At 73.0% G+C, this 55,025-nt stretch carries 53 protein-coding genes, 5 tRNA genes and 1 pseudogene (1 of these 59 running past the window's edge); 42 read left to right on the top strand and 17 right to left on the bottom strand.

The genetic code is table 11. The annotated features are described in order from the left end of the window. Window positions 1–107, top strand: the 3' portion of a protein-coding gene (locus tag ACYVID_RS00310) for a GroES family chaperonin (RefSeq protein WP_300644986.1). 193 nt of this gene lie to the left of the window's left edge; 107 of the gene's 300 nt are visible here — the last part of the coding sequence; the start codon falls outside the window, past its left edge; its stop codon occupies window positions 105–107. Between the two features lie 232 nt (window positions 108–339). Here ACYVID_RS00310 and ACYVID_RS00305 read toward each other — a convergent pair whose 3' ends face one another. Beyond that, window positions 340–1,494 (bottom strand): hypothetical protein, encoded by a 1,155-nt coding sequence (locus tag ACYVID_RS00305; protein ID WP_460733304.1) that lies wholly within the window; start codon window positions 1,492–1,494, stop codon window positions 340–342. An 83-nt stretch (window positions 1,495–1,577) separates the two neighbouring features. Between ACYVID_RS00305 and ACYVID_RS00300 the strand changes: the two genes are divergently transcribed. From ACYVID_RS00300 to ACYVID_RS00290, 3 genes are all read left to right on the top strand, one after another. Beyond that, on the top strand, window positions 1,578–1,790 hold the full coding sequence (locus ACYVID_RS00300; protein WP_460733302.1) for a hypothetical protein: 213 nt from the start codon (window positions 1,578–1,580) through the stop codon (window positions 1,788–1,790). Window positions 1,791–1,874: 84 nt separating this feature from the next. Beyond that, window positions 1,875–2,324 (top strand): hypothetical protein, encoded by a 450-nt coding sequence (locus ACYVID_RS00295; RefSeq protein ID WP_460733300.1) that lies wholly within the window; start codon window positions 1,875–1,877, stop codon window positions 2,322–2,324. After that, window positions 2,321–2,683 carry a hypothetical protein gene (locus ACYVID_RS00290; RefSeq protein ID WP_460733298.1) on the top strand — a complete coding sequence of 121 codons (363 nt, stop codon included), beginning with the start codon at window positions 2,321–2,323 and terminating at the stop codon, window positions 2,681–2,683. The genes ACYVID_RS00295 and ACYVID_RS00290 overlap by 4 nt, the downstream gene beginning before the upstream one ends. 34 nt (window positions 2,684–2,717) lie before the next feature. On the opposite strand, the gene ACYVID_RS00285 is transcribed toward ACYVID_RS00290, so the two are convergent. From ACYVID_RS00285 to ACYVID_RS00270, 4 genes are all read right to left on the bottom strand, one after another. Further along, entirely contained in the window at window positions 2,718–3,068 is a 351-nt protein-coding gene (locus ACYVID_RS00285; RefSeq protein WP_460734017.1) for a DoxX family protein, read from the bottom strand. 109 nt (window positions 3,069–3,177) lie between these two features. After that, entirely contained in the window at window positions 3,178–3,549 is a 372-nt protein-coding gene (locus ACYVID_RS00280) for a group I truncated hemoglobin (RefSeq protein WP_460733296.1), read from the bottom strand. Between the two features lie 235 nt (window positions 3,550–3,784). Then, window positions 3,785–3,860, bottom strand: a tRNA-Lys gene (locus tag ACYVID_RS00275). A 78-nt stretch (window positions 3,861–3,938) separates the two neighbouring features. Continuing rightward, window positions 3,939–5,522, bottom strand: a complete 1,584-nt coding sequence (locus ACYVID_RS00270) for a phytoene desaturase family protein (RefSeq protein ID WP_460733294.1) — start codon at window positions 5,520–5,522, stop codon at window positions 3,939–3,941. Window positions 5,523–5,652: 130 nt separating this feature from the next. Here ACYVID_RS00270 and ACYVID_RS00265 point away from each other — a divergent pair, with 130 nt between their 5' ends. Continuing rightward, window positions 5,653–7,728, top strand: a complete 2,076-nt coding sequence (locus tag ACYVID_RS00265) for an ATP-binding protein (RefSeq protein ID WP_460733292.1) — start codon at window positions 5,653–5,655, stop codon at window positions 7,726–7,728. A 116-nt stretch (window positions 7,729–7,844) separates the two neighbouring features. Then, window positions 7,845–8,792: a pirin family protein gene (locus ACYVID_RS00260; RefSeq protein WP_460733290.1), complete on the top strand. Its 948-nt coding sequence runs from the start codon at window positions 7,845–7,847 to the stop codon at window positions 8,790–8,792. 54 nt (window positions 8,793–8,846) lie between these two features. On the opposite strand, the gene ACYVID_RS00255 is transcribed toward ACYVID_RS00260, so the two are convergent. Beyond that, window positions 8,847–8,922 (bottom strand) — tRNA-His (locus ACYVID_RS00255). Window positions 8,923–8,962: 40 nt separating this feature from the next. Next, window positions 8,963–9,622, bottom strand: coding sequence for an oligoribonuclease (orn, locus tag ACYVID_RS00250; protein ID WP_460733288.1), 660 nt, complete (start codon window positions 9,620–9,622; stop codon window positions 8,963–8,965). Window positions 9,623–9,686: 64 nt separating this feature from the next. Here orn and ACYVID_RS00245 point away from each other — a divergent pair, with 64 nt between their 5' ends. Together ACYVID_RS00245 and ACYVID_RS00240 are read left to right on the top strand one after the other, a co-directional pair. Next, window positions 9,687–10,421 (top strand): DsbA family protein, encoded by a 735-nt coding sequence (locus ACYVID_RS00245; RefSeq protein WP_460733286.1) that lies wholly within the window; start codon window positions 9,687–9,689, stop codon window positions 10,419–10,421. A gap of 3 nt (window positions 10,422–10,424) precedes the next feature. Beyond that, the gene (locus tag ACYVID_RS00240; RefSeq protein ID WP_460733284.1) at window positions 10,425–11,450 is read left to right on the top strand and encodes an adenosine deaminase; all 1,026 of its coding nucleotides are present in this window, start codon (window positions 10,425–10,427) and stop codon (window positions 11,448–11,450) included. Window positions 11,451–11,466: 16 nt separating this feature from the next. Here ACYVID_RS00240 and ACYVID_RS00235 read toward each other — a convergent pair whose 3' ends face one another. Beyond that, window positions 11,467–12,153, bottom strand: coding sequence for a PIG-L deacetylase family protein (locus tag ACYVID_RS00235; protein ID WP_460733282.1), 687 nt, complete (start codon window positions 12,151–12,153; stop codon window positions 11,467–11,469). A gap of 221 nt (window positions 12,154–12,374) precedes the next feature. Between ACYVID_RS00235 and ACYVID_RS00230 the strand changes: the two genes are divergently transcribed. Then, window positions 12,375–12,836: a nuclear transport factor 2 family protein gene (locus ACYVID_RS00230; protein ID WP_460733280.1), complete on the top strand. Its 462-nt coding sequence runs from the start codon at window positions 12,375–12,377 to the stop codon at window positions 12,834–12,836. A 130-nt stretch (window positions 12,837–12,966) separates the two neighbouring features. Here the strand turns inward: ACYVID_RS00230 and ACYVID_RS00225 are convergent. Next, a tRNA-Arg gene (locus ACYVID_RS00225) sits at window positions 12,967–13,040 on the bottom strand. 62 nt (window positions 13,041–13,102) lie between these two features. Between ACYVID_RS00225 and ACYVID_RS00220 the strand changes: the two genes are divergently transcribed. After that, window positions 13,103–13,522: a group I intron-associated PD-(D/E)XK endonuclease gene (locus ACYVID_RS00220; RefSeq protein ID WP_460733278.1), complete on the top strand. Its 420-nt coding sequence runs from the start codon at window positions 13,103–13,105 to the stop codon at window positions 13,520–13,522. A gap of 70 nt (window positions 13,523–13,592) precedes the next feature. Further along, complete coding sequence (locus ACYVID_RS00215) at window positions 13,593–13,997, top strand: response regulator (protein WP_300644918.1); 405 nt, start codon at window positions 13,593–13,595, stop codon at window positions 13,995–13,997. A gap of 166 nt (window positions 13,998–14,163) precedes the next feature. Here ACYVID_RS00215 and ACYVID_RS00210 read toward each other — a convergent pair whose 3' ends face one another. Beyond that, on the bottom strand, window positions 14,164–14,298 hold the full coding sequence (locus tag ACYVID_RS00210; protein ID WP_460733276.1) for a hypothetical protein: 135 nt from the start codon (window positions 14,296–14,298) through the stop codon (window positions 14,164–14,166). A 12-nt stretch (window positions 14,299–14,310) separates the two neighbouring features. Between ACYVID_RS00210 and ACYVID_RS00205 the strand changes: the two genes are divergently transcribed. Both ACYVID_RS00205 and ACYVID_RS00200 read left to right on the top strand, forming a co-directional pair. After that, a complete protein-coding gene (locus ACYVID_RS00205) occupies window positions 14,311–15,300 on the top strand; it encodes a cytochrome P450 (protein WP_460733274.1) in 990 nt (329 codons plus the stop codon). Between the two features lies 1 nt (window position 15,301). After that, window positions 15,302–16,612 carry a sensor histidine kinase gene (locus tag ACYVID_RS00200; RefSeq protein WP_460733272.1) on the top strand — a complete coding sequence of 437 codons (1,311 nt, stop codon included), beginning with the start codon at window positions 15,302–15,304 and terminating at the stop codon, window positions 16,610–16,612. Between the two features lie 22 nt (window positions 16,613–16,634). Here the strand turns inward: ACYVID_RS00200 and ACYVID_RS00195 are convergent, their stop codons facing one another. Further along, window positions 16,635–18,080 (bottom strand): aminopeptidase P family protein, encoded by a 1,446-nt coding sequence (locus tag ACYVID_RS00195; RefSeq protein ID WP_460733270.1) that lies wholly within the window; start codon window positions 18,078–18,080, stop codon window positions 16,635–16,637. A gap of 138 nt (window positions 18,081–18,218) precedes the next feature. Between ACYVID_RS00195 and ACYVID_RS00190 the strand changes: the two genes are divergently transcribed. The 5 genes from ACYVID_RS00190 to ettA all read left to right on the top strand — a co-directional run bounded on the left by ACYVID_RS00190 (window position 18,219) and on the right by ettA (window position 25,372). After that, window positions 18,219–19,352 carry a PrsW family intramembrane metalloprotease gene (locus ACYVID_RS00190; protein ID WP_460733268.1) on the top strand — a complete coding sequence of 378 codons (1,134 nt, stop codon included), beginning with the start codon at window positions 18,219–18,221 and terminating at the stop codon, window positions 19,350–19,352. Beyond that, window positions 19,349–21,097 (top strand): dynamin family protein, encoded by a 1,749-nt coding sequence (locus tag ACYVID_RS00185; protein WP_460733266.1) that lies wholly within the window; start codon window positions 19,349–19,351, stop codon window positions 21,095–21,097. Before ACYVID_RS00190 ends, ACYVID_RS00185 begins: the two co-directional genes overlap by 4 nt. Before the next feature lie 103 nt (window positions 21,098–21,200). After that, entirely contained in the window at window positions 21,201–22,841 is a 1,641-nt protein-coding gene (locus tag ACYVID_RS00180; RefSeq protein ID WP_460733264.1) for a YfjP family GTPase, read from the top strand. A gap of 295 nt (window positions 22,842–23,136) precedes the next feature. Then, complete coding sequence (locus ACYVID_RS00175) at window positions 23,137–23,625, top strand: single-stranded DNA-binding protein (RefSeq protein WP_460733262.1); 489 nt, start codon at window positions 23,137–23,139, stop codon at window positions 23,623–23,625. Window positions 23,626–23,689: 64 nt separating this feature from the next. Then, window positions 23,690–25,372, top strand: a complete 1,683-nt coding sequence (gene ettA / locus ACYVID_RS00170) for an energy-dependent translational throttle protein EttA (RefSeq protein WP_460733260.1) — start codon at window positions 23,690–23,692, stop codon at window positions 25,370–25,372. A gap of 157 nt (window positions 25,373–25,529) precedes the next feature. Here ettA and ACYVID_RS00165 read toward each other — a convergent pair whose 3' ends face one another. Further along, on the bottom strand, window positions 25,530–26,024 hold the full coding sequence (locus tag ACYVID_RS00165; protein WP_460733258.1) for a MarR family winged helix-turn-helix transcriptional regulator: 495 nt from the start codon (window positions 26,022–26,024) through the stop codon (window positions 25,530–25,532). A gap of 139 nt (window positions 26,025–26,163) precedes the next feature. Next, window positions 26,164–27,378, bottom strand: coding sequence for an acetyl-CoA C-acetyltransferase (locus tag ACYVID_RS00160; protein WP_460733256.1), 1,215 nt, complete (start codon window positions 27,376–27,378; stop codon window positions 26,164–26,166). 138 nt (window positions 27,379–27,516) lie between these two features. Here ACYVID_RS00160 and ACYVID_RS00155 point away from each other — a divergent pair, with 138 nt between their 5' ends. Then, window positions 27,517–28,395 carry an acyl-CoA thioesterase gene (locus ACYVID_RS00155; RefSeq protein ID WP_460733254.1) on the top strand — a complete coding sequence of 293 codons (879 nt, stop codon included), beginning with the start codon at window positions 27,517–27,519 and terminating at the stop codon, window positions 28,393–28,395. Window positions 28,396–28,419: 24 nt separating this feature from the next. Here the strand turns inward: ACYVID_RS00155 and ACYVID_RS00150 are convergent, their stop codons facing one another. Continuing rightward, window positions 28,420–28,797 (bottom strand): globin, encoded by a 378-nt coding sequence (locus ACYVID_RS00150; protein ID WP_460733252.1) that lies wholly within the window; start codon window positions 28,795–28,797, stop codon window positions 28,420–28,422. A 127-nt stretch (window positions 28,798–28,924) separates the two neighbouring features. Between ACYVID_RS00150 and ACYVID_RS00145 the strand changes: the two genes are divergently transcribed. After that, window positions 28,925–29,350, top strand: a complete 426-nt coding sequence (locus ACYVID_RS00145; protein ID WP_460733250.1) for an OsmC family peroxiredoxin — start codon at window positions 28,925–28,927, stop codon at window positions 29,348–29,350. Between the two features lie 86 nt (window positions 29,351–29,436). Here the strand turns inward: ACYVID_RS00145 and ACYVID_RS00140 are convergent, their stop codons facing one another. After that, window positions 29,437–30,480: a mechanosensitive ion channel family protein gene (locus ACYVID_RS00140; protein WP_460733248.1), complete on the bottom strand. Its 1,044-nt coding sequence runs from the start codon at window positions 30,478–30,480 to the stop codon at window positions 29,437–29,439. A gap of 136 nt (window positions 30,481–30,616) precedes the next feature. Here ACYVID_RS00140 and ACYVID_RS00135 point away from each other — a divergent pair, with 136 nt between their 5' ends. Further along, entirely contained in the window at window positions 30,617–30,970 is a 354-nt protein-coding gene (locus ACYVID_RS00135) for a hypothetical protein (protein ID WP_460733246.1), read from the top strand. Beyond that, window positions 30,957–31,346 (top strand): DUF5130 family protein, encoded by a 390-nt coding sequence (locus ACYVID_RS00130; protein ID WP_300644945.1) that lies wholly within the window; start codon window positions 30,957–30,959, stop codon window positions 31,344–31,346. The genes ACYVID_RS00135 and ACYVID_RS00130 overlap by 14 nt, the downstream gene beginning before the upstream one ends. A 129-nt stretch (window positions 31,347–31,475) precedes the next feature. Here the strand turns inward: ACYVID_RS00130 and pepN are convergent, their stop codons facing one another. Then, window positions 31,476–34,031: an aminopeptidase N gene (gene pepN / locus ACYVID_RS00125; RefSeq protein WP_460733244.1), complete on the bottom strand. Its 2,556-nt coding sequence runs from the start codon at window positions 34,029–34,031 to the stop codon at window positions 31,476–31,478. Between the two features lie 179 nt (window positions 34,032–34,210). Between pepN and ACYVID_RS00120 the strand changes: the two genes are divergently transcribed. Together ACYVID_RS00120 and ACYVID_RS00115 are read left to right on the top strand one after the other, a co-directional pair. Then, window positions 34,211–35,890: a CHAP domain-containing protein gene (locus ACYVID_RS00120; protein WP_460733242.1), complete on the top strand. Its 1,680-nt coding sequence runs from the start codon at window positions 34,211–34,213 to the stop codon at window positions 35,888–35,890. Between the two features lie 29 nt (window positions 35,891–35,919). After that, window positions 35,920–36,519, top strand: coding sequence for a mycothiol-dependent nitroreductase Rv2466c family protein (locus ACYVID_RS00115; protein WP_460733240.1), 600 nt, complete (start codon window positions 35,920–35,922; stop codon window positions 36,517–36,519). Window positions 36,520–36,535: 16 nt separating this feature from the next. Here ACYVID_RS00115 and ACYVID_RS00110 read toward each other — a convergent pair whose 3' ends face one another. After that, complete coding sequence (locus ACYVID_RS00110) at window positions 36,536–37,732, bottom strand: DUF2254 domain-containing protein (protein ID WP_460733238.1); 1,197 nt, start codon at window positions 37,730–37,732, stop codon at window positions 36,536–36,538. A 115-nt stretch (window positions 37,733–37,847) separates the two neighbouring features. Between ACYVID_RS00110 and ACYVID_RS00105 the strand changes: the two genes are divergently transcribed. From ACYVID_RS00105 to ACYVID_RS00020, 18 genes and pseudogenes are all read left to right on the top strand, one after another. After that, on the top strand, window positions 37,848–39,044 hold the full coding sequence (locus ACYVID_RS00105; RefSeq protein ID WP_460733236.1) for an N-acetylmuramoyl-L-alanine amidase: 1,197 nt from the start codon (window positions 37,848–37,850) through the stop codon (window positions 39,042–39,044). A 57-nt stretch (window positions 39,045–39,101) separates the two neighbouring features. Then, the gene (gene metG, locus ACYVID_RS00100; protein ID WP_460733234.1) at window positions 39,102–40,901 is read left to right on the top strand and encodes a methionine--tRNA ligase; all 1,800 of its coding nucleotides are present in this window, start codon (window positions 39,102–39,104) and stop codon (window positions 40,899–40,901) included. 249 nt (window positions 40,902–41,150) lie between these two features. Then, complete coding sequence (locus ACYVID_RS00095; protein WP_460733232.1) at window positions 41,151–41,648, top strand: SigE family RNA polymerase sigma factor; 498 nt, start codon at window positions 41,151–41,153, stop codon at window positions 41,646–41,648. After that, window positions 41,645–42,805 carry a hypothetical protein gene (locus ACYVID_RS00090; protein ID WP_460733230.1) on the top strand — a complete coding sequence of 387 codons (1,161 nt, stop codon included), beginning with the start codon at window positions 41,645–41,647 and terminating at the stop codon, window positions 42,803–42,805. The genes ACYVID_RS00095 and ACYVID_RS00090 overlap by 4 nt, the downstream gene beginning before the upstream one ends. A gap of 21 nt (window positions 42,806–42,826) precedes the next feature. Next, window positions 42,827–43,396: an LURP-one-related/scramblase family protein gene (locus tag ACYVID_RS00085; RefSeq protein WP_460733228.1), complete on the top strand. Its 570-nt coding sequence runs from the start codon at window positions 42,827–42,829 to the stop codon at window positions 43,394–43,396. After that, window positions 43,396–44,286, top strand: a complete 891-nt coding sequence (locus tag ACYVID_RS00080; RefSeq protein WP_460733226.1) for an alpha/beta hydrolase — start codon at window positions 43,396–43,398, stop codon at window positions 44,284–44,286. Before ACYVID_RS00085 ends, ACYVID_RS00080 begins: the two co-directional genes overlap by 1 nt. 50 nt (window positions 44,287–44,336) lie before the next feature. Next, window positions 44,337–44,846: a ribose-5-phosphate isomerase gene (locus ACYVID_RS00075; protein WP_300644970.1), complete on the top strand. Its 510-nt coding sequence runs from the start codon at window positions 44,337–44,339 to the stop codon at window positions 44,844–44,846. Window positions 44,847–44,859: 13 nt separating this feature from the next. Further along, window positions 44,860–45,885, top strand: coding sequence for an Fpg/Nei family DNA glycosylase (locus ACYVID_RS00070; protein ID WP_460733224.1), 1,026 nt, complete (start codon window positions 44,860–44,862; stop codon window positions 45,883–45,885). Next, on the top strand, window positions 45,882–47,009 hold the full coding sequence (locus tag ACYVID_RS00065) for a SpoIIE family protein phosphatase (protein WP_460733222.1): 1,128 nt from the start codon (window positions 45,882–45,884) through the stop codon (window positions 47,007–47,009). The genes ACYVID_RS00070 and ACYVID_RS00065 overlap by 4 nt, the downstream gene beginning before the upstream one ends. A gap of 145 nt (window positions 47,010–47,154) precedes the next feature. Further along, window positions 47,155–47,228: transfer RNA gene (locus tag ACYVID_RS00060), tRNA-Gly, on the top strand. Window positions 47,229–47,272: 44 nt separating this feature from the next. Beyond that, window positions 47,273–47,345, top strand: a tRNA-Pro gene (locus ACYVID_RS00055). An 83-nt stretch (window positions 47,346–47,428) separates the two neighbouring features. After that, window positions 47,429–48,874 carry a trigger factor gene (tig, locus tag ACYVID_RS00050; protein ID WP_460733220.1) on the top strand — a complete coding sequence of 482 codons (1,446 nt, stop codon included), beginning with the start codon at window positions 47,429–47,431 and terminating at the stop codon, window positions 48,872–48,874. A 131-nt stretch (window positions 48,875–49,005) separates the two neighbouring features. Further along, window positions 49,006–50,178, top strand: a complete 1,173-nt coding sequence (locus ACYVID_RS00045) for a lipase family alpha/beta hydrolase (RefSeq protein WP_460733218.1) — start codon at window positions 49,006–49,008, stop codon at window positions 50,176–50,178. Between the two features lie 234 nt (window positions 50,179–50,412). Further along, window positions 50,413–51,015, top strand: coding sequence for an ATP-dependent Clp protease proteolytic subunit (locus ACYVID_RS00040; RefSeq protein WP_460734015.1), 603 nt, complete (start codon window positions 50,413–50,415; stop codon window positions 51,013–51,015). 16 nt (window positions 51,016–51,031) lie between these two features. Next, window positions 51,032–51,637 (top strand): ATP-dependent Clp protease proteolytic subunit, encoded by a 606-nt coding sequence (locus ACYVID_RS00035; RefSeq protein ID WP_300644980.1) that lies wholly within the window; start codon window positions 51,032–51,034, stop codon window positions 51,635–51,637. Between the two features lie 250 nt (window positions 51,638–51,887). Next, on the top strand, window positions 51,888–53,171 hold the full coding sequence (clpX, locus tag ACYVID_RS00030; protein WP_460733216.1) for an ATP-dependent Clp protease ATP-binding subunit ClpX: 1,284 nt from the start codon (window positions 51,888–51,890) through the stop codon (window positions 53,169–53,171). A gap of 216 nt (window positions 53,172–53,387) precedes the next feature. Beyond that, window positions 53,388–54,188 (top strand): hypothetical protein, encoded by an 801-nt coding sequence (locus ACYVID_RS00025; protein WP_460733214.1) that lies wholly within the window; start codon window positions 53,388–53,390, stop codon window positions 54,186–54,188. Window positions 54,189–54,306: 118 nt separating this feature from the next. Further along, a pseudogene (locus ACYVID_RS00020) lies at window positions 54,307–55,025 on the top strand (hypothetical protein); the annotation flags it as partial.

Here is a 55,025-nt window from a genome sequence, read left to right as displayed (position 1 = left end):
CCGAGGTCGAGGTCCACGGCGAGCTCTACGTCGTCATGCGCGAGCGCGACGTCCATGCCGTCGCCGCCGAGCGGGTCGGCGACCAGGCCACCGGCCTCTACCTGTAGTCGCGGCAGGAGATAGTCCGCACGCCCAGGCAGGTCTCACGCGCGTGAAACCTGCCGAGGCGTGCGGACTATCCCCGCTCGCGGCCGCCGACGTACGCCGCCGACCACCGGCCCCGCGCACACCACCGCGCCCCGGGCGACACGGTGGTCACCCGGGGCGCGGTCCGGCGCACTCCCTCCCCAGAGGTGCGTCGTGCTCCCGCGCCGCCCCCACGGGGCGCGGGAAGGTCGGTCAGCGGACCCGGACGGTGAGGACCTCGCTGGTCCAGTCGCCGGTGACGAGGCGGTAGCCGACGGTGCCGCGCTTGGTCTGCTTGGGGTAGGTCACGGTGGCGGTGCCGTCTGCGGTGGCGACGGTGCCGACGGTGCTCCAGGCGCCCTTCCGCAGGCGCTGCAACTCCAGGGACCGGCCATCGAGGCCCGTCACGACGATCGTGTCGGCGCCGAGCCGCTGGCCGCGGGACAGCGTGATGGTGCCGGTCCGGTAGCCGGTCACGAGGTCCGCGGCGGGCTCGGCGGGCACGGTGCCGGTCCCGCTGTCGTCCCCGGTGCCGGGCTTGACCACGGCGTACCCGTTGCGGGTGCCGGTGGTCGGCGACGGCTCGCCGAGGGCGCACTCGACGGCGCCCTGCCAGTGGTAGTTGGTGCCGCCGACCTGCGTCCAGACCACGGTGTACGACGCCACGTCGGCCGGCCACAGGCGGTGCTGGCTGTAGACGAAGGCGGTGGTGCCCGACCAGGTGCCTTGGTCGAGGTGGTAGTTCAGGGTGATCTCGCCCCGGTCGGTCAGGAGGCGGATGTTGACGTCGTTGGACTGGCCCTCGGGGATGTTGCTCGGGTAGGCCACGACCAGGCCGTCACAGCCGGGGGTCTCGTAGGCCCAGTCCCAGTCGAAGCCGCCACCCGGCGTGGTCACCGGCGGGTTCGGAGTGCTCTCGGGCTCCTCGGGCTCCTCGACCGGCTCCTCGGGCGTCTCCGGGTCGACCGGCTCCTCGGGGTCGGTCGGGCCGACGGGCGGCTCCTCCGGGTCGGTGGGCTCCTCGAGTTCCGTCGCGACCGGCGCGGTGAAGAGGGTGTAGTGCGTGAGGTTGCCTCCCTCGGTGTGCCGCAGCACCAGGGAGCTCACGGGGGTCGCGAGGACGACGGTCTCCGGGGTGCCGGTGGTGCCCTTCAGCCCGGCGGACTTCACGCAGTAGCCCGTGATCACCTGGCCGGCGGGTGCCTCGACGAGCAGGGAGTCGGAGCTGCCCGGGACCGGACGGGCGCCAGGGCAGTTGCCCTGGCTGCTGTCGCCCGGCGCGGCATCGGCCGCGGTGGCCCCGGCCACGAGGCCGCCGACGAGGACGCCGGCGACGGCGGTGGTGGCGAGGAGGCTGCGAAGGACCATGGGAGGACCGTGGCAGCGGCCAGCGACCCTGGGAAGGGACTTGGGGAGACCTTGAGCCGCCGTGCGGCAATCTTGAGGGTTCCTTGAGCAAACCGGCTCCCGAGCCGTCGTCCGGCCCTCGCCGGCCGAGCGCGCGGCGTACGCCGCGCCGTTCGCTCCCGGCCCGACTGATCGCCCGTGTCCCCGCAGCGCAGGTCCAGCCGCACGCGCGGCTCGTGGGCAGCCCCTTCGTGCAGGAGGACTGCGGGCCCGAGCTGGCGCGACGGGTCGTGGAGCTGGTCCGGACCACCGGCTGAGGCCTGCACCACCGGGGCGTGACCTCCCGGTGCGGCGCTCGTTGGTCCGAGCACACCGCACCAGCGCCTGGAGGGAGGCCCGCGATGAGCAGCACGGTCACGATGGCCACCCGCACCGTCGAGGTGTCCGGTGCCTGGGCCGGCGGCACCTGGATCGACGCCGCCGTGCTCGCCCACGCGCACCGCTCGGCCCGAGGTGGCTTCGACTTCACCGTCCGCTCCGCCGAGGTCGCCGACGCGCTCGTCGCCCACGGCCTGGCCTCCCGCGTCGACGGCCGCACCCTGCGGGGCAGCGCGACGGTCGTCGACGTGTGCGACGTCGCCCCGCCGCGTCGCCCCCAGCCCGAGCAGACCGTGCAGGCCGCTCGCGAGGTCCGCGGCTGGTGCAGCTCCACCCACCACGTCGAGCCCGTCCGCGCGGTCGTCGAGGGTCGTCGCGGCCGCTCCGCCGAGGACCCCTGGGCCGAGGACGTCCGGCTGTGCGGGCGGTGCGCCGACCTGCTGGGCGACGCCGGCTTCTTCCAGGTCGCGTGAGGCCGGCCGTGCTGCCCTCGATGTCGCTGGACTCCTTCCACACCGCGCACCTCGACCCCGCGAGCGGCTACGGCCTGGTCGTCTGCCCCCGGCCCGAGGACGACGTGCTGCTCGACGGCAGCTCGCTGCACGTCGCGGCGTGGGACCACGCGTGCCAGTCGCTGGCCTCCCTGGGCTGGGGCCCGGTCCGCGACGACGCCGGCTTCCTGTCCTACCTCGGCGCCACCGTCGACGGCGGCCTGGTCGTCGAGGCCCGGTCGTTCCGGTCGCCCGCGCAGCCGCCCGACGGCGACACGCTCCGCACGTTGTACGACGCCACCGGACTGGTCACGCGGGCCGTCCGTCCCCGGCGCGGCTGAGCGTCCCCGACCCCGCCCGCCGACGCTGCGGCCGTCAGCGCCGGCTGCGCAGCGTCTCGCCGGTCCACAGGGCCAGGACCACGAGCACCGGCTGGAAGAACAGCCGCACGAGCCGCTTGGTGTCGGTGTCGAGGCCGAAGGCGTCGGTGCCCTCGACGTACTGCGCGACGTTGCCGGGGAAGATGGCCACGAAGAAGGCCGCCAGCAAGCCTCCGACGAGCGGACGGCGGGCCCGCGGCGCGGCGATGAGAGCAGCACCCAGGCCGATCTCGACGACGCCGGAGCCGAGGACGGTCAGGTCCTCCTCGACCGGGAACCAGTCCGGCACCTGGGCCTGGAACTCGGCCCGCGCGAAGGTGAGGTGGGCCGTGCCCGCGAAGACCATCGCGGAGCCGAGGGCGAGCCGGGTGAGGGTGCGTACGAGGGTCACGCGGCCAGTCTGCCCGGCGGCGTACGACGCCGGGCCACCCCTCGGTCCGGGCCCGGGCCCGGGCTCAGACGAGCGCGCTGCCGTGCACGACCTGCAGGCGCAGCGGCGCGATCGTGGCCAGCACCCGGGTGACGAGCTCGTCGGCGACCTCGAGCGACTCCAGGACGTCGACGAGGTGGGCGACTGTCGCGTCGAACATGGCGTCGGTGATGTGCAGTCCCGCGTGCGCCTCGTGCAGGTCGCGGCCGACGTGGACCAGTCCCGAGCCCAGGGCCGCGGACAGGAAAGAGGTCATGTGGCTGCGCAGCCGCAGGAGGTCCACCCCGTCGAAGACCGGCGCGATCCCGGGGTCCTCGAGCAGGCGGGCGTAGAGCCCGCGCACGGCGAGCTCGATGGCGTCGCGCCCGCCGAGGTGGTCGTACAACGTCGGATCCATGACGGACCTCTCCCTCCTGGGCCGTGCGGCTCCCACCGCGCGACCTCCTCGGTGCGCGACCCACGGCCACGCACCTGCTCCCACGCACCAGTGCAGCACAGCCGTGCTGCCCGGGGGGCCGGAACAGCGCCGTGGACCGCAGCGGTCCGGACCGGTGGCGATCGGCCACGGGAGCCAGGCCCGGGAGGGCCCGGGAACGGCGAGAGCCCCAGGTCGTCGACCTGGGGCTCTGCGGTGGTACGCCATCAGGGACTCGAACCCCGAACCCGCTGATTAAGAGTCAGCTGCTCTGCCAATTGAGCTAATGGCGCCCGGTGAAGCGACGTGAACGTTACCAGCGGGCGGCCTCGGCGAGAAATCGACAGCGGCCGACGAAGGCGCGGCGGTGGTCACATCGACTCGAGCACCGCCTGCGCGGCGTTGTGGCCGCCCAACCCCGAGACCGCGCCGCCGCGACGCGCGCCCGACCCGCACAGCAGGACACGCTCGTGGTCGGTCTGCACGCCCCAGCGCGCCGCCGGGGAGTCGAGCAGTGCGCGTGGTGATGCCCACGGCCACTCGAGATCGCCGTGGAAGATGTGACCGCCGGGCATGGCGAGGTCGGCCTCGATCTCCTGGGGGATCTTCGCCTCGATGCAGGGCCGGCCGTCGGCGTCGGTGGCCACGACGGAGGCGATCGGGTCGACCAGGTGCCGGTCGAGCTCGGCCAGCGCCCGCTCGACGGCCAGGGCCTTGCGCTCCTCGCGGGTCGTCGGGTCGTCGAAGAGCGTGGAGGGCGTGTGCAGCCCGAAGTAGGTCAGCGTGTGCGTGCCGTCCGGGGCGTCGCCCAGGATCGAGGGGTCGGTCAGCGAGTGGCAGTAGACCTCGCCCGGCATCGTGGTCGGCACCCGACCGGCCGCCGCCTCGGCGTACGCCCGCTCGACCTCGGAGTAGTCCTCGCCGAGGTGGAGGGTGCCGGCGAAGGCCTCGGAGGGGTCCACGCCCGAGCGGAGCCGGGGCAGGCGCTCCAGCAGCAGGTTGATCTTCAGTTGGGCACCGACCGGCTTCTCCGGGGCCTCGCCCTCACCCAGGAGGATCCGCAGCACCCACGGGGCCACCCCGGAGAGCACCTGGCCGGCGGTCACCGACCGGGTCCCGGAGGGGCCGTGCCAGGTCACCTCCGCCCCGTCGACGCCGGGCGTGATGGCCGAGACACCGGCCTCGGTCAGGACCTCGGCCCCGGCGGCGGTCGCCGCGCGCAGCAGCCCGTCGGTCACCGCGCCCATGCCGCCCACGGGCACCCGCCACTCCCCGGTGCCGTTGCCGACCAGGTGGTAGAGGAAGCAGCGGTTCTGCACCAGCGACGGGTCGTGCAGGGAGGCGAAGGTGCCGATGAGCGCGTCGGTCGCGACCACGCCGCGGACGGTGTCGTCGCGGAAGCGCCGCTCCACGGCCTCGCCCAGGGGGCGCTCGACGAGGTCGCGCCAGATGACCGGGTCCACCCGGCCGCGCAGGTCGGCCTCGGAGGGGAGCGGCTGCAGGAAGGTCGGCGCCAGCGCCTCGGCGAGGGTCCCGACCTCGGTGTAGAAGCGCTGCCACGCGGCGTACTCCTCCTCACCGCCCGTCAGCGCCGCGAAGGACGCACGCGTGCGGGGACCCTCGGGTCGCTCGACGTGCAGGCCGCCGGGCACACCGTCGCGCAGCGTCGGGGTGTGGGAGGCGGTGCGCCGCGAGACGAGCGCGACGTCCAGGTCGAGGTCGGCCATCAGCTCGTCGGGCATGACCGAGACGAGGTAGGAGTAGCGCGAGAGCCGGACCGGGTGGCCCCGGAAGGCCTGCGCGGAGATCGCTGCGCCACCGGTGTGGTCGAGCCGCTCGAGCAGCAGGGTGGAGACCCCGGCCCGGGCGAGGTACGCCGCGGCCACCAGGCCGTTGTGACCGCCGCCGACGACCACGACGTCGTAGTGGCTCCGTGCTGGGTTCCCGGTGCTCATCGCGCCAACCTAGCCAGTGCCCTCCGGCGACGGGCAAGCCGCACCGCCCGGGGCGTCGGTGATGGTGCCGGTTGCGGCGAGGTGCTGTCATAGGGGTGCGCGGTGGGCGCAGCGGGGAGAGGGAGCACGGATGCTCAGCAGGTTGCGCAGCCCGGGAGGAGGGCCGGCGCCGGACCCGACGGTCCCCCCGCGGCTGCTGCACGCGTGGCGGCACTCCTGGCCCCTGCGTGCGGGCTCGCTGCTGCTCCTGACCGCCGTCACCGGCTTCTTCGCGGTCTCCGCGGCGCCCGACGACGGCAAGGTGATCGGTATCTGGCCGGTCGGCGCCGCCGCCGGCGCCCTGCTGTGGAGCCCACGCCGGGTGGCGCCCCGGCTGCTGGCGCCCGTGCTCGGCCTGGCCGTGGTCAGCGTCGGCCTCGGAGGTCGTCCGGTCGAGGTGGCGGTGGGGTACGCCGTCACCATCACCGTCGAGGTGGCGCTGGTCTGGTGGCTGCTCTCCCGCGGCCGGAGCCTCACCTGGCGGTTGCGCGACGACGGCGACCTCCGGCGCTGGGTCGTGACCTGCTTCCTCGCGGGTGCTGTCGGCGCCGCGGGTGGCGCCCTCACCTCGTGGCTGGTCGACTACGGCGACCCGGCGTACGTCGCCCTGGGGCTGGGCACCGCCCACCTGGCCTCCCACCTGGTGCTGACACCGCTGTGGGCGCAGCTGCCCCAGCACTCCGACATCGCAGGGCGCGGTGAGCACCTGCTGCAGTGGGCCAGCATCGCCGTCGCCGCGCCGCTGGTCTTCTGGCCGGGCGACCTGCCGTCGGTGGTGTTCGTGCTCATCCCGCTGCTGGCCTGGAGCGCCCTGCGCATCGGCGCACGCGAGGCGCTGGCGCAGATGGTGCTGCTGCTGGCCTTCGCCGTGCTGCTGACGAGCGACGGGCACGGGCCGTTCGCGGCGGCGCCGGAGCTGCACGACCTCCCGCGGGACATGCGCGGCGTGCTGCTGGCGGCGTTCGCCGCCGTGTGTGCGCTCATCGTGGTGCCGCTCATCCTGCGCGTGGGGGAGAGCGTCGAGGCGGCCCGCGTGGCCCGCGCCGAGCGCGACACCCTCGACAGGATCGTCAGCGGCACCACCGGTGTCGCGATCATCGGCGCCGACCGTGACAGCCGGATCACCCTCTTCAACCCGGGCGCGGAGCGGATGCTCGGCTACGCCGCGGAGGAGGTCATGGGGCGCAGCACCTTGATCTTCCACAGCCGCGAGACCATCGCGGCCAAGGCCGCCGAGCTCGGCGTCGAGCCGACGCTGCAGGCCGTCGCCGACCACATGCTCGAGCACGCGATGGCCGGTGTGGACATGGTCTTCATCCGCGCGGACGGGACCGAGCGCACGCACTCGATGACGCTGAGCCGGTTGACCGACGAGGCGGGTGAGGTCATCGGCTACCTCTCCACCTCCGAGGACGTCACCGACCGGGTCGAGGCCGAGGAGGCGCTCCGCTCGGCGCTGCAGCGGATGCAGGAGGTCGACTCGGTCAAGGACGCGTTCGTGTCCTCGGTCAGCCACGAGCTCCGCACCCCGATCACCAGCATCCACGGCTACCTCGAGCTGTTGCTCGACGGCGAGTTCGGCGAGCTCGGCACACCGCAGCACGGGGCCCTGGCCAAGGTGTCCCGCAACGCCGAGCGGCTGCTGGCGCTGATCGACGACCTCCTCACGCTCTCGCGGCTGCAGGAGGACGGGCTGAACCTGGCACCGCGGGTCGTGGACCTGCGTCAGGTGGTGACCGAGGCCTGCGGGGTGGTGGCACCCGCGGCCGAGACCGGCGGGCTCGACCTGGGGATCGAGCTGCCCGCGGACCCGGTGCCGTTCCTCGGCGACCGGGACATGCTGGAGCGGGCCGTGGTCAACCTCGTCGCCAACGCGGTGAAGTTCACCCCCGCCGGAGGCCGGGTCGAGGTCGGCCTGGGGACCGGCGGCGACGGCACGACGCTCCGGGTCAGCGACACGGGCATCGGGATCCCGGTCGCGGAGCAGGAGCTGCTGTTCACGCGCTTCTTCCGCTCCTCCAACGCCCAGCGCCAGGCGATCCCGGGCAGCGGACTGGGGCTGTCGATCGCCCACGCGGTGGTGCGCCAGCACGGCGGCAGCATCCGGGTGGCGAGCGCCGAGGGGGAGGGCACGACGTTCTGGGTGGAGCTCCCGGCGCTCGTCTGAGGGGCTCCGGGTGGTCCCGGTCCAGGGCCGGCCGCGGCCACCCTCCCGGAATATCCAACATTCAACTACCGTTGGACCCGGCAGATCATCGATCCCCTGCCCGAGAGGTGCCCACCATGCCTGCGATCACCGTCGACGACCTCACCGTCCTGCCGCGTCTGAAGGCGCCGGGGCTGGGGGACCAGCCGCGCCCCGTGTGGCAGCTCAGCACCGCCCCGCAGGGCTACGAGGGCGAGGGTTTCCCGGTCCGCCGCGCCTTCGCGGGCATCGACCTGCAGCACCTCGACCCGTTCATCATGATGGACCAGATGGGCGAGGTGGAGTACGCCCCGGGCGAGCCCAAGGGCACCTCGTGGCACCCGCACCGCGGGTTCGAGACCGTCACCTACATCATCGACGGCACCTTCGACCACCAGGACTCCCACGGCGGTGGCGGCACCATCACCAACGGTGACACCCAGTGGATGACCGCGGGCAGCGGCCTGCTGCACATCGAGGCCCCGCCGGAGTCGCTGGTGATGAGCGGTGGTCTCTTCCACGGCATCCAGCTGTGGGTGAACCTGCCGCGCTCGGCCAAGATGAACGCACCCAAGTACCAGGACATCCGCTCCCGCGAGGTCGCCCTGCTGGCCAGCGCCGACGCCGGCTCGCTCGTGCGGGTCATCGCCGGCTCGGTCGACGGCCACGAGGGCCCCGGCTCGACGTACACCCCGATGACGCTGGTGCACGCCACCATCGAGCCCGGCGCCCAGCTGGAGCTGCCGTGGACCGTCGAGCACAACGCGCTGGTCTACGTGCTCTCGGGCCGCGGCACCGTCGGTACCGAGCAGCGGCCGATCCGGACCGGGCAGACCGCGGCGATGGGCGCCGGTGACTTCCTCACGGTGGCCGCCGACCGCACCCAGGAGGGGCGCTCGCCGAAGATGGAGGTCATCGTCGTCGGCGGCCAGCCGATCCGCGAGCCGCTGGCCTGGGCCGGGCCGTTCGTCATGAACACCAAGGCCGAGGTCCTGCAGGCCTACCAGGACTTCCAGCGCGGGTCCTTCGGGCAGGTCCCCGCCTGACCGCTCCAGGACGCATCGAGCCCCTGACCCTCACGGGTCAGGGGCTCGTGCACATGGGGTGAGTGACGGGGCTTGAACCCGCGACCCTCGCGACCACAACGCGATGCTCTACCAGCTGAGCTACACCCACCACGGGCCGGCAGGGCCGGACCGGGGATGAGTGTAGGGGACTAGGGGGCAGTCACCGAATCCGACGCCACCTCTGCGTCGGCGGTCGGCTGGCCCAGGCCGGTCAGCGCGCCACCGTGCCGGGCAGCGATCGCGCGCGAGGTGTCGGTGTCGGGGCCGGGGGTGGCCACGAAGACCGCCTCGCGGTAGTAGCGCAGCTCCTCGATCGACTCCTGGATGTCGGCCAGGGCGCGGTGGTTGCCGCGCTTCTCGGGCGCCGCGTAGTAGGCCCGCGGGAACCACCGGCGGGACAGCTCCTTGATCGAGGAGACGTCGACGATCCGGTAGTGGAGGAAGCCCTCGAGCTCGCGCATGTCGCGGGCCAGGAACGCCCGGTCGGTGGCGACGGTGTTGCCGGCTAGCGGGGGGCGGCTGCCGTCGGGGCAGTGCTGGCGGACGTAGTCGAGGACCTGGCGCTCGGCCTCGGCGAGGTCGAGGCCGCCCTCGAGCTCCTCGAGCAGGCCGGACTTCTCGTGCATCTCCCGCACGAAGGGGATCATCTGCTCCAGCGCCTCCGCCGGGGGGCGCACGATCACGTCGACGCCCTCGCCCAGCACGTTGAGGTCGAAGTCGGTGACCAGTGCGGCGACCTCGATCAGGGCGTCGGTGCCGAGGTCGAGCCCGGTCATCTCGCAGTCGATCCACACCAGTCGGTCGGTCATGGGGCCACACCCTACGCGGGGTCCTCTCAGCGCTGTTTCAGCCCGACCTCCTACCCTCGGAGCCATGTCGAAGAACTCCCGCGCCCGAGCCGAGGAGCGCGCGGCCCGCGCCCAGGCCGCCCGCGAGGCGCAGAAGGCCGCCGAGCGTCGCCGCACCATCCGCTCGGTCACGCTCGTCGTCGTCGCGATGGTGCTCATCGTGGGAGCCGCGTTCCTCTTCGTCCGCGCCACCGACGGCTCCTCGGACGTCACCGCCACCCCCGCGGGCAGCAGCGAGTACGGCGTGACGATGGGCGACCCCGACGCCCCGGTCGACGTCATCGTCTACGAGGACTTCCTCTGCCCGTTCTGCGGCGACCTGGAGTCCGCGAGCCGTGAGCCCTTCGAGGAGCTGGCCGCCGACGGCGAGGTGCTGGTGGAGTACCGCCCCTTCAACCTGCTGGAGCGGATCAGCGACTACAGCCCGCGGGCGGTCAACGCCTTCGCGGTCGTCCTGACCGAGTCCGGCCCCGAGGTCGCCAAGACCTTCCATGACCTGCTCTTCGAGAACCAGCCGTCGGAGTCCGGCCCCTTCCCGGACAACCAGGCGCTGCTGGACCTCGCCGTCGAGGCGGGCGCCGAGGAGTCCGAGGTCTCCGAGGGCATCCTCGAGGAGACCATGCGCGACTGGGTGGACGCCGCCACGCAGGCCGCCCAGGAGGCCGGCGTGCAGGGCACCCCGACCGTGCTGGTCGACGGCCAGGTCGTCCAGGGCTCGCCCGAGGAGATCATCCAGGCCGTCCGCGACGCGGTGGCCTGACACGTGGCCGTCGACCCCGCCTTCATCGCCGCTCTGCCCAAGGCCGAGCTGCACGTCCACCACGTCGGCTCGGCCTCGCCGCGGATCGTCTCCGAGCTCGCCCGGCGCCACCCCGGCGTCGTGCCGTCGGACCCCGAGGAGCTGGGCCGCTTCTTCGAGTTCCGCGACTTCGCGCACTTCATCGAGGTCTACCTCGCGGTCGTCGACCTGGTGCGCACCCCCGAGGACGTCCGGGTGCTGACCTACGAGGTCGCCCGCGAGATGGCGACCGGCCAGTCGCTGCGCTACGCCGAGCTCACGTGCACGCCCTACACCTCGGTACGCCCGCACGAGGAAGGCGTGGGGATGCCGATCGAGGCCTACACCGAGGCGCTCGAGGACGCCCGGGTCGCGGCCGAGCGCGACTTCGGCCTCGTGCTGCGTTGGGTCTACGACATCCCCGGCGAGGCCGGGCTGCCGGCGGCCGACGCGACGCTGGACTACGCCCTGCGGCACGGCGGCGACGGGCTCGTCGGCTTCGGCCTCGGCGGGCCCGAGATCGGGGTGCCGCGGCCCCAGTTCCGCCCGCACTTCGAGGCCGCCCGGGCCGCCGGGCTGCGCTCGGTGCCGCACGCGGGGGAGACGACCGGGCCGGGCACGGTGTGGGACGCCCTGCAGGAGCTCGGTGCCGAGCGCATCGGCCACGGGACCAGTGCCGCGCAGGACCCCGCGCTCCTCGCGCACCTCGCGGAGAGCGGCGTACCGCTGGAGGTGTGCCCGTCCTCCAACCTCGCGACCCGCGCGGTCGCGCGGATCGAGGAGCACCCGCTGCCGCGCTTCGTCGAGGCCGGGGTGACGGTGGTGATCGCCTCCGACGACCCGCCGATGTTCGGCACGACGCTCAACCGGGAGTACGAGATCGCCGTGGACCTGCTCGGCCTCGACGAGGAGGGTGTCAAGGAGCTCGCCCGCACGTCGGTGCGCGCCTCCTTCGCCCCCGACGACGTACGCCGTCGGCTGCTCGCCGAGATCGACGCGTACGCCGGCTGACGGGCGCCGGTGCCGGTCAGACGTGAGTGACGAGCGCCACCGGGTCCTGGCCACGCGGAGGCCGAGGTGCCGGTTCGGTGGCCAGCACGAGGTGCTCCAGCGGCACGGTGAAGTGGCCGAGGAAGCGGCCGTCCAGCGGGGCCGGTGCGCCATCGGCGCCGCGGATCTGGGAGGCGTGCGCCCGGATGGCGGCGAGCTTGGTCTCCAGGGACGCCTCGTCGAGGCGCAGCACGGCCATCTGCTCCCACGGTGCCTCGTCGGGCTGGAGCCGGTGCCACATCAGCAGCGGGTACTCCACGAGCCGGGCCCCGCTCGACGCGGCCACCCGGGCGGCGGCCCGCCCGGCGGCGTCGTGGTCGGGGTGCCCGTCGCGGCGCCAGGGTGCGACCAGGAGCGTGCCGTGGCCCTCGCCGACGATCTCGCCGAGCGCGGCGACGACCTCCTCCTCGACGTCGGCCACCCCGCCGTCGGGCGCGCCGAGGAAGACGACGGGGGAGCCCGGTGCGAGCAGGTCGACGGCTGCGTCCATCTCGGCGAGGCGCCGGGTGGCCAGCGAGTGCCGGGAGCAGTGCTCGGCAGGCGGGTGCGAGGACTCCCCGGCGGTGAGGAGCACGAGGTAGACGCCGATCCCGGCCCGGTGGGCGTGCGCGATCAGCCCGCCGACGCCCAGGCTCTCGTCGTCGGGGTGGGCCGAGACGACCACGAGGCGCTCCCACGCCTGCCCGCCCGTCCGCAGGTCGAGGGCCGGACCCCGTCCCCACGAGGGGGGGTGCTGTTGCCAGTGCTGGGGCACGAGTCGTCCCTTCGCCCGAGTCCCGCCGACGACGGGTGGCCCGAACCTACGTCCCGGTCCTCGGCCCAGGTCCATCCGACGGGGTGAACGAGTGTGCACGCGACGTGCACGGCGACCCCTATCCTGCGGACGTGCCCGCCGCTCCCGGCGCCGACAGCGCCCGCGTCATCGAGAACCTGGTCCACACCTATGCCGAGCGCATCGACGCCGGCGACCTCGACGGGGTGGCGGAGCTGTTCACGCACGGCCGCATCCACGGGGTCGAGGGCGGCGGACCGGAGACGGTCTTCGAGGGGCGCGACGCGGTGCGCCGCCTGTACGCCGCCACCACCCGCGTCCACGAGGAGACCGGCACGCCGCGTACCCACCACGTCACGACCAACCTCATCCTCGAGGTCGACGACGAGTCCGGCACCGCGACCTGCCGCAGCCGCTTCACCGTCCTCCAGGCGACCGAGGCGCTCGCCCTGCAGCCGATCATCGCCGGGCGCTACCACGACACCTTCCACCGCATCGACGGCTCCTGGTGGTTCGAGAGCCGCACGATGCACGTCGACCTGGTCGGGGACCTGTCGCACCACCTGCTGATCTGAGCCGGTCCGCGGTCACGTCCGACCCACTGAACGAGGCCGACCAGGCCCACCCCTGCGCCGCCGCGTCGTCCGCAGCCGATCAACGTGGGAGGTCACCGCGAGCAAACGCAGGCGCAGTCCGCGACGTGAGCACCCCCGGCAGGACTCGAACCTGCGACCAAGTCATTAGAAGTGACTCGCTCTATCCAACTGAGCTACGGAGGCTGGGGACCAAAGCCTAAGTCCAGGACCAGACCAACAGACGGGTAGGCCGCTAGTCTCGGCACATGGTGAGCCGCCACCACACCAAGGACAAGGGGGACTTGGGGGTCGCCAAGGTGCACGCAGACCTTGCCGGGTCCGGTCACGCGATCCTTTTCCCCGTCACGGAGCACTCGGCCTTCGATCTCGTCGCCTACAAGGCCGGCGCCTTCGTTCGAGTCCAGGTGAAATACCGATCCGCCCGGGCAGGAGCGCTGACCGTGCACTTCCGATCCTTGTGGGCCGACCGCCACGGCACCCACACGAGTCCGATGGACAAGAGCGAGGTCGACGTGGTCGCGATCTATTGCCCGGACACCGATGGTTGCTACTACGTGCGGCCGAGCGAGCACGGGCAGTCGATCACGATTCGTGTGCTGCCCGCCCGCAACAACCAGGCGAGGGGCGTCATCCACGGCTCAGCACTGCGCACCCTGCCCGAGTAGCTGAGTTCGCTGCAGCAACGGAAGCAGTCGCCGAGGGGTGTCGCCGGCTTTCGGTGGGTACGATCCGCCCGTGACCCAGGAAGCCCCCACCTCGGGTGCCTCGGACCGACGTCTGAGGTTCCTCGTCGTCGACGACACCGAGGACATCCGTGAGGTCATGACCCGGATGGTGCACCGCCAGGGCCACCAGGCCGACGAGGCCGCGGACGGGGTCGAGGCCGTCGAGGCGCTGCAGCGGGACCGCTACGACCTGATGCTGCTCGACCTGTCGATGCCGCGGATGACCGGCGAGGAGGTCGTGCGCTGGGTGCAGGAGCACCCCGAGCACGCCCACGGGGTGCGGATCGTGGTCGTGAGCGCCTGGGCCGGCGACAAGCGGCCGCTGCTGCAGGAGCTGGGCATCCACGACGTGCTGCCCAAGCCGCTGCGCCGCCAGCAGCTGGAGGAGCTCATCACCGGGGTGCTCGGGTCCTGATTCCCTGGCGGCGGTCTGGACCGGCGGGATAGTCTCCGCGCACCGGGGTACTGGGAGGTCTCCGGCCCGGGTCCGACGTCTGCGGCCCCGGCACTCACAGGGGAGGAAGTACGCACATGATCGCGAAGCTCCGTGCACGTCGCGCCGCTCGTCAGCTCACTGCCGTCTACGCGTGGCGCCCCGGCCCCTGAGGCCGGTCGACACCGCAGGTGATGCCGTAGGCGACACCCGGGCGCTCGGGCGCCTCGGTGCCGTCCTGGCTGCGCGCGGCCGACCCGGTCCCGTCCTCCTCGGCCCCCACGGGCCGCACCTCGTGACGACGAACGCCGACACCCGGCGCGTCCTCACCGACACCGACTCCTTCGTCTTCCCCGTCGACGTCTCGCGCCGCGCCACCTCTGGCCCGCAACCCGTCCTGCCGCGTCTGCGCCCCGACCAGGTCGCCCGGGGGCTGACCACGTTCGAGTCCGAGCTGGTCCTGGCCTGCGCCGCCTGGGACGACGAGGCCGAGGCCGAGGCGATGGCGGTGCTGCGCGCACCGGTCGCCCGGTCCACCACCGATGCGGTCCTCGGGCCGCTCGCCACCCGCGACCGGGACCGGGTCGCCGAGCTGGTCCTGGCCTGGGTCGACTCCCTCGGCCCGGTGATCGCCGCCGACCGGCCGCCCGCGCGATGGAGCCGCCTGCGGCGCGCGGAACGCCGCGCGCGCCAAGCGCTCGAGGGGGCGCTCGCCGACCTCCACGTGGAGCGCCCACCGGTCGCCGCGGTCGAGCTCGCCGCCGGGGTCCAGGTCCCGATCGCGGCCGGCGCCTGGTTGCTGGTCCTGCTCGCCGAGCACCCGGAGGCGGCCGCGCTCGCCCGCGACCACGACCTCTGCGCCGAGGTCGTCTGGGAGGTGCTGCGCCTGCGCCCGCCGACCTGGGTCAGCGCGCGGATGACCACCCGCGAGGTCGCGGTGGGTGAGGGCCGGGTCCCCGCGCACGCGGTCGTCCTCGTGAGCCCCCTGCTGCTGGGCCTCGACGACGCGCACGTGCCGCCGGGCACCAGCGCCACGGCGCAGTTCGACCCGGTGCGGTGGTCCGGCACCGACGTACGTCCGGGGGCGTGGCTGCCGTTCGGGGCCGGACCGCACGCCTGCCCGGGTCGGAGCCTTGGCCTGGCCCAGCTCACGGCGCTCGCGCGGTGGGCCCTCGAGCGGCGTGTCACTCTCGTGACACCGGCACGGATCGACCAGACTAGGGGCATCTTCCCGTCGCCGGCGCGCCTGCGCTGCCTCCCGGGCCCACCGCCACTCGAGGAGTGACGTGACCGCCGCACCGCCTGAGGGCCTCCAGCAGCTCGACGAGGGACCCGTCTCCGCGTCGGCGGCCGCCCTGTCCCGGCGGATCCTGTCCTTCCGCGACCCGGTCGCGGCCGCCTGCGAGCTCGTCGCCCAGCACTTCCTCGCCTCCGACGAGGTCGAGATGGTGGTCCTCGCGCTCACGCTCACCCCGCCCGACGACCAGACCGGGTGGGCCCGGTTGGGCGACCGGGTCTGGCTGCGCGAGTGGCTGGTGCCCGGCTCGCCGTGCCGGTCCGCTCCCGGCGGGGAGGGCCCCGAGGGCGCGCTGACGATGCCCTACGTCTCCCAATGGGCGCGCGACGAGATCGTCGCCGTCCCCGACCGCGACCGGCTCCCCGTCGCCGGCGCCCGCGACCGCGAGGAGCTCGAGGCGTGCGGCACCGCCGCGCTGGTGACGTGCGCGCTGCAGCGCGGCGAGGTGATGTACGGCTCGTTCTCCCTCGCCCGCAGCACCCCCGGCCCCTGGTCCGACGGGCTCCTGGCCGACTACCGGATGGTCGTCGCGGCACTGTCGGCCCTGCTGGGGCACCAGCACGACCAGCGGCTGCTGCTCGACGCGGTGGCCGTGGGCGAGCGGGCCCACACCCGTCAGCAGCAGCTGGTCGCGACCGTGAGCCACGAGCTGCGCACTCCGGTCTCCACGATCATCGGGTACGCCGAGCTGCTGGCCGACGAGGCCGAGCAGCAGCCGCCGGGCGACTTCGCCGCCGGGGTGGCCCGCGATGCCGGTCAGGTCCTGGCCGTGGCCGAGCACCTCCTGGCCGTGGTCGAGGACCTCCTCGGCACCGCCCGGGTGCTCGGCAGCGAGGACAACCGCGTCCCGGTCGACGTGGCCGGCGCCGTCGCCGACGTCCTGCACTGGCACCGGGTCCCCGCGGCCCGCGCCGGTGTGACGCTGACCAGCACGGTGCCGGACGGGCTGGCGGCGCTCGCCCGTCCTGCCGGGCTGCGGCAGGTGCTGGCCACCCTCGTGGGCAACGCCGTCGTGCACAACCGCCCCGGCGGCAGCGTCGAGGTGGGCGCCGAGCCCATGGTCGGCGAGGGCGGTGAGGCGCGGGTGCGCCTGGTCGTGAGGGACACCGGGCTGGGCCTGGACCCCGAGCAGCTGCGCGAGGCCTTCGAGCCCTTCGTCCGCTTCCACCTCGAGGTGCCCGGCACGGGGCTCGGCCTGCCGCTCGCGCGGACCGTCGCCGAGCGCGACGGGGGCTCGATCGGCGCCGAGTCGGTGCCCGGGCGCGGGTCGGCCTTCTGGATCGACCTGCCGACGGCCTGACCCGCCCCCCGTCGTACGACGCTCAGCGCGTGCGCGCCGCCATCCACTGCTCCACGTCGTCGGCGACGCGGGGGAGCGCGCCGGAGAGGTTCCGCCAGCCGTCGGCCGTGACGAGGATGTCGTCCTCGATCCGGATGCCGATGCCGCGCAGCTCCTCCGGGACGAGCAGGTCGTCCTCCTGGAAGTAGAGGCCCGGCTCGACGGTGAGCACCATGCCCTCGGCCAGCGTGCCCTTGGCGTAGGCCTCGGGAGCCGCGCGACCGCAGTCGTGGACGTCCATGCCGAGCATGTGGCTGGTGCCGTGCAGGGTCCAGCGCGCGTAGGTCTTGTTGTCGGGCGCCAGGGACTCCTCGGCGCTGACCGGGAGCAGGCCCATGTCGGCGAGGCCGTGGGCGAGCACCGTCATCGCCGCCAGGTGCGGGGCCTGGAACTCGGCACCCGGGCGGACCGCCTCGATGCCGGCCTCCTGCGCCGCCAGCACCAGCTCGTAGAGCTCGCGCTGCAGCGGGGTGAACGTGCCGTCGACCGGCAGGGTGCGGGTGACGTCGGCGGTGTAGAGGTTGTGGCCCTCCACGCCCATGTCGAGCAGCACCAGCTCGCCGGGGGTGATCGGGCCGGAGTTCTCGATCCAGTGCAGCGTCGTGGCGTGCCGGCCGCCGCCGACGATGGAGTCGTACCCGATGTCGTTGCCCATCGTGCGGGCGCGGCGGAAGAACGTGCCCTCCAGCCAGCGCTCGCCGTAGCGCAGGACGTTCTCCCAGTCGGCGACGGAGTCCTCGAAGCCCAGGGTGGTGGCGTCGCAGGCGGCCTGCAGCTCGGCGACCTCCCAGTTGTCCTTGACCAGCCGCAGCTCGGAGGCCACCCGGGCGAGCTCGTCGTCACGGGCGGTGTCGCCCGGCACCAGACCGTCGACCGCGGCCGAGACGCCGCGGTGCACGCGGGTCTTGGCGCCGCCGTCGAGGCGCCGGGCCAGCTCGTCGACGTGGCGCACCTCGAGGCCGAGCGAGTCGGAGATCTCCTTCAGCGACGGGCGGCGCCCGGCCCACAGCTCGCCGTACTGCCGGTCACGGAAGAACTCGTCGGTATCGCGCGAGGAGCGCGGCCGGGCGTAGAGCACGCCCTCGCCGTCCTCGACGACCAGCACCGCGTCGGAGGTGAGGTTGCCGCAGAAGTAGGCGTGCGCGGTGTCGGCCCGGAAGCGGTAGTCGGTGTCGTTGCTGCGCACCTTGTAGGTGCCGGCGGGCAGCACCAGCCGCTCGCCGGGGAAGGCCTCGGAGAGCGCGGCGCGACGACGGGCGGCGTGGTCGGCCACGGGGTGGCGCGGCAGGTCGAGCTCACGCTCGCCCCAGGCGGTGCGCATGAACGCGGCGTACGCCTCCGGGACCGCGGGGTCGTGCGACTCGGTGCGCGGCTCGGCGCTCTGCTGGGCGGTCTGCTCGGCGGTGCCCGGGGTGCTCTCCTCGCTCATGCCGGCCACTGTACGACGGCGACGACCCCGGGCGAGCCGAGGCTGAACCGGGCCGCGGGCGGTCGTCGTGCGGCCTGCTCGAACCCCGCCGCGAGCCGCGGAGAGGTCGACGCGCCCCCGGCCGATAGGCTCGTGCGCATGGTCAGGTCCCGCCGCGAGGGTGTCGCGTTCACCGTGGTGGTGACCGTGCTCGTCGCCCTCGGTGCGCTGCCGATGCTCCTCGTGCTCGCCCTGTCGGGTGCGCCCTCCTCGCTCCTGCTGGCGACGGTGCTGGCGGCGCTGCCGGTCGGGCCGCTCGTGGGCTGCTACCTCTGGCTGGACCGCTACGAGCCCGAGCCCCGCTCGCTGCTGGCGCTCGGGCTGCTCTGGGGCGGCTTCGTGGCGACCGCGGGAGCCCTGCTGGTGCAGGGCATCGGCGGCCTGTTCGTCGGCTTCACCGAGGCCGCGAGCCTCGCGGTGGTCGCGCCCGTCACCGAGGAGGCGAGCAAGGGTGCCTTCCTGGTGCTGCTGCTGTGGCTGCGCCGGGCGGAGCTCGACGGCATCCTCGACGGCATCGTCTACGCCGGCATGGTCGGGATCGGCTTCGCCTTCGTCGAGAACATCCTCTACCTCGCCGCCGCCTACAACGGCACCGACGGCATGGGCCCGGGCGGCACCGAGGCGCTCACCACGACCTTCGTCCTGCGCTGCCTGGTCAGCCCCTTCGCCCACCCCCTCTTCACGACCTTCATCGGCGTCGGGGTCGGCATCGCCGTGGGGAGCCGGTCCGGCGCGGTGCGCTGGCTGGCGCCCCTGGGCGGCTACGTCCTGGCCGTGGTCACCCACGCGCTCTGGAACGGCTCGGCCTTCATCGGCTTCGGCGGCTTCGTGGTCGTCTACCTCGTGCTCATGGTCCCGGCCCTGGCCGGCATGCTGGCGCTGGCCTTGTGGGCGCGCCGCTACGAGCAGCGGATGCTGGTCAACGCGCTGGGCGACGCCGCCCACCGCGGCCTGCTCCCGGCCACCGACATCGCCTGGGTCGTGGACCTGCGGGCCCGTCGCACGGCCCGCGCGTTCGCCCGCCGGCACGGCGGCCCGGAGGGCGAGCAGGCGATGCGGGTCTACCAACAGGCAGCGGTCGAGCTGGGTTTCCTGCATCATCGCTACCTGCGCGGCACCCCGCCGCCAGACTTCGCCGTGCGCGGCTACGACCACGTGGTCCTCATCCGCGCCGTACGCCCCTCCATCGCTTTCCCCGGACAGGTGGTCCCGACCCGCATGAGCGCCCAGTGAGTGCCCGGCACGAGGCCGCGACCGACGTCGGCGCCGGCGACGCGCAGATGATCACCGCGCTGGTGCGCCTGCGCGGCGCCCTGCAGGCGACCACGCTGCCGCTGGACCTGCCCGGCGTCGAGGCGGTCCGCGCCTCCCACCGCGAGATGGTCGACCAGCTCGAGGACTACGTCATCCCGCGGGTCATGACCGTCGACGCGCCGCTGCTGGCCGTCGTCGGCGGCTCGACCGGCGCCGGCAAGTCGACCCTGGTCAACTCCCTGGTCGGCCACCGCGTCACCGCCTCCGGTGTCCTGCGACCGACCACGCGCTCGCCCGTGCTGGTGCACCACCCCGACGACGGCCACTGGTTCGGCCAGGACCGGCTGCTGCCCGACCTGCGTCGCGTCGACCACAGCACCGACGACCCCGACTGCCTCCAGCTCGTGGCCACGGAGTCGGTGCCGCAGGGCCTGGCCGTGCTGGACGCCCCCGACGTCGACTCCGTCGACGAGCGCAACCGGGCCTTGGCCGCGCAGCTGCTCGCCGCGGGCGACATGTGGCTCTTCGTCACCTCGGCCGCGAGGTACGCCGACCAGGTGCCCTGGACCTTCCTCAAGCAGGCGGCCGACCGGTCGACGGCCGTGGCCATCGTGCTCGACCGCACAGCCCCCGAAGCCGTGCAGACCGTCGCCGCGCACCTGGCGCGGATGCTGGCGGCCCGCGGGCTGAAGGACTCCCCGCTGTTCGTGGTGCACGAGGGCAGCGTCGACGAGGAGGGCCTGCTCCCGGCGTCCCACGTGGCCGAGGTCCGGGGCTGGCTGGACTCGCTGGCCGAGGACTCCGGGGCCCGCGGCGCGGTGGTGCGCCAGACCCTGGACGGTGCGATCCGCTCCCTCACCCACCACGTCCACCCGGTCGCCGACGCGGCGGCCGCCCAGGTGGACGCCGCCGAGCACCTGCGCCGGCTCAGCGACCAGGCCTACTCCGACGCCCTCGACCGCGCCCTGGTCGCCACCGCCGACGGCACCCTGATGCGCGGCGAGATCCTGGCGCGCTGGCAGGAGTTCGTCGGCACCGGCGAGCTGTTGCGCTCGCTGGAGACCAAGGTCGGCTGGCTGCGCGACCGGGTCGTCGGCGCGGTGAAGGGCAAGCCCCAGCAGGCCGAGCGGGTCACCGTGGCGGTCGAGTCGGGCCTGGAGCTGCTGGTCCTCGAGCACGCCGAGCAGGCGGCCGAGGCCGCCGAGCGCGCCTGGAAGCAGCAGGCCGCGGGCGAGGCCCTGCTCGCCGCCGGCGGTCCCGAGCTGGGTCGCGCCTCGCGCGACCTGCGGCGCCGCGCCGAGCGGGCCGTGCGCGAGTGGCAGACCGACGTGCTCGACATGGTCCGCGCCGAGGGGGAGGGCAAGCGCACCACCGCCCGCTTCCTGGCGTTCGGCGTCAACGGGCTCTCGGTGGCGCTCATGGTCGTGGTCTTCTCCCACACCGCCGGTCTCACCGGGGCCGAGGCCGGCATCGCCGGCGGCTCGGCCGCGCTGGGCCAGAAGCTGCTCGAGGCGGTCTTCGGGGACCAGGCCGTGCGTGGCATGGCCGAGCGTGCGCGGCTGATGCTCGAGGAGCGGGTCACCGGGCTCATGGCCACCGAGCAGGCGCGCTGGACCGCGCTGGTCGACGGGCTCGGACTCTCCCCGGAGGTCCCCGAGCAGCTGCGTGCCGCAGCCCGCCGCGTCGACGACGTGCGGTTCGCCAGCGCCCAGCGCGAGCACTGAGCGAGGACACCGGAGTGGCTCCGAGAGTGGTCGAGGTGGTGTCACGCGCCTCGTGCCGACCCCCTAGGGTGGGCGGCACCATGTCCGAGACGGTGAGGAAGCGATGACGTCGCTGCTGGAGGGGGCCCGGAAGCTGGTCACCCGGGGCACCGACGTGGGCGCCCGCATCGAGGGCCTCGCGACCGCGACGGAGGCGGCTCGCGGCCGCCTCGACGACGAGCTCGTCGAGCGCGCGGCGGCGGTCGTCGACCGCGGCGCGAGCCGGCTGCGGCTCTCGGCCCACCACACGGTCGTCGGCATCGCCGGCGCGACCGGCTCGGGCAAGTCCTCCACGTTCAACGCCCTCACCGGCCTGGAGCTCTCGGCCGTCGGCGTACGCCGTCCGACCACGTCGTGGGCGACCGCCTGCGTGTGGGGCACCGAGGGTGCGGCCGAGCTGCTGGAGTGGCTCGGCATCCCGCCGCGGCACCAGACCACGCGTGACTCGATGCTCGACACCCGTCGGGAGTCCAACGCGCTCGAGGGCGTCGTGCTGCTCGACCTGCCCGACCACGACTCCACCGAGGTCGCCCACCACCTCGAGGTCGACCGCCTCGTGGCGCTGGCCGACATGTTCGTGTGGGTCCTGGACCCGCAGAAGTACGCCGACGCCGCCATCCACGACCGCTACCTCGCGCCGCTGCGCAGCCACTCCGAGGTCATGGTCGTGGTGCTCAACCACATCGACACCGTGCCCGAGGACCGCCGCGACGCGATGGTCGAGGACGTACGCCGCCTGCTGGCCGCCGACGGCATCCCCGACGTCCCCGTCATCCCCATCTCCGCGCGGCACGGGGTGGGCCTGGACGCGTTGCGCGAGGAGATCGGGCGGCGGGTCGCCGACAAGCGGATGACCGCGGGCCGGATCGAGGCCGACGTGCGTGCCGCCGCCGCCGAGCTGCGCGCCGCGGCCGGCGACGCGCCCACGCGCACCCTGTCCGCCGACCGGGTCGCCGCCCTGGACTCCGCGCTGGCCGAGGCCGCCGGCGTGCCCGTGATCGTCGAGGCCGTGGAGCGCTCCGCCCGCCGGCGGGCCGGCCGCGCCACCGGCTGGCCGCTCATCTCCTGGACCAGCCGCATGCGCCCCGACCCGCTCAAGAAGCTCGAGCTCGACCTGGGGGCCGACGCCCGCACCCTGCGCGGGTCCGGCGCCGCGCTTCCGCAGGCCACCGCGGTGCAGCGCGCCCGGATCGACTCCGAGGTCCGAGCCCTGGCCGACGACGTCTCGCAGGGCCTCGCGGCGCCCTTCGCGGAGTCCGTGCGCGCCGCGTCGACCGCCCGCCTCGACGAGGTCGGCGACCGGATCGACGCCGCCGTGCGCGGGGTCGACCTCGACGCCACCCGGTTGCCGGTGTGGGCCGGGGCCGTGCGGGTGCTCCAGTGGCTGCTGGTCCTCGCCGCCCTCGGCGGTGCCGCCTGGAGCGTGGCCGCCCTCGCCTCCGGTGGGCTCTCCGACCTGCCCCGCGCCGGCGGGGTCGCGCTGCCGCTGCTCCTGCTCGGCGGTGGGGTGGTGCTGGGCGTCCTGCTCGCGCTGCTGTGCCGCGGGCTGGTCTCGGCCACCGCACGCAGCCGGGCCGCCACGGCCGACGGGCGACTGCGCGCCGCCGTCTCGGAGGTCTCCGCGGAGCTGGTCGTGGCGCCCGTCCAGGCCGAGCTGACGGCGTACACCGCCGTCCGGAAGGGTCTCGACCGCGCCCTGGCCTGATCACGACCGCGTCAGCGGGCGTGATCGTCGGTGGTCCCTCCCGCGACCCCGACCGAGGGACGACGTCGCGGCGGAGCGTGTCGAGACCGCGTGAGGTACCTGTGGTCGGCGACCACCGCAGATCTCCCGGCTGACCACGCGGCCCGCCGGCCCTCCACAGCCCCCGGCCCTGCGCCCGTCTCCCCAGCGGCCCTCCCGACGCCCCCGCTGGCGCCCCGACCCCGGCACCGTGGTCCGCGGTGGGGCGACCGCCTCCCGCGAGACGTCCGGGCGAGCCCGGGGATGGAGGACCAGGGTGCTGAACGAGACGACGGTGACCGTGCAGGGCTGGATCGGGGGGCCGGTGTCGCTGCGCCGGGCGGGCAACGCCCCCGTGGCGAGCTTCCGGCTGGCGGCCACGCCGCGGCGCTACCACCCGGCGACGGGGGAGTGGAGCGACGACACGACGCAGTGGTTCACGGTGAACGCCTGGCGGGCGCTGGGGGAGCACTGCGCCCACTCGCTGCGGCGCAGCGACCCGGTCGTGGTCGTGGGGCGGCTGCGCGCCTCCACCTGGGTCAACGCGGCGGGCGTGGAGGTGACCTCCTTCGAGATCGACGCCCAGTCGGTCGGCCACGACCTCAACCGCGGCACCTCGCTCTTCACCCGGGCCCAGCGCCCGGCCCAGGAGGGCGGGACCGCGCGGACCGAGGAGCAGGGACCGGTCGCGGGGGCGGGTGGCGAGGCCGTCCCAGGGACCGTCCCCGTGACCGGCGCCGACACCGACGGCAGCCGGGCGGCCTGACGGCGGGGCCGGAGGCCTCCCCGGGGTCGGGAGCACCCCGACCCCGTGGGTAGGCTCGGGGACCATGGCGGAATATGTCTTCACCCTGCGCAACGTCCGCAAGGCCCACGGTGACAAGGTCGTCCTCGACAACGTCACGCTGTCGTTCCTGCACGGCGCCAAGATCGGCGTCGTCGGCCCCAACGGCACCGGCAAGTCCACGCTGCTGAAGATCATGGCCGGCCTGGAGCACGCCAACAACGGCGACGCGATCCTCGACCCCGAGGCCACCGTCGGCATGCTGCAGCAGGAGCCGCCGCTGACCGAGGGCACCACGGTCCTGCAGAACGTGCAGGAGGCCGTCGGCGAGATCAAGGCCAAGATGGACCGGTTCAACGAGATCGGCGAGCTGATGGCCGAGCCGGACGCCGACTTCGACGCCCTCATGGCCGAGATGGGCGACCTGCAGACCGACCTCGACAACGCCAACGCCTGGGACCTCGACAGCCGCCTGGACCAGGCGATGGACGCGCTGCGCTGCCCGCCGCCGGACGCGATCGTCGACAACCTCTCCGGTGGTGAGCGCCGCCGGGTCGCACTGTGCAAGCTGCTGCTCCAGCAGCCCGACCTGCTGCTGCTCGACGAGCCCACCAACCACCTCGACGCGGAGTCGGTCCAGTGGCTGGAGGGCCACCTGGCGACGTACCCGGGTGCCGTCCTGGCGATCACCCACGACCGGTACTTCCTCGACAACGTCGCCGAGTGGATCCTCGAGCTCGACCGCGGCAAGACCCACCCCTACGAGGGCAACTACTCCACCTACCTGGAGACCAAGAAGGAGCGCCTCAAGATCGAGGGGCAGAAGGACGCCAAGCGCGCCAAGATGCTGGAGAAGGAGCTGGAGTGGGTCCGCTCCAACCCCAAGGCGCGCCAGGCGAAGTCCAAGTCCCGCCTCGCCCGCTACGAGGAGATGGCGGCCGAGGCCGACCGGATGCGCAAGATCGACACCTCGGAGATCAACATCCCGGCCGGTCCGCGCCTGGGCGACGTCGTGCTCGAGGCGAAGGGCCTGACCAAGGGCTTCGAGGGCCGCACGCTCATGCACGACCTGACCTTCTCGCTCCCGCGCGCCGGCATCGTCGGTGTCATCGGCCCCAACGGCGTCGGCAAGACCACGCTCTTCCGGATGATCACCGACCAGGAGCAGCCCGACGAGGGCTCGCTCACCGTCGGGCAGACCGTCAAGATCTCCTACGTCGACCAGAGCCGCGGCGGCATCGACCCGCAGAAGAACGTCTGGGAGGTCGTCTCCGACGGCCTCGACTTCATCAAGGTCGCCAACTTCGAGATGAACTCCCGTGCCTACGTCGCCTCGTTCGGCTTCAAGGGTCCGGACCAGCAGAAGAAGGCCGGCGTGCTCTCCGGCGGTGAGCGCAACCGCCTCAACCTCGCGCTGACCCTCAAGATGGGTGGCAACCTGCTGCTGCTCGACGAGCCCACCAACGACCTCGACGTCGAGACGCTGTCCTCGCTCGAGGACGCGCTGCTCGACTTCCCCGGCTGTGCCGTGGTCACCTCCCACGACCGGTGGTTCCTCGACCGCGTCGCCACCCACATCCTGGCCTGGGAGGGCGACGACGAGGACCCCGCCAAGTGGTTCTGGTTCGAGGGCAACTTCGCGGCCTACGAGGAGAACAAGATCGAGCGCCTGGGCGCCGAGGCGGCCCGGCCGCACCGGGTCACCCACCGCCGGCTCACGAGGGACTGACGGGGCGGGGACGCGCAGCGGACCCGTCGATCGGTGGTCGAGCGAGCGGCGCGGCTGAGGGACGAAGCCGCGACCCGTGTGTCGAGACCCGGTGACGTGCCCGGCGAGGGTGAGTGACGGTGCCGACCCGCAACGAGATCCGCTGGCCGCGAAGCGGCTAGCGGATCTCCGCCTCCGGGTGCCCGGCGACCAACCGGTCCGAGACCGCGTCCATGACGCGGGCGACGGCGGCGAAGTCCTCGGGAGAGGCGAGGTCGACCAGGTTGGTCCGCACGCTGGTGACGTGCTCGGCGGCGGCGCGTCGCAGCAGGTCCCAGCCCTGCTCGGTCATCGAGCACACGATGCCGCGGCCGTCCTCGGGGGAGGCGCCGCGCTGGACCAGCCCGGCCTTCTCCATCCGTGCCACCGTGTGCGTCACCCGGCTGCGGGAGTGGGCGAGGGCGTCGGCGAGCTGCGCCATGCGGAGCCGGCCGTCGCGCTCGCTGAGCCGCACGAGGATCTCGTACTCGGTCAGCGAGAGGTCGAAGGAGCGGCGCAGGTCGGCGTCGAGCCGGTCGAAGAGCAGCGTGGTCCCCATGACCAGGGCACGCCACGCCTTCTGCTCCTCCGGTGTCAGCCAGCGGGTCTCGGTGGTCTGGTCGCGGTAGGGCACCCGCGCATCCTAGGACGACGGACACGCGGAGCCGACGCACTGGTGCCGACGCACCCGGGTCCGGACGCGACGACGCGCCGACCGGGAACCGGTCGGCGCGTCGTGCGGTGCAGGTGCGGCCTCGACCGCGGGACTGGGGTCAGGAGAGCCGCTCGAGGATGAGCGCCATGCCCTGGCCGCCACCGACGCACATGGTGATCAGGCCGGTGGTCTTGTCGTGCCAGTCCAGGCTGTTGAGCATGGTGTTCTGCAGGCGGGCGCCGGTCATGCCGAAGGGGTGGCCGACCGCGATGGCGCCGCCGTTGACGTTGAGCCGGTCGATGTCGATGCCGAGGTCCTGGTAGGACGGCACGACCTGGGCGGCGAACGCCTCGTTGATCTCGACGAGGTCGATGTCGTTGATGCTCATCCCGGCGTAGCGCAGGGCGTTCTTGGTCGCCTCGACCGGGCCCAGGCCCATGATCTCGGGGGAGAGGCCGGAGACACCGGTGGAGACGATCCGGGCCAGCGGCTTCAGGCCCAGCTCGGCGGCCTTGGTGTCGCTCATCATGACCACCGCGGCGGCGCCGTCGTTGAGGGCGCAGCAGTTGCCCGCGGTCACCACGCCATCGGGGCGGAAGACCGGCTGCAGCTGCGAGAGCGCGTCGTAGGTGACGCCGGCGCGCGGACCGTCGTCGGCGGAGACCACGGTGCCGTCCGGGAGGGTCACCGGGGTGATCTCGCGGGCCCAGAAGCCGTCGTTGATCGCCTTCTCGGCGAGATTCTGCGAGCGCACGCCGAACTCGTCGAGCTCCTGGCGGCTCAGGCCGCGCAGGGTGGCGACGTTCTCGGCGGTCTGGCCCATCGCGATGTAGACGTCGGGGAGCAGGCCGTCCTCACGGGGGTCGTGCCAGACGGTGCCGCCCTTGGCCGCCTCGTCGGTGCGCACCTGCGCGTCGGCGAACTTCGGGTTCTTGGTGTCGGGCCAGTGGTCGGAGGTGCCCTTGGCGAAGCGGGAGACGGTCTCCACGCCGGCGGAGACGAAGATGTCGCCCTCGCCGGCCTTGATGGCGTGGAAGGCCATCCGGGTCGTCTGCACCGAGGAGGCGCAGTAGCGGGTCGTGGTGGCCCCGGGGACCTCGAGCCCGAGGAGGGTGGTGACGATCCGGGCCATGTTGTTGCCGGACTCACCGCCCGGGAGGCCGCAGCCGAGGTAGAGGTCCTCGATCGTCGTGGGGTCCAGCGCGGGGACCTTGTCGAGCGCGGCCTGGATGGCGAGGGCGCTCAGGTCGTCGGGACGGAAGTCCTTGAGCGAGCCCTTGTTGGCGCGGCCGATCGGCGTGCGCGCGGCGGAGACGATGACTGCTTCGGGCATGGAGTGCGCTCTTCTCTGTGCGGATCTCGGGTCGCCTCACCCTAGTGCTCGCGCGTGGCGGCGGGGAGTGGTGGTGGTCACGTCCCGGGGGGACCGGGTGGTGGGGTCCGGACCGGCGGCCTCTGGGAGCATCTGCGGGTGCGCCACGTCTACGAGTGCCCCGTGCGCTGGGCCGACCTCGACCTGCTGGGCCACGTGAACAACGTGGCCTACGTCGACTTCCTCCAGGAGGCGCGGGCCGACCTGTTCCGCAGCCACCGGCCCGGTGTCCGCGCGCCGGGGCTGGAGGACGGCCTGGTGGTGGTGAGCACCCAGGTCCGCTACCGCGAGTCGATGCTCCTGCGCTTCGAGCCGGTGCGGGTCGAGGTGTGGGTCGTCGAGGTGCGGGCGGCGAGCTTCACCCTGGCCTACGAGGTCTTCGACGAGCGGCCGGACGGCACCCGTGCGGTCTACCTCACCGCGACGACCGTGATGGCGCCGTACGTCCTCGCGGAGGAGCGGCCGCGCCGACTCACCGCGGAGGAGAAGCAGGCGCTGGAGCAGCACCGCGACGAGGGGGCGGCGCCCGAGCCGCGGGCCTGGGCGCCGCCGCACCGGACCGAGGTCGGGCACTACCCGGTGCACGTGCGGTTCAGCGACGTCGACGTCTACGGGCACGTCAACAACGTGACCTACGTGGAGTACTTCCAGGAGGCGCGGATCGCGGTGCTGGCGCGGCTGTGGGGCGAGGTCCCCGCCGGCAGCGGCCGCACGTCGGTGGTCGTCGCCCAGGCCGACATCGACCACCTCGTGCCGATGCTGCACCGCCGCGAGCCCTACGACGCCTTCACGCAGGTCGTGCACGTCGGCAACACCTCGGTCGTCGTCGAGACCGAGGTCGTGGACCGGTCCGGGCCCGCCGAGGTGCGGCACGCGCGGGCCCGGGTGGTGCTGGTCTTCGTCGACGACGAGGGACGCCCGCGCCGGCCCGAGGAGTCGGTGCGCGCGCCGCTCGTCGCGGCCATGGCCCCCGCCTGACGGGCTGGTCGGCGGGGTGGGCGCTCACTCCTCGTGGGTGTTCACCATGAACTGCGCCGCATGGGTGACGTAGTCCCAGAACTGCGCGTCCTGCTCCGGGGGCAGGGCGACCTCGTCGAGGGCGTCGCGGAAGTGCTTGAGCCAGTGGTCGCGCGCGGTCGGGCCGACGGCGTACGGCGCGTGGCGCATGCGCAGGCGCGGGTGCCCGCGCTGCTCGCCGTACGTCGTGGGTCCGCCCCAGTACTGGATGAGGAAGAGCCGGAAGCGCTCCTCGGCCGGGCCGAGGTCGGCCTCGGGGTACATCGGTCGCAGGACCTCGTCGGTCGCCACGCCGGCGTAGAACCTCGCGACGATGCGGGTGATCGTCTCCTCGCCGCCGATCTCGTCGTAGAAGGTGCTCACCGGTCCATCATGCCGAGGAGGGGGTGGTCGCCCGCACCCGGCGTGGAAGAGTGGCGGTCGGAGGGGGCATCTCCCTCCGTGACAACGTTCCTGATGGAACACCCCGAGAACCCGAGGAGTCGCACCCATGGCAACCACCCGCACCGCGAAGACGACCTGGCAGGGCTCCCTCGCCGAGGGCTCCGGCCGCGTCGAGCTGCAGTCCTCCGGTGTCGGCACCTTCGACGTGTCCTGGCCCTCCCGGTCGGAGGAAGCCAACGGCAAGACCAGCCCCGAGGAGCTGATCGCCGCGGCCCACGCCTCCTGCTTCTCCATGGCCCTCTCGGCCGGGCTGTCCAAGGCCGGCACCCCGCCGACCACCCTGGAGACCAGCGCCGACGTGGAGCTCACCGTCGGCACCGGCATCACGGGCATCAAGATCACCGTGGTCGGCACCGTCGAGGGCATCACCGAGGAGCAGTTCGTCGAGGCCGCCGAGGGTGCCAAGGCGAACTGCCCGGTCAGCAAGGCGCTCGCCGGCACCACCATCACCCTGGACGCCCGGCTCGCGTGAACCGAGCCTCCTGACGGCGTACGACGAAGGGCCGGTCCCCCGCGGGGACCGGCCCTCCGTGCGTCCGGACGGCTCTGCGGCGCCGGTCAGGCCGGCGGCTGCTGCTCGGTGCTGCCGGCGCCGGCGACCTCCGCGGCCGGCTCGCCGCGGTGCCACACGACCCGCTGCGGGAAGGGGATCTCGATGCCCTCGTGCTCGAAGCGGTTCTTGATGCGCATGCGCATCTCGCGCGCGATGCCCCACTGGAGCCCGGGGGCGGTCTTGAGCGCGACGCGCACCAGGATCCCGTCGACACCGAGGTCCTGCACGCCCCACACCGAGGGCTCCTCCAGGATCTCGCCCTTGAAGTCCTCGTCGTCCCACAGGTCGTGGGCGACGTCCTCGAGCACGCGGCGCACCTTCGTGAGGTCCTCGCCGTAGCCCACCGAGACGTCCAGCACGGTGCGCGCCCAGTTCTGGCTCATGTTGCCGACCCGGCTGATCTCGCCGTTGCGGACGTACCAGACGGTGCCGTTGATGTCGCGCAGCCGGGTGACGCGCAGCGAGACCGCCTCGACCGTGCCGACGGTGCCGTCGAGGTCGACCTCGTCGCCCACGCCGTACTGGTCCTCGAAGATCATGAAGACGCCCGAGAGGAAGTCGCTCACGAGCGACTGGGCGCCGAAGCCGAGGGCGATGCCGACGATGCCGGCACTGGCGATGATCGGGGCGATGTTGACGCCGACCTCGCTCAGCATCATCGTGCCGACGATCGCCAGCAGCACGCCGGTGATGACCGACTTCAGCAGGCTGCCCATGGTCCTGGCGCGCTGCACCCGCCGGTTGAACGTCGCGGCGTCCCGGGCCACCGTCGCCTTGCCGCGGCGCCGGGAGAACTTGCCGATGTGGTCGGGCAGCACCCCTTCCTGGGCGCGGCTGACCAGCCGGTCGACCAGGCGGTGCAGCACCCACCGCAGGCCCAGGCCGAGCAGGAGCAGCCCCAACAGCTGCAACGGGGTGCCGATGAACAGGTCGGCAGCGGTGGCGAGGGTCTGGTTGTCGGTGCGGCCGAGGACCCACGTGCACACTTGCTCGTCGTCCGCGCACGTCTCGGCCAGGGGCAGGGCCAGGAAAGGCGTGTGTGGTGGCATGCCGGCCAGTAAACCGGGATCGCGCCGCCGAGCCGAACCACCCGCCCGTGGGGCCGGGTGCGAGCCCGGTCACGTCCGGGTCCGCTCCCGCGGGACCGGCTCGGACGCGTGCCCGCCAGCCACTATCCTGGCGCGCGTGACCCCGTTCGTGAACCTCGCCCGCCGTGGCCTCGCCGTCGCCCTCGCCGCCGTCACCGTCGCGCTGCTGACCGCCGTCCCGGCCGCCGCCGAGGTGCCCGTCGGCTGGTCGGACCCCGACCCGGTCGACCCGACGTTCGTGATCCTCATCGCGGTGCTGCTGCCGATCGGCCTGGCCGTCCTGCTCACCGCGTTCGTCTACGGTCCGCCGCTGGCCCGCGGGGAGAGCGTGAAGCCGCACGCCCCCCAGGTCGAGAACCAGTGGATCGGCGGCCCGCGCAAGACCGCCGGCGAGCTCGCCGGCCCCGACGGCGACGACTCCCGGTCGGGTGGGGCCAGTGCCCGCTGGTGATCCCTTCTCCGCCCGCGAGCACGCCCTGCTCGACGCGACGATCCGTCGTGCGGAGCAGACCTGTCGGGCCGAGATCTCGGTCTTCGTCGGCAACGTCGACGGCGAGGACCCTCGGGCCTTCGCGACCCGCCTGCACAACACCCTGGTCGCCCCCGCGCGCAGCATCGTCGTGATGGTCGACCCGACCCGTCGCCTGCTCGAGGTCGTCACCGGCGGGGACGTACGCCGCCACCTCAGCGACGCCGCCGTCGAGCTGGTCGTGCTCCACATGCGCACCGACTTCGCCAACGGCGACCTGGCCGGCGGCCTGCGGCGCGGCATCGAGATGCTGGCCGAGCGGGCCCGGCCCCCGCAGCTCCCCGCCGCCCGCGGCTGAACGGACCGCGCCAGCGGGCCGTTCGTCGGTGGTCGAGCGAGCGGCGCGGCTGAGGGACGAAGCCGCGACCCGCGTGTCGAGACCGGGTGAGGCGGTCGCCGACGGCGACCACCCCACCCGCGTCCTGCGTCAGCGCGCGGCGTCGCAGGCCTGGGCGGCCAGGGCCCGCTCGACGTCGGCGAGGTTCTCCTGCACGAAGCGCTTGGCCGGGGCCGGCGCCTCGCTGGTGTCCAGCCACTCGCGCACCCGGGTGACGAGCGCGTCCGAGGCCAGGGTCACCGGGAAGATGTAGTCCAGGACCACGGAGGCGCGGTGGGTGCCGAGGCTCTCCCAGACGGTCTCCGCTGCCGAGAGGTACTCCTCGACGTACGGCGCCAGCAGCTCCTCCTGGCCGGCCCGGGGGAACGCGAGCGTGATCGAGCGCGCGGTCTCGTTGGGCGTGGAGGAGTCGAGCACCGCGAGCCGCCAGGCCTCGTGCTTGGCCTCGGCGTCGGGCTGGGCTGCCCGGGCCGCGGCCGCGTGCTCCTGGCCGGAGATGGTGGTGTCGGTGCCGAGCTCGTCCTCGATCCGCGAGCCGGCGCGGCCGGCGGCGGCGAGCGAGGTGATCAGGCTCCAGCGCAGGTCCTGGTCGACGGCGAGGCCCTCGAGGGTCTCGGTGCCGTCGAGCAGGCCGGCCACCCAGGTGAGCGCCTCCTCGGAGCGGGCGGCCCCGGCGTACGCGCGCACGAAGGTGAGCTGCTGGTCCGAGCCGGCCTCGGCGGCCAGCGCCAGCTCGCGCAGGCCCTGCTCCCAGCGGGTGCGGAGCGCGTCACGGTGCTCCGGCGCGGAGTAGAGGGTGGCGGCCGTGGCGGCGGTCGCGGGGATCCGCGAGACGCCCCAGGCGTCGGTCTCCTGGCCGATGTTGGCCAGCACCAGCTCGACGTAGTCGGTGGCGGGCATCTCCGCGTCGCGGGTCATGTCCCACGTCGCGCCCCAGACCAGCGCACGGGCCAGGGAGTCGTCGAGGCGCGAGAGGCCCTCGATGGCGGTGGCACGCGAGCGCTCGTCGAGGCGGATCTTGGCGTAGGTCAGGTCCGCGTCGTTGAGCAGCAGCAGGTCGGGCTGGGTCTCGCCGACGAGCTCGGCGATCTCGGTCAGCTCGCCCTCGACGTCGGTCTCGACGTAGCGGGTGCGGACCAGCGAGGTGCGCTCGGCGTTCCAGGAGTAGCAGCCGATGCCGATGCGGTGGCGGCGCAGCGTCGGCCAGTCGGGGTGCGCGGTCTGGCGCACGGCCAGCCGCTCATAGGTCCCGTCGGCGGCGAGCGAGAACTCCGGGGCCAGGGTGTTGACGCCCGCGGTCTGCAGCCACTCCTGGGCCCACGAGGTGAGCTCGCGGCCCGAGGCCTTCTCGAGCGCGGCCAGCAGGTCGGTGAACTCGGAGTTCCCGAAGGCAAAGTCCTTGAAGTACTGCCGGATGCCGGCGATGAAGTCCTCGATGCCGACCCAGGCCACCAGCTGCTTGAGCACCGAGGCGCCCTTGGCGTAGGTGATCATGTCGAAGTTGACCTCGACCGCGTGCAGGTCGTGGTTGTCCGCCGCGATCGGGTGGGTCGAGGGCATCTGGTCCTGGCGGTAGCCGGTCTGCTTGCGCGCGTTGGCGAAGCCGGTCCAGGCGTCGGTGTACTCGGTGGCCTCGACCTCGGCGTGGTAGCAGGCCCACTCGGCGAAGGACTCGTTGAGCCAGAGGTCGTCCCACCACTTCATGGTCACGAGGTCGCCGAACCACATGTGCGCCATCTCGTGCAGGATCACCGCGGCGCGGAACTCGTAGAACGAGCGCGGCTGGCGGGAACGGGGGAGGTACTCGTCGCGCAGCGTCACGGCGCCGGCGTTCTCCATCGCGCCCATGTTGTACTCCGGCACGTAGAGTTGGTCGTACTTGCCGAACGGGTAGGGGAAGTCGAAGAGCTCCTCGAAGAACTCGAAGCCCTGGCGGGTCAGCGCGACGATCTCGGCGCGGTCGCGCTCGAGGTACTCCACCAGCGACTGGCGGCAGTAGTGGCCCAGCGGGATGGTGCCGTGCTTGCCCTCGTAGGTGTCCTGCACCTCGTGGTACTCACCGGCGATGAGCGCCGTGATGTAGGTCGACATCCTCTCGGTGGGCTCGAAGGCGAACAGCGCCTTGCCCTCGCCCAACGGCTGCGGCGCGGGGGAGGGGGCGTTGGAGACGATCTTCCAGTCCTCCGGGGCGACGACGCGGAAGGTGAAGACCGACTTGAGGTCCGGCTGCTCGAAGGTGGTGAAGACGCGGCGGGCGTCGGGCACCTCGAACTGGCTGTAGAGGTAGACCCGGCCGTCGACCGGGTCCACGAAGCGGTGCAGGCCCTCGCCGGTGTGGGAGTAGGTGCAGTCGGCGCGGACCACGAGGGTGTTCTCGGCCTGCAGGCCCTCGAGGGTGATCCGGCTGTCGGCGTACGCCGTGGTCGGGTCGATGCTCTCGCCGTTGAGCGTGATCTCGTGCACCGTGGCGCCGACGAGGTCGGCGAAGGTGGTCGCGCCAGGCTCCCGGCAGGAGAACTCGAGGGTGGTCGTGGAGGCGAAGGTCTTCTCGCCCGTCGTGAGGTCCAGGTCGATGGTGTACGACGTGACGTCGAGGAGGGCGGCGCGGGTGGCCGCCTCGTCCCGCGTGAGGTTGGTTCCAGGCATGCGGCCGATCATGTCACCGCCTGTCGAGCCTCTTTCGGGGGGAGCGGGCGCTCGCGGTCGACACGGCGTCGCAGGGGGCACGGGAGGGACGCGAGGGGTCCCGGTGACGGGTGGGACCAATGTGAAAATTTGGTCTCGATCGGCGTGTCGGTGCTTGACATGCGGTTTACTCGCCCCTCGTGACCAGGATCCGCAGGCTCGTCGGGGCCCTCGCCGCAGCACTTCTCGTGCTCGCCGGCCTCCTGGTCGTCCCCTCGCCGGTGGCCACCGCGGCCCAGACCGAGCTCTGCTCGGGCTACGCGGGGTGCGCCGAGAAGGGCTACGGCAACCGCGGCTACCGCGCCGAGAGCGACCGCATGTGGTGGCGGATGTACGCCGGCCACAACTGCACCAACTACGTCGCCTTCCGGATGGTGCAGAGCGGCATGTCGCCCGAGCGGCCCTGGGAGGGCAGCGGCAACGCCTCCAACTGGGGGCACGCGATGTCGCGCATCACCGACGACCGGCCGATGGTCGGCTCGGTCGCGTGGTGGGACAGCAACCAGGGCTACGCCGGCTCCAACGGTCACGTCGCCTACGTCGAGCGGGTGGTCTCCCCGCGCGAGATCATCGTGTCCGAGGACTTCTGGGGCGGCGACTTCCACTGGCGCCGCATCACCAAGGGCGACTCCTACTGGCCCAACGGCTTCATCCACTTCAACGACAAGGCCGTGGAGCCGGTCGAGAAGCCGACCATCACCGGTGAGGCCGCCGTCGGCGAGACCCTCACCGCCACCACGGGCGAGTGGACCCCGGCGGCCAAGCGGCGGATCCAGTGGTACGCCGCCGGCAAGCTGATCCCCGGCGCCACCGAGGCCACGTTCACCCCCAGCCCCGCCCAGCGCCGGATGCGCCTGAGCGTCGAGGTCCTCGCCACGCGCAAGGGGTACGCCGAGGGGCGGGCCAGCTCGCCGCGCAGCCCGAAGGTGCAGCCGGGCACCCTGACGACCGCCGCCCAGCCGCGGGTCGAGGGGACCCCGCGCGTCGAGGAGGTGCTCACCCTCGACCGGGGAGCCACCAGCCCGGCCGCCGACCGCACCACGGTCCGCTGGTTGGCCGACGGGGAGCCGGTCCGGGGCGCCGAGGGCGACCGGCTGCGGCTGACGCCCGACCTGGTCGGCGCGCGGATCACCGCCGAGGTGGTCTCGCTCCGCGAGGGCTACCACGACCTGGTCACGACCGCCGAGGCCAGCGGTCGGGTGGAGCCGGGCCGGATCCGCACCGACCGGGACTGGTCCCTCAGCGGGACGCCCGCCCGGGGCGAGCGGCTCGTGGTCGACCCGGGCCGCGTGGTCAGCCCCGCCGACGCTGCGGTCACCTACACCTGGCTGCGCGACGGCGAGCCGATCGGTCGCCCGCAGCAGGCCGAGGACGGTGCGAAGGTCCTGCGCCACCGTCTCACCTCCGAGGACGTCGGCCACGTGGTCGGCGTGCGGGTCGAGGTCAGCCGCCCGGGCTACGAGACCCTCACCCGGGTGCTGGAGGCGGAGCGCCGCACCACGACCACGTCGCGCACCGACGTCGCGGCCCGTGCCCTGGTCCAGGACGTCGGCACGAAGCGGAAGCCGGACGTGCAGCGGCGCGTGGTCGTCGACGTGACCGTCGTGGCGCCGGGCGTCGAGGGCCCCTCGGGTCCCGTGGTGGTCCGCCTCGACGGGCAGGAGGTCGAGGGTCGCCTCGAGGACGGGTCGCTCCGGGTCGTGGTGCGCGACGTCAGCCCCGGCAAGCACGTCGTGCGCGTGCAGTACCTCGGGACCGAGGTCGTCGAGGGCTCGCGCTCCAGCGCCACTGTCCGGGTGGCGAAGCGCCCGGCGGAATAGTCCGCGCCGTCCGGACGCTGGAGCCGGTCATGGACAAGGCTGACTTCTGGTTCGACCCGCTCTGCCCGTTCGCCTGGATCACCTCGCGCTGGATCCTCGAGGTCGAGAAGGTCCGCGACATCGAGGTGTCCTGGCACCAGATGTCCCTGGCCTACCTCAACCAGGACAAGGACATCCCCGACTCCTACCGCGAGATGCTCAAGGACGCCTGGGGTCCCGTGCGGGTCGTCCGCGCCGCCATCGAGCAGGGTGGCCAGGAGATCGTGCTGCCGCTCTACACGGCGATGGGCACGCGCATCCACGACGACGGTCGCGGCGCCACCAAGGAGGTCGCCGCCGAGGCGCTCGCCGAGGTCGGCCTGGACGCCGGGCTGATCGAGGCCTGGGACGACTCCTCCTACGACGCAGCCATCGCCGAGTCCCACCACCGCGGCATGGACCAGGTCGGCGACGACGTCGGCACCCCGACCATCGCGGTCAACGGCACCGCCTTCTTCGGCCCCGTGCTCACCTCGATCCCGAGGGGCGAGGAGGCCGGCAAGGTCTGGGACGGCGCGGTCCTGCTCGCGGGCTACCCCTACTTCTTCGAGCTCAAGCGCTCGCGGACCGCGGAGCTCGACTTCAGCTGACCCGCCCGCTCCGGCCTCATCCGAGGCCGGAGCGGTGCTCGTCGAGCGCGGCGGCCCGCAGGTCGTCCATGATCGTCGCGATCCGCTCGCGCACCCGCCGGTGGTCCTCGCCCCAGTGCGCGATGTCGGCCAGGGCCAGCTCGACGACGTCCGCCATCGTCGGCTGCCGCAGGACCAGGCGGACCGTCCCCTCCTCGTCGGGCCGCGCCGGCCAGGTCTGGGGCGAGGTGACCATGCGGCGCAGCAGGTCGTGCAGCTGGTCGAGCACCTGCACCGCCGTCGTCGGGTCGTTGATCCCCGGGGACAGGGCCCGCTCGGCGATGTCGACGAGGCGACGGATGCCGTAGCCGACGTCCTGGTCCATGGTGCGCTCGCCCAACTGCGAGACCAGGGCGAGCACGGCCTCCGGCGACGGCGCGTCCGCGCCGGGGAGCTCGTGGACCACCAGCAGCGGGGACCCGTGGGCGACGAAGGACCCGAGCGGGTGCAGGAGCTCGACCCGCACGCCGTGGCGGCTCGCCAGGCGCACGAGGGCGGGGGTGTCGACGGCGTCCACGTAGCCGCTGCGGTCGGCCGCCAGGACCCGGCTCGCCACCGGCTCCTCGAGCTCCGGGGGAGTCGTGGGCCACGCCGAGGCCTGCCCGTCGGCCAGCAGGTCGCGGGACTGCTGGGCGGTGCGCTGCAGCACCCGCGCCACCCCGATCGAGGTGGTGATGTGGTGGATGTAGGCCAGGAACATCCCGACGGCCCCGACCACGAGCAGCAGCGCCACGGTGACCGCCAGCCCCGGCGCCCGCTCGCCGTCGCGCACGGCCCGCAGCACCACCAGGGCGTAGAGGAACGAGGCGGCGAAGAGCCCCAGCGTGTGCTGGGTCGTCCGGTCGCCGAGGAAGGCCTGCAGCACGCGCGGGGTGTACTGGCTGCTGGCCAGCTGCAGCACGACCATGGTGATGGAGAAGACCAGGCCGGTCACCGAGATCATCGCCCCCGCGATCGTCGAGAGCACCGTGCGCGCTCCCTCGGCGCCACCCTCGAAGAGCAGCAGCCGGTCCGGCACCCACGCCTCGGCCTCGGGGAGCACGAGACCGGCGACGACGGCGAGCAGGCACCAGGTCGCCGGGACGACCCAGAAGGACCGCAGCAGGTGACCTGCGCGCCGGGCCACCGCGGACTGCTCGACACGCACGGGCACGGGCAGGACGGTCGGGCTCATGGCAGGACTGTGCCCGATGTCGGGCCGCTGCGCTGGACCGGGTGGAGCCCCGCGCGTGGCTCGGGTGGCGGGACGGGTGGTGACAACGTGGCGCACGAGGCGCATGATGCTGGTGATGCAGCCAGGGTCTCGGGTCCCGGGGGCGCCGCTCGCGCGGCGCCTGCTCCTGCGCGCCGGCGCGGTCCTCGGCGGCGTCGGCGGGGTCGCCGCCACGACGGGTGCGCTACCGACCACCCGCCTCCCCGCGGCGTACGCCGCCAGCGGCTGGCGCCTGGGGGAGACCGCGCTCGCGGGGCGGCTCGAGCGCGAGGGCCCGGGTCGCTGGTCGACGGGACGCCGCCGGGCCGAGCCGTTCCGGATGGTGGCGTTGACCTGGCGCGGCGAGCTCGACGCCACGCTGCGGGTGCGCACGCGGTCGCGCGGCTCCTGGGGCGAGCCGACGGTGCTGCGACCGATGGAGGACGGCCCGGACCCCGACGTGCCCGAGGGCGGTCGCGGGCGTCGTGGCGTGCACCCGCTCTGGGTGGGTCGCGCCGACGGTGTCGAGGTGCTGGTGACCGGTGACCGTCGCCCCGAGGGGCTGCGGCTGGTCCTCATCGACCCCGGGCAGCTCGACGGGGACGACAGCGACCGGCCCTCGATGCCCGCTGCGCGCCCGCGGCGCGGGAAGCTGCCGCGCCGCGCGCCCAGACCCGCGCTGCGCAGCCGCCGGGACTGGGGCGCCGACGAGTCCCTGCGCAGCGGCGACCCGGTCATGTGCCGCACCATCCAGCAGGTCCACGTGCACCACACCGCCTCGGGCAACGACTACTCGCGCCGCGAGGTCGCGGGCCTGATCCGCGGCTTCTACCGCTACCACACGCAGTCGCTGGGCTGGTCCGACCTCGGCTACAACTTCCTCGTCGACCGCTTCGGCCGCACCTGGGTCGGGCGCGCCGGTGGCCCGGGACGCCGGGTCCGGGGCGCCCACACCCTCGGGTTCAACCACACCTCCGTCGGTGTCGCGGTGATCGGCAACTTCGAGAACCGGCGTCCTCCCGACCGCGTCGTCACGGCCCTGGTCCGGCTCGCCGCCTGGAAGCTCGACGCCCACGGCCGCCGCCCGCGGGGGAAGGCCCGCGTCTACAGCAAGGGCAGCGACCGGTTCCCGGTCGGCTGGGTGCGGCTGAAGGTCATCGACGGGCACCGCGACACCAACCTCACCGCCTGCCCGGGCGAGGAGCTGCAGGCGCGGCTGCCCGAGATCCGCCGCCGCACGCACTGGCACGTCGAGCGCTACCGACGGCGGCGCAGGCGCGACCGGCGCCGCTGAACGGCGCCGGTGCGAGGGGCGTGCGGCCGCCGGCGTACGGCTCCCTAGGATCAGCGCATGAGCCGAGTCCTCTCCGCCGTCGCCTGGCCCTACGCCAACGGTCCGCGCCACATCGGCCACGTGGCCGGTTTCGGCGTGCCCTCCGACGTCTTCAGCCGCTACATGCGGATGGCCGGACACGACGTGCTCATGGTCTCCGGCACCGACGAGCACGGCACCCCGATCCTCGTGACCGCCGACAAGGAGGGGAAGACCGCCCGCGAGCTGGCCGACGAGTCCAACCGCGTCATAGTCGAGGACCTCCACGGGCTCGGGCTCTCCTACGACCTGTTCACCCGCACCACCACCGGCAACCACTACCGCGTCGTGCAGGAGATGTTCCGCACCTGCCTGCGCAACGGCTACATGGTCGAGCAGACCTCTCTGTCGGCGATCAGCCCCTCGACCGGCCGCACCCTGCCCGACCGCTACATCGAGGGCACCTGCCCGATCTGCAAGTACGCCGACGCGCGCGGCGACCAGTGCGACAACTGCGGCAACCAGCTCGACCCCACCGACCTGATCGACCCGCGCTCGAAGATCAACGGCGAGACCCCGCAGTTCGTCGAGACCCAGCACTGGTTCCTCGACCTGCCCGCCGTCGCCGACGCGCTGGGGGAGTGGCTCGACGGTCGCGAGGCGTCGGGCACGTGGCGCCCCAACGTCATCAAGTTCTCCCAGAACATCCTCGAGGAGATCCGCCCGCGCGCGATGACGCGCGACATCGACTGGGGCATCCCGGTCCCGGGCTGGGAGGACCAGCCGACCAAGCGCCTCTACGTCTGGTTCGACGCGGTGATCGGCTACCTCTCGGCCTCGATCGAGTGGGCGCGTCGGCTGGGCGAGCCGGAGAAGTGGCGCGAGTGGTGGACCGACGCCGAGGCCGAGTCCTTCTACTTCATGGGCAAGGACAACATCGTCTTCCACTCCCAGATCTGGCCCGCCGAGCTCCTCGCCCACAACGGCGCCGGCTCCCGCGGCGGCGAGCCGTCGGCGTACGGCGTGCTCAACCTGCCCACCGAGGTCGTCTCTTCGGAGTTCCTCACCTTCGGCGACGCCCAGTTCTCGACCAGCCGCGGGCACGTGATCTACGTCCGCGACATGCTCGAGCGCTACGGCCCGGACCCCCTGCGCTACTTCATCTGCGCCGCCGGCCCCGAGACCTCCGACGCCGCCTTCACCTGGGCCGACTTCGTCACCCGCAACAACTCCGAGCTGGTCGCCGGCTGGGGCAACCTGGTCAACCGCACCGCCACGATGGTCGCCAAGAGCTTCGGGGAGGTGCCTGCGCCGGGCCCGCTCGAGGAGGTCGACGAGGCGGTGCTGGCCACCGTCCGCGACGGCTTCGGGTCCGTCGGCTCGCTGGTCGAGCGGCACCGGCTCCGCGCGGCGATCGCCGAGGCGATGCGGGTCGTGGGCGAGGTGAACAAGTACCTCACCGTGACCGAGCCCTACAAGATGAAGGACGAGTCCCAGCGCGAGCGGCTCGCCACCGTCCTGCACACCGCCCTGCAGTGCGTCAGCGACTGCAACACCCTGCTCGCGCCGTTCCTCCCGCACGCGGCCAACAAGGTGCACGCGGTGCTCGGTGGCGAGGGCGAACTGTTCCCGATGCCGCGCATCGAGCAGGTCGAGGAGCTCGAGCCCGACAGCGGCGCCGGCCTGACGACGTACCCCGTCATCACCGGCGACTACTCCGCCACGCCGCGCTGGGAGTCGCGCCCGATCGTCGTCGGCACCCCGATCGCCAAGCCGACCCCGGTCTTCACCAAGCTCGACCCGAGCGTGGTCGAGGAGGAGCTGGCCCGGCTGTCCTGAGGCGTCGCCGCCGTTGTGTGGTGTTTCGGTTCAACCAGGTTGAACCGGAACACCACACAACTGGCTCCACGCGCGCGGGGCTGCGCGGGCGGTGCGTCGAGGTGTGCGTCGAGGCCGAGGTCGAGGTGCGCGTCGAGGCCTCGGGAAGCGCTGGAGCGCGTGGCCAGACCTCGAGTCGCACCTCGACCCGCACCCCGACCCACACCGGTGCAACGGATCGCCCGGACCGTGCGTGAGCATGATGTGACGGTGACCGGCGAGCTCTCGGGGGACGCCGCCGCGCCCGACTTCGAGTCCTGGGCCGCGGCGCGCGGGCCGGCGCTCGTGCGCTACGCCCACCTGGTGACCGGCGGCAGTCCTGACGCTCCTGACCTCGTCCAGGACGCGCTGGCCCAGGTCTGGGCACGATGGGGGCGGTTGGAGGGGGACGCGGAGGCGTACGCCCGCCGGTGCGTCACGAACGGGTCGGTGTCACGGTGGCGCAAGCTGGGTCGGCTCCGGGCGGTGGCACAGGTGGGGGAGACGGCTGGTCCCGACCCGACCGCCGCGGTCGACGACGCCGACCATGCATGGGCGCTGCTCGCCACGCTGACGGCCGTGCAGCGGGCGGCGGTCGTGCTGCGTTTCTACGAGGAGCGCTCGTACGCCGAGATCGGCTCGCTCCTCGACGTACCCGAGACCACCGCACGCTCGCACGTCCACCGCGCGCTGCGGAGCCTGCGCACCCGACTGGAGGAGCAGCCATGAGCGAGCAGACCGAGCCCGAGGACGGCCGCGCGGCCGACGCGTTCCGCGCGGCGCTGGCCCGGCACGCCGACGAGGTCGTCCCCGACCTGGCACTCCCCACTCGACCGGCCCGCCGGCGCGGGCGCTGGCTGGCCGCGGGCGCAGCCGTCGCCGTGGCCGCGTCCGCCGTCGTCGGGTTCGCCCTCGTGGACCGTGACCGCCCTGGCGACGGCGCCCTCGATCCGGCCGGTGAGCCACCCGCCATCGCGGAGGGGTGGCGCGGCGTCACGTTCCGCGACGTCACGGTGCAGGTGCCGGAGGAGTGGGGTGACGCGAGCGCGCCCGGACCGGACTGGTGCGCGGACGTCCCCCGCGAGCCGATCGAGGGCCCGTACGTGGACCTTCGTGGGACCGGCACGTTCGTGTTCAGCGTGGGTTGCCTCGAGAAGGAGCGCGTGCCTGCCGGCTTCGGCCCAGACCCCCAGCGGCAGTGGATCCCGCATCTCAGGTTGATCGACCTGACTCAGGATGATCCCGAGCGGATCCCGGACGGCACGTCGACACATGGAGGCTGGACGCTGCGGGCTCGCACGATCGGCGACGTCCAGGTGCGGCTGCTCACCGACGCCTCGACCGAGGGGGTCGCTGACCGGATAGTGGCCAGCGCGACGAGCAGTGACGTCGGCGCGCTGGGCTGCGACACGAGGTCGCCAGCCCAAGAGCAGCCGCATGAGGGGCGACCCGTGGTGCCTTCCGCCGGGGACCTGGGGGCCGTGGACCTCGACGAGGTGCAGGCTCTGCTCGTCTGCCAGTACGACCGCGTCGGCGTCGACGAACCCGGCCTGCGCGCCGAGCGCCTCGCGGACGCCGCGACCGGACGCGCATGGCTCGGTGCCATCCTGGCCGCGCCACGCAGGGCGGGCCCGGACCAGCCTGAGAACTGCCTCGACCCCTGGGAGAGCGGCATGACGCTGGTCGTCCACCCGCTCGACGTCGACGGCGCACGGTTGGCCACGGCGTACGTCGCGTACGACGCCTGTGCCGGCAACGGCGTGCGTGACGCGACCACGATGTGGGAGCTCACCCGCGACACCTGTGCGGCGCTGTTCGCCGAGCGGGTCGTGTTCTGGAGCGGCAACGGGGAGGCGGCTCGTCGCTGCATGCCCACGCAGCGGTGACGCCTCGGCTACCTTCGCCCCATGACCGCCGAGATGCACGTGCCGCGCTTCTACATCAAGCAGAAGTTCGCGATGACGACCAACCGCTACGAGATCATCGCCGCGAACCCGGACGGCTCGGAGGGGCCGCTGATGGCGGTGGCGCAGCAGAAGCGGCTGGCCTTCAAGGAGGAGGTCACCTTCTACACCGACGACTCCAAGAGCCGGGCGGTCTTCAGCTTCAAGGCCCGCAAGAAGCTCGACCTCAACGCCGGCTACGACATCTTCGACGAGCAGCGCAACCAGATCGGCTTCTTCAAGAAGGACTTCGGCGCCAGCCTGCTGCGCTCGACCTACCACGTGGAGGGGCCGGGCTTCACCGGCACCGGCCAGGAGCGCAGCTTCGGCGTCGCCCTGCTGCGCCGCTTCATGGACATCCCCTTCCTCACCATCCACTTCGACTTCACCTCCGCGGAGGGCGGGCTGCTGATGAGCTCGGAGCGGCAGTTCAAGCTGCGCGACCGCTACACCGTGGACGTGCCCGACCAGCGCGTCGACTTCCGGGTCGCGGCGGCCCTCGCCGTCGGGCTCGACGCGCTGATGCAGCGCTGATGCTCCACCCCCAGGCCCGGGCGGCGGTCGAGGCGGCGGCGGACGAGCCGCGGGTCTTCGACCCGGGGTTCGACATCGAGGCGTCCCGCCGGGCCGCGCGGGAGGCGGCCGCCGCAGAGCCGCGCGAGGACGTCGCGGAGGTGCGCGACCTCGAGGCGGACGGCGTACCCGTCCGCGTGCACCGCCCCGCGGGCGCGCACCCGGGCGTCGTCGTGCACCTGCACGGGGGCGGCTTCGTGTTCCACGACAACGACGTCCACGACGGGCTGGCGCGGCGGCTCGCCAACCGCAGCGGCCACGCGGTCGTGAGCGTCGACTACCGGCGCCCGCCCGAGCACCGCTTCCCCGCGGCGCCGGACGACGTGAGCACGGTCCTGGGCTGGCTCGAGCGCGAGGGCGAGCGGCACGGCCTCGCCGGTCCCGTGGCCGCGCACGGCGACTCCGCCGGCGGCAACCTCGCCCTCGTCGCGGCGCTGCGCCACCCCGGCCGGCTGCGGGCGGTCGCGCTGCTCTACCCCTTCCTCGACCCGACGATGGGCTTCGACTCCTACCGCACCGCCGCCGACGGCTTCGACCCGCGCGAGGCGGAGTGGTACTGGCAGCAGTACGCCGCCACGCCCGCCGACCTCGAGCACCCCGACCTCGCACCGCTGCGCAGCGACCGGCTCGCGACCCTGCCGCCGACGCTGGTCACCACCGCCGAGCACGACCCGCTGCGCGACGAGGGCGAGCACCTCGTGCAGCTGCTGGCCGAGGCCGGCGTCGAGGTCACCGGCACCCGCTACCTGGGCCAGGTGCACGGGTTCTACCGCCACCCCACCGTCTTCGACGCCGCCGAGCCGATGCTGCTGGCCGCCGCGGCGTTCCTGGCGTCACACCTGCGCGCCTGAGGCGGTCACCGGTTCCGGGGGCGTCCCCGGGATCTGCCACCATCTGACCCATGCGCGTCCACCTGGGCTCCGACCACGCCGGCCTCGACCTGAAGAACCACCTGCTCGCGTGGCTCACCGAGCACGGCTACGAGCCGGTCGACCACGGCCCCTTCGTCTACGACGCCCTCGACGACTACCCCGTCTTCTGCCTGCGCGCCGCGGAGGGCGTGGCGAAGGCCCGCGCGGCCGGCGGGGACGACCTCGGCGTCGTCATCGGCGGCTCCGGCAACGGCGAGCAAATGGCCGCCAACAAGGTCGAGGGCATCCGCTGCGCCCTGGTGTGGAGCGAGGAGACCGCCAAGCTCGCCCGCGACCACAACGACGCGCAGGTCGTGTCGGTCGGGGGTCGGATGCACAGCCTCGAGGACATGACGCGCTTCGTCGAGGTCTTCCTGGCCGAGCCGTTCAGCGGCGACGAGCGGCACGTGCGCCGCATCGGCCAGCTCGACCACTACGACCGCACCGGCGAGCTGCCGCCGCTCCCGGAGTCCGCCCAGGGCCTCGGCCCCGACGCCTGACACCCGCTCGCCGATGCCCGAGGGCCACACCCTCCACCGGCTCGCCGGCCACCTGCAGGAGACCTTCGCGGGTCGCGCCGTCCGCGTGAGCAGCCCGCAGGGCCGCTTCGCGGAGGCCGCCACGCTGCTCGACGGCGAGGTGCTCGCCGGGGCCGAGGCGTGGGGCAAGCACCTGTTCGTCGCCTTCCCGGGCGACCGCCACGTCCACGTCCACCTCGGGCTGTACGGCGTCTTCGCCGTGCACCCGGCCGTCGACGAGGGTGTGTCCCTCGGCTCTCGGCCGTCGCGAGCGTCGTCCGGCGGAGTGCCTCGCAAGGCGGAGGAGGGAGGCGATGCGCCAGCATCGACGACTGACGACAACGCGGCGAGGCGCCCGCAGGGCGGCGCGCAGCAGGCCATGGAGCCGGGGGACACACCCTGGGTCCCCGAGCCGGTCGGCCAGGTGCGGTTGCGGCTGGTCGCCGGCGGTGACGACCGCCCCGCGGCGTACGCCGACCTGCGCGGCGCGACCGCCTGCGAGCTCCTCACCGGTGACCAGCGCGACGCGGTGGTGGCCCGGCAGGGGCCGGACCCGCTGCGCGCCGATGCCGACCCCGACCGTGCGTGGGAGCGGATCCGGGGCAGCCGGGCGCCGATCGGTGGGCTGCTGATGGACCAGACGGTGCTCGCGGGCGTGGGCAACGTCTACCGCGCCGAGCTGCTCTTCCGGCACCGGATCGACCCCCAGCGACCCGGGCGCACCCTGCGGGTGGGCCAGTGGCGGGCGATGTGGGAGGACCTCGTGGTGCTGATGGCCGACGGGGTGCGGACGGGTCGGATCGACACCGTCAGGCCCGCGCACACGCCCGAGGCGATGGGTCGTCCCCCGCGGCGCGACGACCACGGAGGGGAGGTCTACGTCTACCGGCGCCACGGACAGCCGTGCCTGGTCTGCGGCGCGTCGGTGCGCACCGCCGAGCTCCAGCAGCGCAACCTCTTCTGGTGTCCCCGCTGCCAACCCCGATTTCGCTCGCGCGCGACCTCCGGACCCCTAGGATGAGCCGCAGCCGAGAGGACCGCGACATGGGCGTGGGCAGCGAGCCCCCTTCTCCGGTCCGCGTCGACGCGGCCCGGCGCTACCGCGCGTCCAAGACCCGCAGCCGGGTGGCCGACCAGCGCCCGGTCATCGCGCTCACCGCCCTCGCGCTGCTCGTGGTCGTCGCCGTCGCCCTGTACCCCCTGGACGTGCCGTTCACGGCCCTGATGATCCCGCTGCTGCTGGGGAGCCTGGTGCTCAACCCGCGCCAGCTGCCCTGGTTCGTGGTCTCGATCCTCGGGATGGTCACGGTCGCGCTGCTGCTCCAGCCGGTCATCAGCCCGCGCACCGCCGGCGCCGCCGCGGTGCAGTTCGTCATGTGCGTGATCGTCCTCGTCACCGCCTTCCGCCGCTCGCGCCTGGGCGTCGCGGGGTTCACCGGCGAGTCGATGTTCGTCGACCTGCGCGACCGGCTGCTGCGCCAGGGCCGGATCCCCGACCTGCCGCCGGACTGGCACCTGGAGTCGGCGCTCGTGTCGGCCTCGGGCACCCGGTTCGCGGGGGACTTCGTGGTGGCGACGTACCTCGAGGACGACGCCCGCCTGGAGCTGGTGGTCGTCGACGTCTCCGGCAAGGGCGACCAGGCCGGCACCCGGGCGCTGCAGCTCTCCGGGGCCTTCGGCGGGATGCTCGGCTCCGTCGCGCCGCAGATGTTCCTGGCCTCGGCCAACGACTACCTCCTGCGCCAGGACTGGGCCGAGGGCTTCGCCACCGCCATCCACCTCACGCTGTGGGTCGACACGGGGGAGTTCGAGGTCCGCTCGGCCGGCCACCCGCCCGCGGTGCTGCGCGCCGCCGGGTCGGGGCGCTGGACGGTCCTGGAGAGCTCCGGTGCGGTCCTCGGTCTGCTGCCGTACGCCGAGTTCACCACCGCGCGGGGCCGGCTGCGGCCCGGTGACGCGCTCATGCTCTACACCGACGGGATGGTCGAGGAGCCGCAGCGCGACCTGGACCTGGGCCTGGACCGGATGCTCGGTCAGGCCGAGGGCCTGCTGCGCGCCGGTGTCGTGGGGTCGGCCGAGCGGCTCGTGGAGGCGCTGGGCTCGCGCGACGACGACCGGGCCATGGTGGTCGTCCACCGGAAGTAGCCGAGAGGCGGTCGCGTCCGCGCAGGCGCCCCGTTTGGGGGGCGGTGGACCGCCTGTGGCAGGATTCCCACGGCTAGGGGTCTCGTCGCCTGGCACTCCCGCGACCACGGTTCCGGGGGTCCACGGGGGCGGAGCCCTCGTGCGTGCGGATGTAGCTCAATGGTAGAGCCCCAGTCTTCCAAACTGGCTACGCGGGTTCGATTCCCGTCATCCGCTCCAAGGGGATCCGCAGGGTCGTTCGCGACCCGGTGGCGCCCGCTTGGCGGGGCGTAGCGTAGTGGCTAGCGCGCCTGCTTTGGGAGCAGGAGATCGCAGGTTCGAGTCCTGTCGCCCCGACAGTCCAGGACACCCGCAGCACCCCGGCAGCACCGAGCCACGACCCGCACCAGCACGACCGACATCACCCTGAGGAGAAACCTGTGAAGAGCGCCGTCGAGACCTTGAGCCCGACCCGGGCCAAGCTGACCATCGAGGTGCCCTTCGAGGAGCTCAAGCCGAGCCTCGACGCGGCGTACAAGGCCATCGCCCAGCAGATCAACGTCCCCGGCTTCCGCCGCGGCAAGGTCCCGCCGATGGTCATCGACAAGCAGGTCGGCCGCGGCGTCGTGCTCGACCAGGCGATCAACGACGTGCTGCCCAAGAAGTACGTCGAGGCGCTGCGCGAGAACTCCCTCGAGCCGCTGGCCCAGCCCGAGGTCGAGGTGACCCGGCTCGAGGACAACGACCTGCTCGAGTTCACCGCCGAGGTCGACGTCAAGCCGACCATCGAGCTGCCGGAGTACGACGGCCTCGAGGCCTCCGTCGAGGACATCGAGGTCACCGACGAGGACGTCCAGGAGCAGGTCGACGCGCTGCGCCAGCGCTTCGGCACCCTCAAGGACGTCGAGCGCGCCGCCGCCGACGGCGACTTCGTGGTCATCGACCTCAAGGCGATGCAGGACGGCGAGGTCCTCGACGGCGCCGAGATCAGCGGCACCTCCTACCAGGTCGGCCGCGGCGGCATGATCGACGGCCTCGACGAGGCCCTGGTCGGCATGTCCGCCGACGAGGAGAAGACCTTCGCCAGCCAGCTGGTCGGCGGCGACCTGGTCGGCCAGGACGTCGAGGTGCACGTCAAGGTCACCCAGGTCCAGGAGCAGGAGCTCCCCGAGCTCGACGACGAGTTCGCCCAGCTGGCCTCGGAGTTCGACACCGCCGACGAGCTCGTCGCCGACGTGCGCGTGCGCCTGGGCAACGGCAAGCGCCTCGAGCAGGCCGCCGCCGCCCGCGACGCCGTGCTCGAGGCCCTGCTGGAGAAGGTCTCCGTCCCGCTGCCCGAGTCGCTGGTCACCGACGAGCTCAACGCCCGTCGCCAGAACATCGAGCAGCAGCTCGCGATGGCCGGCATCACCATGGCCAAGTACCTCGAGGACGAGGAGCAGACCCAGGAGGAGTTCGAGGCCGACCTCGAGCGCCGGGTCCGCGACGCGGTCGCCGCGCAGTTCCTCCTCGACGAGATCGCCAAGAAGGAGGAGCTCGGCGTCGACCAGCAGGAGCTCTCCCAGCACCTGGTCCGTCGCGCCCAGCAGTCCGGCCAGGACCCGCAGTCCTTCGCCAACCACATGTTCGAGCACAACCACATCCCCGACCTGGTGCAGGAGATCCTGCGCGGCAAGGCGCTCGCGACGATCGTCGAGTCCGCCGTGGTCAAGGACGCCTCGGGCAACGTGGTCGAGCTCAAGGGCCTGCAGCCCGACGGCACGATCATGGACGTGAGCGAGGAGGAGGCGGCCGAGGAGGCTGCCGAGGAGCCCACCGCCGAGGCCGGCGACGAGGCGGCCGCGGACTCCGGCGACTCCGGCGACGAGGAGAAGTCCGAGGCCTGAGCCTCCCGCGCCCCACGGCGTACGACGTCAGCAGCCGCGGCCCGTCCGGACTCGTTCCGGGCGGGCCGCGGTGCGTGCGCGGTCCGGAGCAGCGAGTGCACACCCGTGCACCGAACGGGTACCATCCTGCGGTGACCACCGCACCCGGCCCCACCGTCCTCGACGCCGCCTCGCTGCTCTGCGAGGTCGCCGACGAGCTCGTCGTCAAGACCGTCCGCGACACCCACACCGCCTGGGTCGACCGGGTCCACGGCCTGGGCCGGCGGGCGACCGGCGCCACGGGCGCCTCGATCCCCGAGCGGGTCCACCGCGGCATCGCCGGCGCGGTGTACGCCGGGCTCGGCGGCGGTCTGCGCCTCGCCTCGACCGGCCTCGACCGCGCGGCCGCGACCGGTGTCGGCCCGCGGCTCGAGGACTCCCGCGAGGGTCGCTTCGTCTCCTCCGCGGTCAACGGACTGATCGGTGACCGGCTGCTGCGGGAGCGACCGCAGATGGCGATCCCGATGGCGCTGCGCCTCGACGGCCGCGACGTCGCGCCGGAGCCGGCCGCGCTCGCGGCCGCCTACCCCGAGGCCAGCGGTCGCCTGGTCGTCTTCCTCCACGGCCTGTGCGAGAACGAGTCCTACTGGTGGCGCCGCCGCGAGACCGCCGGTCCGACGTACCCCGAGGCGCTGGCCGAGCGCGGGTGGACCCCGCTCCTGCTGCGCGCCAACACCGGCCTGCCGTTGCGGGAGAACGGCGCCGCGCTGACCGGCCTGCTGCAGCAGGTCGTGGAGCACTGGCCCGTGCCGGTGACGCGGATCGCGCTGGTCGGGCACTCCCTGGGCGGTCTGGTGATGCGCGCGGCCGGGGCGGTCGCCGCGAAGGTGGAGGAGCCGTGGACCGCGAAGGTGTCCGACGTCGTCACCCTGGGGACGCCGCACCTCGGTGCGCCCATCGCCTGGGGGATCGGGCACGGCAGCCGCGGCCTCGGGCTGCTCCCGGAGACCGCCGCCTTCGGCCGGCTCCTGGACTGGCGCTCCCAGGGCGTCCACGACCTCGTGGCGGGGCTGGCCGAGGACGTCCCGCCGTTGCCGCACGCCCGCTACCGGCTGGTCTCGGCCACGCTGACCGCCTCCGAGCGGCACCCGGTGGGGAACGTGGTCGGCGACCTGCTGGTGCGGCCGCGCTCGGCGTACGGCCGCGACCGGCGGGGGCGCACGCTCTTCCCCGGCGCCGAGGTCCTGCACGTGGGGCGCACCGACCACTTCGGGCTGCTCAACCACCCCGACGTGCACGCCGCCCTCGAGCGCTGGCTGGCCTGACGCCCGTACGCCGGTGGCCGGCCGTCACGGCACGCAGTCGCACCGCCGTCCCGCCCGCCGTCCCGCCCCGCCGTCCCACCACGTGTGCGGCCGCCGGGGGAGCGGCCGCGGCAAAATCCGCTGTCGGCGAACAGGACCCGGTTGTCCGTGGAAGTGTCCGCCGCACGGGCTAGTGTCGCTGACGTGAACTCGAACCCCGCTTCCGCCGACCGCGGCGCCGAGCACCTGCCCACCATGGGCGGCGCCGCGTCCCTGGGCGTCCTCGACGACCACATCTACCAGCGACTGCTGCGCGAGCGCATCGTGTTCCTCGGCTCCGAGGTGCGCGACCAGAACGCCAACGCGATCTGCGCCCAGCTCCTGCTGCTGTCCGCGGAGGACCCCGAGGCCGACATCTTCCTGCACATCAACAGCCCCGGCGGCTCGGTCGACGCCGGCATGGCGATCTACGACACGATGAACTACATCCCCAACGACGTCGCGACCGTGGGCATGGGACTGGCCGCCTCGATGGGCCAGTTCCTCCTCTGCGCCGGCGCGAAGGGCAAGCGCTACGCCCTGCCGCACGCGCGGATCATGATGCACCAGCCCTCCTCGGGCATGGGCGGCTCGGCCTCCGACATCAAGATCCAGGCCCAGCAGTCGCTGCACATCAAGAAGGTGCTGCTCGAGCTCATCTCCGAGCACACCGGCCAGAGCGTCGAGCAGGTCACCGCCGACGCCGACCGCGACCGCTGGTTCACCGCCGACCAGGCGCTGGAGTACGGCCTGGTCGACAAGGTCATCCGCAGCGCCCGCGAGGCCGCCGACGAGGGCCGTCCGGCCCACACCAAGTGACGAGAGGCTCCGAGCGATGAACTACTACATCCCCCAGTGGGAGGAGCGGACGTCGTACGGCATCCGCCGCATCGACCCCTACGCCAAGCTCTTCGAGGAGCGCATCATCTACCTCGGGACGCCGATCTCCGACGACGTCGCGAACGCCGTGATCGCCCAGCTGCTGTGCCTGCAGTCGATGAACCCCGACCAGGAGATCAGCATCTACATCAACAGCCCCGGTGGCTCCTTCACCGCGCTGACCGCGATCTACGACACGATCAACTTCATCAAGCCCGACGTCCGCACCGTGTGCCTGGGGCAGGCGGCCTCCGCTGCTGCGATCCTCCTCGCCGCCGGCACGCCCGGCAAGCGGATGGGGCTGCCCAACAGCCGCGTGCTGATCCACCAGCCCTACACCGAGGGCACCTTCGGCCAGACCTCCGACATCGAGATCCAGGCCAACGAGATCATCCGCATGCGCGAGCTGCTGGAGAAGATGATCAGCGACCACACCGGCCGGCCGATCGAGGAGGTCAGCCGCGACATCGAGCGCGACAAGATCCTCACGGCCGCCCAGGCGGTGGAGTACGGCCTCATCGACTCGGTGCTGGAGTCCCTCAAGACCCCGGCACTCGCGTGAGCCGCACCTCAGGATGACCGGCCCGGGGCCGATCTGACGACGAGTGCTCGTGTCCCCACCTCCCTGGGGGGTGGGGAGGGGTACCGTCAGAAGATCGGCCCGGACGGCGGGCCGGTGGCCGGACCGAGCGCCGACAGCGCACCGGGACGCCACCCAGCAGGACCAGCAGCACCCACTCAGCACGACAGCTCGAAGCAAGCAGGAGACGCCCCGGCCACCTCGGCCGGGACGCACAGGGAGGATGACCGCGGTGGCACGGATCGGTGACGGCGGCGACCTGTTGAAGTGCTCGTTCTGCGGCAAGTCGCAGAAGCAGGTCAAGAAGCTCATCGCCGGTCCCGGCGTCTACATCTGCGACGAGTGCATCGACCTGTGCAACGAGATCATCGAGGAGGAGCTGAGCGAGGGCGCCGAGGTCAGCCTCGACGAGCTCCCCAAGCCCCGCGAGATCTTCGAGTTCCTCAACTCCTACGTCATCGGGCAGGAGCAGGCGAAGAAGTCGCTCGCCGTGGCGGTCTACAACCACTACAAGCGCGTCCAGGCGGGGCTGCAGCCGGTCAGCGGCAAGCACTCCAAGGACGAGCAGGTCGAGGTCGCCAAGTCCAACATCCTGGTCATCGGCCCCACCGGCTGCGGCAAGACCTACCTCGCCCAGACCCTGGCGCGCATGCTCAACGTCCCGTTCGCCATCGCCGACGCGACCGCGCTGACCGAGGCCGGTTACGTCGGTGAGGACGTCGAGAACATCCTGCTCAAGCTGATCCAGGCCGCCGACTACGACGTCAAGAAGGCCGAGACCGGCATCATCTACATCGACGAGATCGACAAGGTGGCCCGCAAGGCGGAGAACCCCTCGATCACCCGCGACGTCTCCGGCGAGGGCGTGCAGCAGGCGCTGCTGAAGATCATCGAGGGCACGACCGCCTCGGTCCCCCCGCAGGGCGGGCGCAAGCACCCGCACCAGGAGTTCATCCAGATCGACACCACCAACATCCTGTTCGTGGTGGGCGGTGCCTTCGCGGGGCTCGAGCACATCATCGAGCAGCGCGTGGGCAAGAAGACCCTCGGGTTCACCGCCGAGGTCCACTCGCAGGCCGACCACTCCGAGGACGACCTGCTCGCACAGGTGCGCCCCGAGGACCTGACCAAGTTCGGCCTGATCCCCGAGTTCATCGGGCGACTGCCGCTCATCGCGAGCGTCTCCAAGCTGGACCGGCCGGCGCTGGTGCAGATCCTCACGGAGCCGCGCAACGCGCTGGTCAAGCAGTACCAGAAGCTCTTCGAGCTCGACGGTGTCGAGCTGGAGTTCACCAGTGAGGCCATCGACGCCATCGCCGACAAGGCGATGGAGCGCGGCACCGGCGCGCGTGGGCTCCGCGCGATCATCGAGGAGGTGCTGCTGCAGGTGATGTACGACGTCCCCTCGCGCGGCGATGTCTCGAAGGTGGTCGTGACCGGGGCTGCGGTAGCCGGTGACGAGCCGCCGCAGCTGGTCCCGCGCGAGGCCGAGGCCAAGAAGCGGAAGTCGGCCTGACCTGCTCCGGCCTGACCTGCTCCGGCAGGGCCGTGGGGCAGGACGCCCGCTCGTAGGGGGCGCGCACCCCGACGCATAGCCCGGGTGGGTCACAACGCATGACCCATCTGGGTCATTCTGTGGCCTGACCGGGTCAACCGGCCGCTGGCGTTTCCTCGTGAGGACCCTTGCGGGGGAGAATCTCCTGGAGTCACTCGGGACCAAGGGAGCGCAGGCATGGAGGAGAAGCCGACCAGGCTGCTCACCGAGCTGCGCGCGCCCGAGCACCGGCGCTCGCTGCTGGCCTTCAGCCTCGTGGCCATCGTCTGCTCCCTGGTGGTCGCCACCGGCATCCGTCTGGACACGGTCGGCGGCGTGCTGAACCCGCTGCCCTCCCTGGTCTTCACCCTCGGCCAGGACCTGATCCTCGAGGAGGAGCCCGCGCTGCGAGCCGTCCAGGCCGGCAGCGAGCTCGAGCCCGAGGACTCGGTCACCCCCGCTCCGACCACGCAGCCGGAGGCGAGCCCCGCTCCCGTCGCGCCCGCCACCGGCGCGCCGGCCTCCTCGGGACCCCGCGAGGGGCACGGTTCTGCCGCCCCGGCACAGGGCAAGGGTCCCGGCGGCGACCAGGGCAAGGGCGGAGCGAAGGGCAAGGGCAAGGACCGTGGGGGCAACGGCGGAGGCGCCGGTCCGGCCAACGGCAACGGCAACGGTGCGGCGAACAGCAACGGTGCGGCGAACAGCAACGGTGCGGCGAACAGCAACGGTGCGGCGAACAGCAACGGTGCTGCGAACGGCAACGGTGCGGCGAACGGCAACGGTGCTGCGAACGGCAACGGTCGCAAGCCTGGGAAGGGCAGCGCCGGGCCGGACAAGATCTCTGTCTCCGGCGGGGCCGGAGCGGGCGGTCCCGGCAAGGGGGCCAGCCAGGGCAAGGGGCGCGAGCAGGCTCCCGGACAGGTGAAGAAGAAGGACGGCCCCGCTACCCCGCCTGGTCACGCGAAGGGCAAGGGCAAGGGCGGGGCGAAGCGCCGCTGACGGCTGCTCAGGGCATGCCATCTGTCTAGTCCACTCCCGGACCTGAGCCCGCTACGTGGGTACCGAGCCCCGGGACGGGGCAGGATGCCCACGTTGGTCTCGGCACGTGGGGGCGTGGATGATGAAGGACGAGCCGTCGGGGCTCTTGTCGGAGCTACGACAGGCCGAGCACCGGCCGTCCCTGCTGGCCTTCGTGCTGGTGACCGTGGCGGCCTCGCTCGTGGTCGCCACCGGCATCCGTGTCGACAGTGTTGGGAACGTCCTCAACCCGCTCCCGCGCTGGCTCTTCTCCATCGGCGCCGACCTGGCCGACGATGACGACGATCTTCCGCTGCGCGCCGTGCAGGCCGGTCGGTCGCTCCGCCCCGAGGCCCGGCTCCCGCTTCCCGCGCGCACGCCTGTGGCGGTGCGTGGACAGGTCCCCGTGCCGCTCGCCCCGCCCTCGTCGAGCGGTGCTGGCGCGCCCTCGGGTGGTTCGGCCGGTCGCCCCGGCGGTGGTGACGCCGGGCCGGGCGGCGGTAAGGAGCCGTCCGGTCAGGGCGGCGGGGCCGGCATCGAGCCGGGCGGTACGTCGGGGCCGGGCGGCGGCGGGCAGCCCCAGCAGCCGGGGCAGCCCGAGCAGCCGGGGCAGCCCGAGCAGCCGGGGCAGCCCGGGCAGCCGGGGCAGCCGGGAGGCAACGGGAACGGCAACGCTGGCGGGAACGGCAACGGCAACGCTGGCGGGAACGGCAACGGCAACGCTGGCGGGAACGGCAACGGCAACGCTGGCGGGAACGGCAACGGCAACGCTGGCGGGAACGGCAACGGCAACGCTGGCGGGAACGGCAACGGCAACTG

This window comes from Nocardioides ginkgobilobae (assembly GCF_054781275.1).
This window is presented reverse-complemented; position numbering and strand designations above follow the sequence as displayed.

Coding starts and splice junctions, on each gene's coding strand:
- ACYVID_RS00305 (WP_460733304.1), bottom strand. CDS start 1,494: ATGGTCCTTCGCAGCCTCCTCGCCACCACCGCCGTCGCCGGCGTCCTC.
- ACYVID_RS00295 (WP_460733300.1), top strand. CDS start 1,875: ATGAGCAGCACGGTCACGATGGCCACCCGCACCGTCGAGGTGTCCGGT.
- ACYVID_RS00285 (WP_460734017.1), bottom strand. CDS start 3,068: ATGGTCTTCGCGGGCACGGCCCACCTCACCTTCGCGCGGGCCGAGTTC.
- ACYVID_RS00280 (WP_460733296.1), bottom strand. CDS start 3,549: ATGGATCCGACGTTGTACGACCACCTCGGCGGGCGCGACGCCATCGAG.
- ACYVID_RS00270 (WP_460733294.1), bottom strand. CDS start 5,522: ATGAGCACCGGGAACCCAGCACGGAGCCACTACGACGTCGTGGTCGTC.
- ACYVID_RS00265 (WP_460733292.1), top strand. CDS start 5,653: ATGCTCAGCAGGTTGCGCAGCCCGGGAGGAGGGCCGGCGCCGGACCCG.
- ACYVID_RS00260 (WP_460733290.1), top strand. CDS start 7,845: ATGCCTGCGATCACCGTCGACGACCTCACCGTCCTGCCGCGTCTGAAG.
- orn (WP_460733288.1), bottom strand. CDS start 9,622: ATGACCGACCGACTGGTGTGGATCGACTGCGAGATGACCGGGCTCGAC.
- ACYVID_RS00245 (WP_460733286.1), top strand. CDS start 9,687: ATGTCGAAGAACTCCCGCGCCCGAGCCGAGGAGCGCGCGGCCCGCGCC.
- ACYVID_RS00220 (WP_460733278.1), top strand. CDS start 13,103: ATGGTGAGCCGCCACCACACCAAGGACAAGGGGGACTTGGGGGTCGCC.
- ACYVID_RS00195 (WP_460733270.1), bottom strand. CDS start 18,080: ATGAGCGAGGAGAGCACCCCGGGCACCGCCGAGCAGACCGCCCAGCAG.
- ACYVID_RS00190 (WP_460733268.1), top strand. CDS start 18,219: ATGGTCAGGTCCCGCCGCGAGGGTGTCGCGTTCACCGTGGTGGTGACC.
- ACYVID_RS00180 (WP_460733264.1), top strand. CDS start 21,201: ATGACGTCGCTGCTGGAGGGGGCCCGGAAGCTGGTCACCCGGGGCACC.
- ettA (WP_460733260.1), top strand. CDS start 23,690: ATGGCGGAATATGTCTTCACCCTGCGCAACGTCCGCAAGGCCCACGGT.
- ACYVID_RS00160 (WP_460733256.1), bottom strand. CDS start 27,378: ATGCCCGAAGCAGTCATCGTCTCCGCCGCGCGCACGCCGATCGGCCGC.
- ACYVID_RS00145 (WP_460733250.1), top strand. CDS start 28,925: ATGGCAACCACCCGCACCGCGAAGACGACCTGGCAGGGCTCCCTCGCC.
- ACYVID_RS00140 (WP_460733248.1), bottom strand. CDS start 30,480: ATGCCACCACACACGCCTTTCCTGGCCCTGCCCCTGGCCGAGACGTGC.
- pepN (WP_460733244.1), bottom strand. CDS start 34,031: ATGCCTGGAACCAACCTCACGCGGGACGAGGCGGCCACCCGCGCCGCC.
- ACYVID_RS00115 (WP_460733240.1), top strand. CDS start 35,920: ATGGACAAGGCTGACTTCTGGTTCGACCCGCTCTGCCCGTTCGCCTGG.
- ACYVID_RS00110 (WP_460733238.1), bottom strand. CDS start 37,732: ATGAGCCCGACCGTCCTGCCCGTGCCCGTGCGTGTCGAGCAGTCCGCG.
- ACYVID_RS00105 (WP_460733236.1), top strand. CDS start 37,848: ATGCAGCCAGGGTCTCGGGTCCCGGGGGCGCCGCTCGCGCGGCGCCTG.
- metG (WP_460733234.1), top strand. CDS start 39,102: ATGAGCCGAGTCCTCTCCGCCGTCGCCTGGCCCTACGCCAACGGTCCG.
- ACYVID_RS00090 (WP_460733230.1), top strand. CDS start 41,645: ATGAGCGAGCAGACCGAGCCCGAGGACGGCCGCGCGGCCGACGCGTTC.
- ACYVID_RS00085 (WP_460733228.1), top strand. CDS start 42,827: ATGACCGCCGAGATGCACGTGCCGCGCTTCTACATCAAGCAGAAGTTC.
- ACYVID_RS00080 (WP_460733226.1), top strand. CDS start 43,396: ATGCTCCACCCCCAGGCCCGGGCGGCGGTCGAGGCGGCGGCGGACGAG.
- ACYVID_RS00075 (WP_300644970.1), top strand. CDS start 44,337: ATGCGCGTCCACCTGGGCTCCGACCACGCCGGCCTCGACCTGAAGAAC.
- ACYVID_RS00070 (WP_460733224.1), top strand. CDS start 44,860: ATGCCCGAGGGCCACACCCTCCACCGGCTCGCCGGCCACCTGCAGGAG.
- ACYVID_RS00065 (WP_460733222.1), top strand. CDS start 45,882: ATGAGCCGCAGCCGAGAGGACCGCGACATGGGCGTGGGCAGCGAGCCC.
- ACYVID_RS00040 (WP_460734015.1), top strand. CDS start 50,413: ATGGGCGGCGCCGCGTCCCTGGGCGTCCTCGACGACCACATCTACCAG.
- ACYVID_RS00035 (WP_300644980.1), top strand. CDS start 51,032: ATGAACTACTACATCCCCCAGTGGGAGGAGCGGACGTCGTACGGCATC.
- ACYVID_RS00025 (WP_460733214.1), top strand. CDS start 53,388: ATGGAGGAGAAGCCGACCAGGCTGCTCACCGAGCTGCGCGCGCCCGAG.